Raw genomic sequence first — 57,671 nt, forward strand, 5'->3', positions numbered from 1 at the left:
AGTTCAGGGCGGCTGCCGGGACGAGTGCGGTCGCGGCGCACCGCCACAGCAGGCCTCGGCGGTCGAGGACCAGGGTCGGCAGATGCCAATCAGTGATCGCCCTGCCGTACAGATGCGCAGGGATGGTCGCGGTCAGTCGGACACTGCGCCACTGCGCCCGCCCCGCCGGGGCGGGGCAGGTCGGCAACTTCACCGTCAACACCAGCTCACGGTCTGCCACGGTGATCTGCGCGAGTTGCTGATCGGCGGCCGACAGTTGGGCCATCGCCGCCATCCGGGGTGGTTCCTGTATTTCGGTGATCCGCAACGGGCCGGCCGGTGCCCCGCCGTCCCTGCGTAAGCGTGCGGCGAGCTGGCGTCGCACTCCTCGAGCGAAACCCGAGGGTACATCGTCGCCCGGCCCGGTCGGCGGGGACACAACCCCGGTGGCCGGATCGAATCGGGCCGACAGTGCCGCGATCGCGGTGTCCCGATAGGCCAGGGTCCGCAAGGTCGCGACCACCTGCGCCGTCACCACCCGGCTCACCCGCGACGGCACATAGACCCCGTCCGGATAGATCGGAGCCCAGCCGAGACGGGCCGCGGCGACATGACCTTGCGCGGGCAGCCTGCGGTCCTGCCGGTCACGGCCGGCGGCGAGCACATCGAACGTCGCCGGCTGCCACAGCCGCGACACCAACCCGGCGCCGGCCGCGGTGACCAGGTCGAGCAGCCACCCCACCCGGGTGTCGACGTCGTCGAGGCCGATCGGCTCGCCGGTCGCGTCGTCGACCGCCACATGGGCGCGGGTGGTCACCGAAAACTGCCGCGCCGCAACCGCAGTCCGACGATCCCCGCTGGTACTCATCGGTTACCCCGACCCCAACCGGGCTGCGGCATCGCCCCGGCGCCTGCGCCGATTCCGCTGCGAGCGCAGCCGGCGGCACCGGCCGGGAAGCGACACCACCAACACCCATGCAGTCATCAACCAGCTCCTCTACCAGCGACTCATCGCCCCGATCGCGCCCAACCCGGACAGTAACCCCCACCTATGACAAGTAACGCTCGATCCGCGCCACCGACGAACCCAGCCAACCGATCTCGCCGCACCACCCGCACCGCCGTGCATCGGCCCTCGGCTGCGTCCTCGAGCATCCCGCCGCGTCCCATCCGCTGCCCCTAGCCGCGGTCCTCGGAGGCCGGGTGCACCACACCACCGGCACTATCCCGCAGCGTCTTCTCCCGGTTCTCCAGCGATGCCTCTTGCCCGGTGGAGACAGGAACCCGGTAACACTGCGCCTCCACCCGGGCCGGCGCCACCGCCACCGAACCCGACGCGCGCCTGCCCGGGTAGACGTCCAGATCCACGCGATCAAACACCTGATGTCCCGCACCGGTACGCCGAAACCCGCAACCGACCCTCCGACGCCGCCGAACGCACACTAGCCACCGACGTGCCCAGGTACTCCGCGGCCTCCCCAATCCGCCTGCCGCAGAAAGTAGTAGATACTACGAGATAGTCATGGAATTTCGATCAACAGCGGGAAGCCTGGTCGATCCCACGAGCATCGACTACTTCCGTCAACTTCTCACACGGCAGATCGCCCGTGTCGGCCACCGCGGCACGACACCACCACCGGCACCCGGCGCCCCACCACAGTCGATCACGGGCGAGATCGTCCCCGCGAAACCGTCACGGAGGGACGCGCGGCGAGCCGCCGGAATTAGCTCGTCGCGCAGCCCACGGTCAACGTCCACTTCGCGCACCCTCCAACCGAAACCCGTTCGGTAGGAACCTAGCTGAACGCCACCCGCATCGGCGGCACGAATGCCGCACACCGAACCAGGGGAACCTGCCAGAAGCCCCTCAGGCAGGTTCGCCCGTCCAGTCTTCAGAATCCGGGATGCTGTCGCACGGAACGGTCGGCTGATGGGAACGCTCAGCAGTGGCCGAGATTGCCCTGCCGCAAAGCCGAGATGGTGTACAAGACGATGACCAGCGGATAGTACAGATTGAGCACCGCACTTCTCCTCCAGGAAAGGGAGGGCGAGAGGTTGTTGCCCAGCCGAAGTTCGACGTACCCGATCTGCCGACGAGTACACGGCCACAGCTACCTCCGTGTCATCGGTCGCTGCATTCTGCGCGGACAGCATCGTGCTGCCCGTTGGTGCCCGAAGCCACAACCACCGCGTGCCCGGATCACGCGTGTCCAACCGGGACGCGCTGGCACGACCAGTGTCGTTATCGGTGGTGTGGGTGCTTACTCTCCCGTTCCGCACCCGGCAAACGATTGTAGTGGCCGGGACGCCCGGGCGATTCCCCCTCCTTGATCGGGTGCCGATTCTCGGCACGGTCCGTCGGCAAATCTGCGCACACGGGACTCGGTTCGACTGTGAGGAGGGCGGAGCACGTCAGCACGACCGCCGTGACCGGAGATGTCAGAACAACCTCGTCTCGACACCGCCTGGGACGCCAAGAACTCGAGACGGGGTCACGCCCCCGCTCACGGGCACGACGGGACGCACCCGCCGCAGCGCCGCGGTGGTCGAGTCAGCAAGATAGCCGACCACGACCTGAAGTGCGTCTGCATGGCCCCGAGGATGACTCTGTGTCGCAACGTCGTTGGCACGTCGGAAGTACGCGGCTGGGGGATCCATATCCATGCCCCTTCGCCTAATCTGCACGACGTCAGCGGTACCTTCAGAAGTCCTCATCGATGCAGGCCAGACATCACCGACCATGCAGGCCTGTCCCGGACCGGTGGTGTGCTGTGCGTGCAGAACCGCGGAGTTGGCTTCTCCGTCACGAAACTTCCAGTGGACGGTCGTCGACGCCTGGGCATTGCCGTTCGCTTCGGTGGTGACATCGAGCTAGATCTCGTTCTGGGGATTCGCGTAGGCCCGATCCGACGACGGAGCTTCCGGCGTGGCCGCAGGGTCGACGTCGTTCTGATTGCCGGCGGGGTTCTTCACGCGCGGCCGCGAGCGCGGCTGCGTTTCGCAGTCGACCGACTCTCTCGAATTCGTCGAGGACGCGCCTGAGTTGCGGCAAGGGTGTGGTCGCCTGGCCTCGAGTTCGACCCCTCCGTCGTTCCCAGTGAACAGGAGGCCCTGGACACCACGCCGCGACGGAGGATTGAGCTTTCACGCCTCGCCGGCATTCAATGTCCGCCCGCCACGAGCGTCACCCGTCGCTGTGCCTCACCCGCACCCGCTCGGTCGGCCGACGCTCGTGGCGGGCGGTAACGCCAAAGGTCGGCCTCGATACCATCCCCGCATGCTCACTGCCGTGTTGTATGGACTGGGAACTGCATTACCGTTGCTGATCGGGGCCGGCGTCGGCCTGCGATACCACCTGCCCAAACCACTACTCGCCGCGCTGATGGCCTTCGGAGCCGGCACCATGGTCGCCGCGGTCTCCACCGAACTGTTCCAGCCGGCGTTCGAAACCGAAGGAATCTGGGGCGCAGGCGCGGCCCTGTTCGCGGGCGCACTGGTCTACGTCGTCGCCGACCACCTGATCGAGAACAAACTCGGCGCCGGCGCCCTCGGATGGGCTTTGATGCTCGGTGCCCTGCTCGACGGCGTGCCGGAAAACACGGCACTCGGGGTCACCCTCGGCGGCAGCGGCGGAATCGTGCTGCTCGTCGCGGTCGCAGTCGGCAACGTCCCCGAAGCCGTCGCCGGAGCGGCGTCGATGCGCGCCCAACCCGGTTTCAACCGGCCGCGAGCCTTCGCCGTGTGGGCAGCAACCGCAGCGTTACTCGTCCTCGTGGTGATCGGAGCGAACCTGGTGTCCGACCAGATCTCCCACGGTGCGATCGCCACCATCCAGGCCTTCGCCGGCGGCGCGACCATTGCCGTACTGGCGGATTCGTTGATGCCCGAGGCGTACCGGGAAGGTGGTTGGTGGGTGGGCCTGTCCACCGCGCTGGGATTCCTCGTCGCATTCGGTCTCGGAGCATAGACCGAATACGACGGCGTCCTGGCCCTACCGCACCATGGGTGCGGCCGGTGACCGGGGTCGGGCGGGCCGGTGCCCTGCCGGAACGATCGTGGCTCGCAGCAGGTCCCGGGCTCCAGCGACGGGCGCCCTAGCCGAGGCGCCCCCCGCCGACCCGGTGTTTACGATCCTGCCATCCCGGCACCTACCAACGGTATGGAGCACCGCCGTGTTGCGGGTATCGCCGATGTCCCGACTGTGTGCGCTCGCCGGGTGTGCCGCCGATTCAGCCGACAGTGTCCAGCAGTCGGGCCCCCGGACCGTCCGGATGCCGCCCCCTGCACGAACATTGACCCCGCAAGGCTCACCGAGGTGGACAGAAGGAAAAGTGAGCGCGTGGGTTCTGTAGATCCTCGGAGTGCTTTTCACGATGGTGCTCGGCGGTCTCGGTGTGTACCAGCTGTGGCGGAGGCGCGGGGTGCGCAATGTGAGGTTGGCGCGTTGGATCGAGCAGGGTCCCTGCGTGATTTTCGGGACCTTCTCCGGGCCGATCGAGGTCCGTGTCCGCGACGGAGGTGTAATCAGTAGGTGGCCCTCGACACCGCCGACGACCGTGCCCGCCGCGTCTTCGAACTTCTCGACGAGTACGGGTGGATTCGCGTTGGTCGTCACGCTCGTCGACCAACGGAATTTCTTCGTGCCGGTGACCCATCGGCCCCACCAGCGACCGCGAGGCCCGAGATACCCTGAACGCGACGCCTATCCGGGTCGCTGGGAGAAGTACCCCGATGCCGCCAGCGCACTGATCGTCAGCCCCAGCCCGTATGGCACCTGCGCCGACCTCGAAGCCATCGCACAGGTGTGCCACGAGCGGGCAAGCCGCTCACCGTCGACGAGGCATGGGGAGCGCACCTTCCGTTCCACGACGACCTGCCGACCTGGGCGATGGACGCCGGCGCCGACGTCTGCGTGGTCAGCGTCCACAAGATGGGTGCGGGCTTCGAGCAGGGATCGGTCTACCACCTGCAAGGGTGACCTCGTCGACGGCACGCACCTGTCGCAGTGCGCGGACCTGCTGACGACCACCAGCCCGAACGTGATGCTCTATGCGGCCATCGAGGGTGGCGGCGACAGATGGCCGAGCACGGCAAGGACCTGCTCGGCCGCGCGCTCGCACTCGCGCTCGCCGGCCGCACCAGGGAACGGATCGCTGGCATCGACGGACTGATCGTGCTCGAAGATCGATTGCTCGGGGAGCAGACCTCGCACGATCTCGACCGCCGCGCCGGGATCGTTGCCGGCGACGGCCATCATCGCCGCCTTCACCGACAGCGAGCTGCCGCAGGTCGAGAAGAAGGCCAATGGATGGTGACGCACTGGTTGAGTGCGGCCGCTGAGTGGCGGGTGTAGGGCCCTGGTTGGAACATGGCAGCGGCCCTTCAGTTGCCCCCACGGCGGGGCCCTGGGCTGGCGACCCAGTCGGCCCCACCGGATTGTGTCTCAGCTACCGGCGGCGGTGGTGGCCGGCTGCGGGTGGGCGGCGAGTTCGGTGAAGGTGTCGGCGACCCAGTCGGCGACGAAATCGCTCACGTGCGGCAGGTGGTCGAGGCCGACGTGTTCGGCGCCGCCCTCCGCGGCGGTGAAGATGCGCAGCTGCCGTTTCGGGCTGGCGGTGGCCTGCTCGTAGGAACGGTGGGCGTATTCGACCGGGATCTGCCGGTCGTTTTCCCCGTGTGCGATCAGGAACGGGACGGTGATGTTCTCCACGACACCGTCGAGGTTGACGCCGTCGGCGAAGTCGAGGAATTCGTCCAGGTCGTCATGGCCCCAGACCCACTTCACGTGTTCCCAGTAGTGCGGTACCGGGCGTTCGCCCTCACGGTCGACGCGGCGACGCTGTACCTTGCCCCAGTCGTGGTTGGCACCCCACGCCACACACAGCGCGAGGCGCTTCTCGAACGCGGCCGCGCGGGGTGCGTAGTAGCCGCCGAGGGACCAGCCGACGAGACCGATCCGGTCGGCGTCGATGGTGTCGATTGCCTCGAGGTAGTCCACGCAGGCTGCGGCCCATTCCTCGGTGGCGATCTGCGCAGTGAGTCCTTGCAGGCGCAGTGCTTCGCCGCTGCCGGGGCAGTCGACCATCAGGGTGGCGATGCCTCGCCGGGCGAGTTCGTGGCAGAAGCCGGAGAAGTACATGTGCTCTTTGGTGCTGTCGAGACCGTTCCACATGATCATGCACGGCACCGGTCCGTCCGCGGTCTCAGGCTGGGTGAAGTAGGCGGGCAAAGTGGTGTCCCGGAAGGGGATCGTGACCTTGCGGGTGAGCGGGTCGGCCAGTTCGAACGACTGCTCCATCAGTTCCAGGACGCGGCGGTAGATGGCGTTGCGGTCGGGTGCGTCGGCGCTCTGCATGCGTTCGGCGTTGACGAGGTAGTTCGCGGCGCGGGCGTAGGTGCGGCCGGCGGTGCGTGCATGGCCTGCCGCGAGATTGCGGTCGGCGTTGTCGACGAGGTCGTCGACAACTGCGGTCCAGGACGCGAGGAACTCCTCGGTGCCGGCGTCCTCGCCGCGGGTGGCGGCATCTCGGATCGGTCGGCAGGCGCGGTCGATCTCGTCGATGTAGCCGCCGCTGTTGAGGGTGGCGACGACGCCGAGGTTCCAGACGTAGTTTCCGGGAAAGTATTCGAACATTGTTGTCTCCTTATTTGTTTCGTTGTCAGCCGGGCAGTACCGCGGACCAGCCGCCGTCGATCATCAGGTTGGTGCCGGTGACGTAGCCGGCCTCGTCGGAGGCGAGGAACACCGCGTAGTTGACGACGTCGGCGGCGGTGCCGAGGCGACCGAGCGGGATGGCGGACGCGATGTGCCGCATCGGGTGGTCGTCGGAGAGGAGGGTCGATTCGGATTGTGGGGTGCGGATCATGCCGGGGTTGATGCAGTTCGCTCGGATGTGGTGCGCTGCGCCCTCCGCCGCGAGCTGTTTCGTCATCGCGACCACCGCTCCCTTGGAGGCGGTGTGCGCGAGCCGGGTGTTGGTGACCGAACCGGTCACCCCGGCCGTGGATCCGACCAGGATCACCGACGCGTTCGCCGCCTGCGCCAGGTACTTCCACGCATGTTTGACCGGGAGGAAGACGAGGTCGACTTCGTGGGCCATGACGAAACGCCAATCCTCGAAGGTGATCTCGGGGATCGGGGCGAACGTGGCGAGTCCGGCGTTGGCGTAGAGGATGTCGATCCGGCCGTGGGCGGCACCGATGCCATCGATCCATGACCGCACTGCGTCCTCGTCGGTCAGGTCGAGAGGATGAACACTGTTCATGATTCCGCCCGTGGCGGTGACGAGGTCGACGGTCTCGGCGGCCGCGTCGCTGTTGACGTCGCAGCCGTAGACGGTGGCGCCCTCGGCGGCGAAGCGCACTGCCGCCTCACGGCCTTGCCCGCCGGCGGTGCCGGTGATTACCGCGATCTTCCCGGCCAACCTGCCCTGTTGCATGGTTGTGCTCATTTGACCGCGATCGGGTTGACCGGGGCGCCGACGGCGCCGGTGACTGGCAAGGGGGCGGCGGTGAGGAAGAACTCGTAAATCCCGTCGGCGGCGCAGTTCTCGGCGAGAGCGTCGAGGTCCCACATCTCGCCGAGGAACAGCCCGATGTTGGGGATGGCGACCTGGTGCAGGGGTTGGAATGCGTTGTCGAACTCGTTGGGCCGCACCTCGAACCCCCAGGTGTCGGTGGCGATGGCGGCGATTTCGCTGCCGTGCAGCCAGTCGGCGGTGGTGAACGACAATCCCGGTGCCGCGCCGCCGGCGTAGTCGCCCCAGCCCTCCCGCCGTGCGCGGGCGAGTTGTCCGGTGCGGACCAGCACGATGTCGCCTCTACCCACGGCGGCAGAGGCGCCATGGGCGGCGATGGTCCGCTCGACGTGCTCGGTGGTGATCGCGAACCCGTCGGGCAATTCACCGTCGGTGCCGACCACCCGCCCGACGTCGAGCAGCACTCCGCGGCCCACGATCAGGTCGGCGGCGGTTTCGATCCCGGTGACCTGATCACCCTGCGAGGTGACGACCTGCCCTGCCCGGCGCCCGTTCCAGGCCCGTCCGTGGTCGAAGATGTGCCCGAGACCGTCCCATTGGGTCGAGCACTGCAGCGGCATCGCAATGACGTCGTCGGCGCCGCCGAGACCGTGCGGGAAGCCCTGGGTGCCGGCCTCGGCGTCGGTACCGGTGTCGAGCATCGTGTGCACCGGGTTGGTGCGTCGGCGCCACCCCTTCTGCGGTCCATCCATGTTGAACTGCAACGACAGACTGAAACTCGTGCCGTGGCGGATGAGCGCGGCGGCACTCGCCCGCTTGGCGTCGTCGAGGAAGTTGAGGGTGCCGTGCACATCGTCCTCTCCCCACCGGCCCCAGTTCGAACACCGCTGGGCCGCGGCGGCGATCGCGGACTCGGGATCGGTGCGGTCGAGGGTGACCGCTGCGGTAGCGGTATGCGCGTCGGTCATACGGATTCCTTTGTGATCGATGGAGTATTCGTCGCGGCGCGCAGTGCATCCGAGATGGATTTCACCCCACCGTGGGAGGTCGCCCCGCCGTCCACGGTGATCTCGCTGCCGGTGATGTAGGCGGAGTCGTCGCAAAGCAGGAACTCGACGGTGCCGGCGACCTCGTCGGTGGATCCGGCCCGTCCCAGTGCGGTCTCACCGATCGAGGCGGAGCGGAACGCCTCGGGGGCGGACGCGGTCATCGGGGTGTCGATGAATCCGGGGTGGACGATGTTGACCCGTATCCCGCGCTCCCCCAATGCCAGGGCGGCGGTGTGCGTCAATCCGCGGACCGCCCATTTGCTGGTGGTGTAGGCCACCGGGTAGTGGGCGGTCAGGGCCGCGATGGATCCGATGTTCACGATCGACGCCCCAGCGGGCATCAGCGGAGACAGTGCCTGGATCGCCAACAGTGGCGCCAGGACGTTCACCGCATAGGCGTCGGTCATGTCCGCGGCGGTGACCTCGTGCAGGCGTGCCCGGCGGGTGATGCCGGCACAGTTCACCAGTCCGTGGATCGTTCGGGCGTGGCGGTCGGCCAGGGTCCGCCATTGCTGCGCGTCGGTGACGTCGAAGCCGCGGACGGGTGGGACCGCGGTGCTCGTGCGGTCGAGTGCGATCACCTCGGCGCCCGCGTGTTCGAGGCGACCGACGATGGCCGCGCCGATGCCACCGGCCGCGCCGGTGACGACGATGGTCTTCCCTGTCAGTCGTTCCGCGTTATGGGCAGTCATGCGCGATCCACCGCCGCGAGGTGGCGGGCCCGTTCGGCAGCGTGGTCGCGCCGCCTCGGTGCCGGCAGGATCGGCGCGGGAGCAGCCGGGGTGCCGATGGTGTTGGTGAGGGTGCCGATGCCCTCCACCAGGAGCGTCACGATGTCACCGGGATGCAAGGGGGGTGGGTCCTGTCGGCCGCGCCGTCCCCACTGTTCGGCGAGGCAGCCGCCGTTGCCGACGGTGCCGGAGCCGAGGATGTCGCCGGGTTCGATGCGGGTGTTGCGGGAGGCGTAGGCCAGCAGGGCCGGGAAAGACCAGGCCATGTTCGACAGCACGTCCGCGCCGACCTCGACGCCGTTGACCTGCGCGGTGCAGGCCAGAGTCAGGAACCCGTCCTCATCGTGGAAATCCGCGAATTCGTCGGCGGTGACCAGCACCGGGCCGAGGGTGTTGGCGAAGTCCTTGCCCTTCGCCGGTCCGAGGCCCACCTGCATCTCCCGTTTTTGCAGGTCGCGGGCGGACCAGTCGTTGAGGACGGTGTACCCGAAGATGTGGCCCGCGGCCTCCTCGACGGTCAGATCGGTGCCTGCTTTGCCGACGACGACGGCAACCTCGAGCTCGAAATCGAGGGCCGCGGATTCCGCCGGCGGGATGATCCGCGCGTCGGGACCGGTGACCGAGTACGGGTTGGTGAAGTAGAAATGCGGGGCCGCGTACCAGGCGTCCGGCACCCCGGCCGCATCCTGGACACTCGCGCGTACCCCCTCGACATGTTCCTCGAAGGTGACGAAGTCGCGGATCGTCGGGGGCCGGAGGGGAGCGTCGAACACAGCATCCGCGACCGGGACGGGCTGGGCCGTCGCTACCGCCTGCTCCCCGGCGGCGAGCGCAGCCGGCAGCCCGGCCCGTACCAGCTCGAGCACGGTGGTCCCGGCCGGGAACGGGTGCACTGTGTCACCGTCGAGTACCGCCGCGACGGTCGACCCGTTGTGACGGATGGTGGCGAAACGCATGAGATGTCCTCGATCAGTCGAAGGGATGGAAGAGGCGGGGCCGGTTTCAGACGGGCGGGGCGACGAACAGGCCCTTGTCGACGTCGTTGAACGATTTCGCGGCCACGAATTCGTCCATCGCGTTGGCGGTGCCCCACTGATCGGTGACCTCGGCATCGGAGAAGTCGTAGAGGTGCGGATGCCAGCTGTCCTCGTCGACGACGTCCAGTTCGGTGGTGTATTCCATCGTGTTGCCGTTGGGGTCGAGGAAGTACGAGAAGGTGTTGTTTCCCGCCTGGTGCCGGCCCGGGCCCCAGATCTTCTCCACCCCGGCGCGCAGCATTCGCCCGGTGCCGCGCATGTACTCGTCGATGCCGCGCATCTCGAACGAGGCGTGATGGAGGGCGGCGTGGGGGCCGCGGGCGATCGCCATCGAATGGTGAAAGTTGTTGGTCCGCATGAACCACATCATGTTGCCCATCCGCGGGTGCATCAGGATGTCGGAGACCTTGAATCCGAAGTGCTTCTCGTAGAACGCGACTGTGCCTTCCGGGTCGGTGGTGTTGACCACCACATGCGAGAGTTTGACCGGAATGGACTCGCCCTCTTCGATCGTGCGGTGCCGGCGGACCGCGACGTCTGCGGAGATTTCGATGGTGCGGCCGTCGTTGTCGAAGAACCGGAACCCGTAACCACCGCCCGGGGTGTGCAGCGTGTCGGGTTCACCGACCAGTTGCACCCCGCCGCGGCCGAGCTTCTCGGCCAGACCGTCGACGGTCGCGGCATCGGCGGCGCCGTAGGAGATCAGGTCCAGGCGCTTGTCGGTGGCCTTGCGGATGCGCACCACGTACTGCTCGGGGGAGCCCTCGGCGGCCAGGTAGGTGGTGTCACCGTCGATGCCGGCCACGGACAGGCCCCACTGGTGGGTGTAGAAGTCGAGTTGTTTCTCGTAGTCGGGCACGGCGAGCGCGACGTGCCGGAGGTGGGTGAAGGCGTAATCGGTCATCGGAGACTCCAGAAGGTGAGTGAGGGGGTGCCGAGGAGGCCCGGTATCAGGCCGGGGTGCTGACGAGTTCGGCGATCCGGTGCATCAGGGTGGGGACGTCGGCCTCGGGGTCGGCGTCGAGCATCCACTGCCCGAGCTGGACCGAGGCGTCGACGACGGCCTTGGCGCGGGGCAGGCGGCGGGCGGTGAACGCCTCCCACAGCCGGTCTCCCACGGGTTCGGTGGTGAGCAGTTCGCTCAGCACCGCAGCGTCCTCGAGTGCCTGTGCTCCGCCTTGGGCGAGGGTGGGTGGGCACACGTGCGCGGCGTCGCCGATGAAGACGATCCGCCCTCGGTTCCAAGGCTTTTCGAGCACGTGAGTTTCGAACCAGGTGTAGTTCACGGCGTCCGGATCGGTGAGCCGGGCGGTGATGTCGTCCCACGGTCCGTGATACTGCGCGGCGAGCGCCTGCATGGTCTCGAGCTGTTCCTGCCTGGTCAGCGACGAGCGATCCTGGGCGTCTTCGACGATGTAGGCATACATCGAATCCGGACCGGTCGGGCAGTATCCGGCGATGTAGCCGGCGCCTCCGTAGAACAGGTCGGTGCGGGTGATCGACGCGGGCCGTGAGCAGACCAACCGCCAGATGCCCATACCGGTGGGTCGCGTTTCGAGGTCGACGCCGAGGGCGCGGCGTGTGGCCGAGCGGACCCCGTCCGCGCCGATCACCACGTCGTAGCGACCGCGGGCCCCGTCGGAGAAGGTGACGTCGACACCGGTGTCGTCCTGGGCGATCGAGACCGCGGTGACGCCGAAGCGGATCTTCGCTCCCGCGGCCTCGGCGGCGCCGTGCAGGATCGCGGCCAAGCGGGGACGTTCCATACCGACGGTCGCCGGCAGGTCGGGTCCGCCGGTGCGGGCGTCGGGGATCTCCGCGATCAGCGCCCCGGTCTCGTCGGATGCGCGGATTCCCAGAGTGTCGAACCCCCACCCGCTCTGGTTGACCTGCTCCCACACCCCGAGGTCACGCAGAACGCGCAGGGCGTTGCCCTGCAGGGTGATCCCGGACCCGACGGCAGAGGCGCGTGCCTTGACCTCGATCAGATCGACGCCGACACCGGCTCGAGCGAGGGAAATCGCGGCCGCCGAACCCGAGATGCCGCCTCCGATGACGAGGACGGAACGTGCGGTAGAAGTGTGCATCGATGTTGCTCCCAGAGACGGTTCGTATCGGCGAACGAGCTTTCGTTGTGTTCCACTGTGAGACCTGCGCCACCATCAGGGAAGGTGCAATTAGTGATGCTCGATATAAACTGGATTTATGTTCAACTCGGCGGTGGAGGTTTCTCGGTGACGGCGAGACAGGGTCGCGACTCGAGTGACACACCGCCCTTGCGCACACTGGCGAATCTGGACCTGAACCTTCTCGTCACGCTCGACGCGATCGTGCAGAACCAGAGCGTCACCCGGGCCGCCGAACAGCTCGGCGTCACCCAACCGGCGGTCTCGGCCGCGCTGGCGCGGCTGCGCCGCCATTTCGGGGACGAGATCCTCCACCGGGTCGGCAACCGATATCAGCTGACGCCGTTCGGTGTGGATCTGCGCCAGCGCACCCGGTTGGCCCTGGCCGGCGTCGAGCGTGTCTTCGGCAGTCGAGGGATCTTCGAGGCCACCGACACCGTGCGCGAATTCTCAGTCGTCGTCAGCGATTACGCCACGGCCATACTCGGGCGACGGTTGACCGATCTGATCACCGCGCACGCACCACATGCACGACTGCGCTTCATGCCCACCACCCCTGATCACGTCGCCCGGGCCGAGCAGATGCTCACCGCCCTCGACGTCATGCTCGTCCCGCACGGCTTCGTCACCGACCTGCCCAACAGCGAGGTGTTTCGCGACGATTGGGTCGTCGTGTCGGACCACGGACACCGCGTCGCGCGCGACGGTCCCACGGTCGATGATCTGCGGACACTGCCGTGGGTGCTCGTCTACCACAGCCAGACCGCGTCGACGCCCGCCGCGCGACAGCTGCGCATGATCGGGATCGAACCCCGAGCACAGGTGATCACCGAAAGCTTCCTCACCGTACGAAGTCTCGTCGTCGGCAGCGATCGGATCGCCCTGGTCCCCCGCCGCCTGCTCGACGTCCCAGGCATGCGCGACGGCCTCACCGCTCACCGGCCTCCGGTGGACCTCGGCCCGCTCGTGCAAGCCATGTGGTGGCACCCCGTCTACGACCACGAACCCGAACACCGATTCCTCCGCGAGATGATCCTGCAGGCTGCCCGCGAGGTATGCGGACCGCTACCACCCGCCGAGTAGGACGCATCAGCCGAGCAATGCCGCGAAGGCGCGTTCGGCCTGGTCGATCAGGTCGATCTGCTCGAGGATCTCACGGGGGCTGGACTCTCCGACTACCTTCTGCAGCAACGGGTCGCGGAGCAGAACAGTTGATGTTCGATGCACTGCTGCGCAAGGTCCACCGCGACGATCCCAGTTTCGCCCAGTAAGCACTTGCTGTGGTGCGGACCGGCTGTCGCCGGGGCGAATTCATGCCAGGCCGTCGATACTCCATCGTGGCGGCAGTAGCCGGCCCTCCGCGGCCAGCCCGAAACCTCCCTGCCTGATGCCCGGCATGCACGGATGGGAATCAGTTCGGAGCCGCACTGCGATCGTTCGAGGCTGTTGAGCTCATCGAGAACCCGGTCGACGGCGCCGGTCGGGATACGGAAGTCTTCGCCCTCCGAAGCCCGGAGACGGTCGCGCAGGTACCGGCCGACGGGACCTGAGCAACCCACACCCACCTCAGGACCGACCCGACTCAACGACCGCGTAGCAGCTCAGCGGCGACGAAATCCGGAATTCCCCGCATGTGCGAGCCGGTCACCCCGCCCGACGGAAGCCTGCCGCCGTCAACCGCCTGAGTACCTGTGATACCGGCGGCCGGTTGTCGTCGGCGAGCCCGTCCCATCGGCCGCAGGCCCGGTGCCGGTAGCCCTTGACTTCTACAAGGTGCACGAAAGATGGCCGAAATCAATGGGACCGTGGACGCGAGCTACTCGGGCATCTAGGTGCGTAGGCCGGCCCACGCTGCTGGTGTTCCTGCCGCACCGAGTCGCTTCACCTTCGGGGACCTGCGCACCCAACCGCGGCTCGGACAGGACCGCACACGCGTCTCCAACGATCTGCGCCGACTGAAAATTCGCAACCTCATCGTCCCCGATCGAGGACACCTCACAGCAGTCCTGATGCAGTCAGCCCCACCCGCAGGGCTTCATACTCGCTGTCGTGTTCTTGACGGCGCTGTGGGTGGTGACGACGTCGTTGTGGCAGGTCAGGCACTTGCATCGCCATGGCGCCGGGGATCCTGGGTGTTCCCCACCGGCTCGAATCCCGCGCTCCGCATTACCGCGGCGGCGACAGCTGGGTCAGTCCGCGTCTTGGCGTTGGCTCTCAACCGCCCGCAGGGCTTGCACGGGCCCCGGCCGGGACTGAGCGCCGACAATCGTGGAGCCCCGATCGTGCCGCACGACACGCAGCGGCATCGCCACGGCGCGTCGACCCCCGGGTACGGGCCCAGTGGTTCCGCCCCGGCGGCACGCATCCGCTCAACAGCTGCGTCCGGTGCCAGCCGCTTCGGCATCCGCACGCCTCCTCCACTTCGCCGCGCACCGCCCCGAGCACAGGCGCTGTCGGTCATCGTCTTCCACGTCGGCAGTTCAATCACTCACGGGGTGAGTGGCTTTCGCCCGGAATGTGGTCGATGTCATTACCCGACGCTGACGACGGCGTCGAGGGTGGCGTTGTACTGTGGGATCAATGCATCGTCGATGGGGTGCTTGCCGTCCCGCTTGTAGCGGATGGCGAGCAGCCCGTGCTGGTACACCTTGTCCGCGCCGAAGGCCTCGACGTAGTGCGCTGCCTGTGCGACATCGGAGAACAGGTACACCGAGACCTCGTCGACGGCGATCATCTGAGCGCATTTCAGATCCTCGCAGCCCGCGGTGATGGTGCGATTCTGACGGTCGCTGGTGGGCAGGCCAGTGGCGACGAAGGCGTCGATCACATCGTGGGCGGTCACCGTCCCGGCGGGGATCGTCGGCGAATCCGGGGGGTGTCCCTATGGTTTTCGTCAAGCCGCTGAGGGGGTTGGATTCCGGTAGAGTTCCTTGTTCTTGAGCATGGCGTAGAGGACGTCGCAGCGGCGTCGGGCGAGGCAGATCAGGGCCGCGTTGTGTTTCTTCTTCTCGTCCCGTTTCTTGTCGTAGTAGGCGCGACTGGTGGGGTCGTGGAGGGCGGCGAAGGCGGACAGGAACAGGGCGCGTTTGAGTTTCTTGTTGCCGGAGCGGGCGGGGTGCTCGCCACGGATGGAGGATCCCGATTTTCGGGTGACCGGTGCGATGCCGGCATAGGCCGCCAGGTGGGCGGCGGAGGGGAAGGCGGAGCCGTCGCCGACCTCGATCAGGATCCGAGCTGCTGTCCTGACGCCGATGCCGGGCATCGAGGTCAGGACTGGGGAAAGAGGGTGGTCATCGAGGGCCCTCTCCACGTCCGCGGCGACCGCTTTGCGTTGTAACAGGGTCTCTTTCAGTGAATCCGCGAGTTTGGGGAGAACGGTTTCGGCGGCCGCGGTGCCGGGCACCACCACGGCCTGCTCGTCGAGGGCGGCAAGGATGTCGGTGGCCAACCTGGCGCCCATTCGGGGTGCGTGCTTGACCGCGATCGCGGTGAGCTTGCGCTTGCCGGCCTGCCGGATTCCGGCCGGCCCGCCGCAGCGGGAGAGGATCTCGAGCACCGCCGGATGGGTTATGCGGGGGCCGAGGACCCGCTCAAGGGCAGGGTGGATGGAGGTGAGCAGGCCTCGGATGCGGTTGCTGACCCGGGTGGCCTCACCGGCAAGGTCGTCGTCGAATCCGACGAGGACCTCAAGCTCGGCGAGGGCCTCGTCGCCGGTATCGACCCGGCGCAGGGTGTGCGGCATGGTGCGGGCGGTATCGGCGATGATGAACGCGTCTCGGGCGTCTGTTTTCGCCTGTCCGGGGTACAGGTCGGCGATGCGGCGCATCGCCAGTCCGGGCAGGTAGCCGACCTCGTGGCCGCCTACGCGGGCCACGGTGACCGGCAGGGCGCCGATCGTATTGGGTTGGTCGACGACCACCAGCACCGATCCGTGGCTGGCCAGGCGGTCGAAGACCGCCCGCAGCTTCGCTTCGTCGTTCGGCAACGCCTTGTCGTAGATCTTCTTTCCGGCGGCGGTCAGTCCGACGGCGTGGTGTTCGCCTTTGCCGACGTCGATGCCGCAGTACACCGCATAGTTCGAGTCCATTCAGGGGTCGTCCCTTGTGTCTCGGTCGGCCGGTCGCCGATCCGGCATCGACGCCCGGCACCCACGTTACAAAGAGACCTACCCAATTTCGGTTGGCCGTGTCCCTATTAGCGGTCCGTCGACGCCACCACACCCGGCGACACCACCCCCCGGATCATGCGAGAGACAGGGGCAAGGAGTCATACCGGGTCTGGCGACCGTAGCCCTTCTGTGAAGGACCGTGAATAAGGTAACGGGCATGCCGGTACTCACCGCGAACTCTTCCTAAGGGAATCGGCGTAACCGACGTCCGGGTCGCCGCCTTCGAGAGGGTGTGGGGACCCGATCACTGGCGCCACGACGTCGACGACTGGACGGTGCTCGGGCTGAACAGCGAACTCTTCGGTTCCGGTCTCGACCAGGTGACCAGGCAGGGGGCCTGAATCGAAGACACGGCCGAGAACGTCCCTGACTCGCAGCGGGTGATCGTATTCCTGCACAAGCCGATCCGGAAAGCGCTGGACGAGCCGGTCGGGCACGCCGTCGACATCGGGGACTCCCGTACCCGGCTACTCACAGCCCTCGGGAAGATGCCACTCGCCGCCGTCGGCAGCGGGCACCTGCACTGCTACCGGCAGACCGTCCGCGACGGGGTGCGCGAGGGCTGGGCGCCGTCCACCGGATTCGTCGCCGGCGAGGGTGAATCCCTTCCCGGGCCGCTCCACCAACCCGGCATCGTCGAGTACGACTGCACCGGCGGGGCGGTGCGCGCAAGCTACCGCTCCGTGCCCGGCCTCGAAGACGTCACCGCCGCAGTGCCCGAGGTGACCGCGGCCATCGACGCACTGGGACACAGCACAGTCGGCTGACGTCGAGTCGAGCTGTTACCGGCCGACGTCGGTAGACGCCTGCCCCGCATCCTCGGCGTTCACTGCCCCGTCCCGGGCCGGGGCGGGGCAGGGTCGTCATGAAGACTGGACAGTCCGGTGACGAATCCCCGGACATCCAACAGGCGCCCCAGGTGTACCGCCGGGCGGATGACGACGGCGCGGTCGGCGATGCGGGCTCCAGCGAGGACCTTCTCGAGCAAGGCTTCGAATCGGTTGACGTCGGCAAGGTCTCGAACCCACAGGGTCATGACGAGGTTGTAGCGGCTCGCGGTGGTGACCGCGAGCCGGACCTCCGCGAGCCGCGCCAGCGTCGACCGAAGCCGATCGATCGACGACGCCGGCACCTGCACGAAGTACCAGGCGTTGATCGGCCACCCTGTATAGCTGCGGGCAACGTCCGTCCGCAAAATTAGGTCACCCGAGTGACGAAGTGTCGCAATGGCATCAGCAACTCGCTGATTGCTGACGCCCGCCTTCGCGGCGATGTCACCGGCAGGGGTGCGCCCGTCGCGGTACAACTCGCGGACGATCACCGCCTCGAGGTCGGCGGGAACCTGGCGTGCTGCACGTGGCCGGGGCGCTTTGGCCCGGGGCACTCGTTGGGCCTCCGCCTCGGAGAGGGCGTTCAATCTCCAGTCGCTGCCCTCCACGAGAACCTCGGTGACCAGGTGCGTGCGAGCGTGGGTGATCAGACGCTGGTCACCCAGCCGGTCGATGACGAACGCCGACAGCGTCTCGAGGTCGGCTGCCGCGACCACGGCGACGAGATCGCGGCCACCGGACGTGTGATCGATGGTCCGCACGATCTCTTCGTCGGCGAGAAGACTCGCGGTCTCGGCGGCTTTGCCCTGCGCGCATTCGATCTCGACGATGGCCACTGCGGGGAAGTGCCGACGTTGCCCAGTGATCCACGCAAGCCCTTCATCGGCGATCCTGGCCCATCGCCGGGCGAGCCCGACCGGATCGGTGGCGAGAGCCCGGCCCAGTTCGGTCCACGACGCTCGCGGCTCGAGTTGCAGAGCGTGAATCAGCCGTAGATCGGAGTCTCTGCGCAGAGAATCCGGATTCGAGGTGGCCATTTTGCATCGTTTCCTGACATTTAACTTATCGGATTTCAATCGGACTGAGGATACGACCACCACACAGACTTCGCTGGAGGAACATATGAGCACTACGCCGCACACCGGCGCGAGGCGGGCCACCGGAACCTCCGCGGCCGTCGGATTCCTGATTGTCATGGAGTTCGGAAGCGGCCTGTTGCAGGGGTGGTACCCACCGCTTCTCACGAGCATCGGAGAGGAACACGGGACCTCGGCAGCAGCGCTGAACTGGGTGAATGCGATCTTCCTCCTCGCATCGGTGGCCTGCGTGCCGATTATCGCCAAGCTCGGTGACATGTACGGCCATCGCAGAATGCTCGTGGCATCCGCAGCGGCAGTGGCCGTGGGATCCTTCGTCGTCGCTTTCGCCCCGTCGTTCGCCGTCCTTCTCGTCGGCCGTGCCCTGCAGGCGCCGTTGATCGCGTTCCTGCCATTGGAATTCGCCATCGTCCGGCACCGGGATCCAGGCAGGGCGGGACGCAACATCGGTCGCCTGATCGGAGCACTCACCGGCGGCGTCATCGTCGGCGGATTCCTCGCGGGCTGGTTCATGACCCGCATCGACAACCTGACCCTCGTGCTGTTGGTGCCCGGGATCATGATGGCGATCTGCGTCCCGGTCGCCCACTTCCTCGTCCAGGAGACGACCGTCCGCAAGGAGGGGCGCATCGACTGGGCAGGAGCGGCGCTCCTGTCGTCCGGACTGCTCATGGTGATGGGCGGCGTATCCAACGGCAACGCGATCGGGTGGGCAAGCCCGCTGATCGTCGCTCTCGTCGCCGCAGGTGTGGTCACGCTGGCGGCGTTCGTGGTGCTCGAGAATCGAGTGACCAACCCCCTCATCGACTTCCGCGTCCTGAAGCAGGGCCGCCTCGTTCTCCCGATGCTCATCGCCGCCCTGCTCGGAGCTCAGTCGTTCGGTTCCCAGGCGCCCATCTCGTTGTTCTCGCGAGCCGATCCGAATGCGTACGGGTACGGCCTCGGTGTGACAGCCACGGTCGCGGGTCTCCTCTTGTCGATTACTGCCACCGGAGCGTTCATCGCCTCGACGATCAGCGATCGGATTGCGCGCACGCTGACACCACGCTTCGCCGTCGTGTTCGGCGCCCTCGTCAGCGCCGCCGGGTACGTGGCGATGCTTGTCGCGCACGCAAGCGTGGTCACCTTCTCCATCTGGCTGTTCCTGGTGGGCTTCGGCGCCGGACTACTCGCGGGTGTGGTGCCGGCGATCATCGTCAATCGCGCTCCCGAAGATTCGGTCGGAATTGCCTCCGGCCTCTACAACAGCTCCCGCACCGGAGCGGGATCGGTTGCCGGCGCAATGTTCGCGCTCCTCATGTCATCACTGGTCACCTCGGTGACCGTGGGCGAGAAGACGAGCTCGGTTTCGTCGTTCACCTCCTACGCCACGGTCTGGGCGATCTGCGCCGCCCTCTGCATCGCCATCGCCGCCCTGGCCCCCTTCCTCGATTCCCGGCGCCCGCGGACCACATCCGAGAACCCAGTGCTTCCCGCCGGTGACAACGAACCCGCACCCGTCTGATCCCGCCATTCACCATTTCACCGAGAGGAATCCCCTGTGCCTGACCCGACTCGAACCATCCACGCAATGAGCGCCACCGACCTCAACGAGGCCTTCAGTACTGGTTCGCTCACCCCGCTCGACGCTCTGGAGTCGACCCTCGCACGGATCGCGTCCAAGGACGACAGGCACCGCGCGATCTACGTGATCGACGCCGACGAAGCTCGTGAGTCCGCACGGCGGAGCACCGAGAGGTGGCGCAACAGCACCCCGCTCGGCCCGCTGGACGGCATCCCGGTAACAATCAAGGAGAACACCGCAAAAGTCGGTCTGTCGCAGTCGTATGGAACCGCCGCACGCGAACCCGTGATCGCAACCGAGAACTCACCCGTCGTCGACCGCCTGCAGGAGGCAGGCGCCCTCGTCGTCGCCAGCACCAGCATGCCCGACTTCAGCGGCCTCGGGTCCGGGGTGTCGTCCCGACACGGCACCGCACGCAACGCGTGGAATCCCGCGTGGAACACCGGCGGCTCCTCCTCCGGTGCGGCGGTCGCCGCCGCACTCGGGTACGCGCCGGTCAACATCGGAACCGACATCGGCGGGTCGATCCGCATACCCTCAGCCATGAACGCAGCCTTCGGTTTCAAGCCGTCCTACGGGCGGGTTCCGATCAACGACACCTACCTCGGCCGCTGCGCCGGCCCGATCACCCGCACCGTCCGCGACGCCGCCCACACGATGGCATACCTCGCCCGCCCCGACGCACGCGATCACAGCTCACTCCCCGACGAATCGATCCGGTGGACCGACCTCTACATCGACATCCGCGGGCTGCGCATCGGCGTCAATTTCGCTCCGGTGGAAGGCAAGTCCGCCGATTCCGAGATCGTCGCGGCGATCCGTCGGGCGGTCGCGGTGTTCGAAGCCGCCGGCGCCCAGGTGGAGATCGTCGACCCCTACCTGTCCCGGGACTACCTGACCACTGGATTCATGCCCTTCTTCACCGCGCATCTGTGGGCGCAGATGAACGACAAGAACATCGTCGACGATCTCACCAAGGCGAATCAGGAGATGGTGGAGGCGGTGTCGCGCATCGGCGCGCTCTCCTCCCTCGAGCTCATGCAGGCCTACGACTCGATCGGGCCGCTCGTTCAGGAGACCGTGGACATGCTGGGCCGCTACGACGCGGTCCTGTCCCCCACCTCCGGCATCCTCGCCGGGCCGGCCGAAAGCCCCATGATCCACGAGTTCGCGGGCCCGGCCAACTTCACGTCCGCATTCAACGCCGCAGGTACCCCCGCAGCCTCGATCAACTGCGGCTTCTCCAACGACGGACGGCCGATCGGACTGCAGATCGCCGCAGATCGCCGGCGCGACCTGACCGTCCTCCAGGTAGCCGCCTGGTACGAGGCCCACCGCGGCCCGGAGGCGACCCCCAACTGGAGCGCCCTCGACTGACCACAGCGCCTTCCTACGGCAGAAAGCCGCCGCGTTCCGATTCACCAATAGGAGAAAGAATGAGCACCACAACAAGTAGCACGCACGACCTCGCCCACCTGATCGACGACCTCGCACCCCAGTTCACCGCACTCAGTGACACGATCTGGGACAACCCCGAATTACGTTGGGAAGAAACAGCATCCGCCGAACACCATATCGAGCTGGCACGCTCGGAGGGGTTCCGCATCACCCCGGCGATCGGTGGCGTGCCGACCGCATTCAGCGCCGAGGCCGGTTCGGGCGTACCCATCATCGCCATTCTGGGAGAATACGACGCGCTCGCCGGACTCAGCCAGGAATCCGGCAACCCCGAACGCACCCCCGACCCCACCAACACCTCGGGTAACGGCCAGGGCTGCGGCCACCACCTCCTCGGCGCCGGGTCACTGCTCGCCGCCACCGCCGTCAAACGCCACCTCGAGGAGAACGGGCTACCGGGAACCGTCCGCTACTACGGGTGCCCCGCCGAGGAAGCGGCAGCAGGCAAGACCTTCATGGTGAAGGCCGGCGCGTTCGACGACGTCGACGCCTCGATCTGCTGGCATCCCGGCGACAGCACCCTGGTACAGCGCGACCACTCTCTCGCGTATATGCAGTCCTATGTGCGGTTCACGGGCGTCGCCTCACATGCAGGAGCCTCACCCGAACTCGGCCGCAGCGCACTGGACGCCCTCGAACTGATGAACGTGGGCGTCAATTTCCTCCGCGAGCACATGCACTCCGACTGCCGCATCCACTACGCCATCCTCGACGGGGGCGGGCGCTCGGCGAACGTCGTCCAACCCTACGCCGAGGCCTATTACGTCGTGCGGGCGCCGAACGTCCGGGAGATGCGTGCGTTGTTCGCGCGCGTTCGCAAGATCGCCGAAGGCGCCGCGCTGATGACCGAAACCGCGGTGGAGATCGAGATCGACGGCGGCTCCTCGAACCTCCTGGGAAACACCGTGCTGGAAGTGTCGATGCAGGACACGCTCCTCGAGCTCGGACCGGTGCCGTTCGACGAGGAAGATCTAGCAACCGCACGGAAGTTCCTCACGGACAAGCCTATCGACATGTTCGGCACCACAATCGAAGAGGGCGACAGCCCCCTCCACGACGGCGTGATCACCTTCGACGCCGGCGCACCCCGACGAGTGCTCACGGGGTCGACCGACGTAGGTGACGTCAGCTGGGTCACCCCCACCGTGCAATGCACCACTGCCTGCGTCACCCGCGGCACCCCCGCACACTCATGGCAACTCGTCGCGCAAGGAAAACTCCCCGCCGCACACAGGGGCATGATCCACGCGGGCAAGATCATGGCCGGAACCGCCATGAACCTCCTCACCGATCCCGCGCTGCTGAAACTCGCCAAGGAAGAGTTCGTCGAACGAACCACCAAGCAGCCCTACGACTCCCCCCTCCCCGAGGACCTCATCGCGCCACCGCTGCGGTAGATAGATCGGACGGGCACTCACACGGTGCCCGTCCGGTGATGTGAGATGTAACGTCGCCTCCGACGGGAGTGAGGGGCTTGGCAACCGCGGCCACCGGCGGTTCCCCAACTCATATGCAACCCACCCGCTCCACTCCGCGCGGGAATCGTCAAATCAGGTGCGCGGGATACCTCGCACCCATCCCCCGCGCACCGCTGCGCGGACAACCACCCACCGCCGAGGATCATGATCCCACAGGCTCATAGCCTTCGCGGCAGGATGGCCACGCTGTGCATCAGTGCAATGTCGCAGCTCACGCGACCGGCATCTCGGCCTGAGCATCATGGAAGGCTCGCTCGATTTCCACCGAGATCCGGCCGCGGGAGGACACTTCGTGACCCGCCCCGATCGCCCACTCACGAATCTCCCACGGAGCCTTACTCGCCACTTCCTTCTTCGCCGACTCCTTTGCCGCGACCGCCTTCTTCACGGCTGCCTTCTCCGAAGTTGCCTTTCTCGCGACTGTTTTCTTCCCGGCCGTCTTTGTCGCGGCCGTCTTCTTACTGGCGCCGTTTATGTCTGAACCTTGGACAGCCATTCGCTCACCATTAACCCGTTCTACGTCGACGGTCGCACCACTCGCGACAAGCCGAGCGGTTGATAGATCCCCCGTCTCGGATCTCCACGTCGATCACATCGATGAACGTCTCCGAGTACCTGGCACACGGTGCACGGGCTGATATACCAGGTCCTTTGTCCGCAATTCGGCCGATGAACCGCACGACACAGGTACCACTTCCGTACCCTGATCATTCCTGGATGGCGATGAGCCGCCCCCGGACCTCCCCGCGCTCCAACTTGACCAGCCCATCGCCGATCTGATCGAAGGAGATCTCCGTGAGGTCAAAGCTCAGCTTCTTGTCGGCGAGCAGCCCCAATACTCGGGCGAGTGCGCGGGGGTTGTCCACGCTGCTGCCGACCAGCTGCAAGTGCTTCGCAATGAGCGAGGGCACCGAGATCTCAGCCGTGGCCTTTCCTGTACCCACCTGCACTATCCGGCCGTACGGCGCTATGACCTCGACCGCGCCCGCAGTCGTCGTCCCGAAACCAGCGAAGTCCATGATCACGTTGAGATTGAACGGCTCGAATCCCAGCACATCCTCGACAACTTTGTAATCGCCGGTCGACTGGGCCAGTTCGCGGGCCTCGGAGTTGACCTCGGCGACATACACCTCGGCGCCGGCAGCCAGCGCAATCCGAGCAGCGATCGACCCGAGTCCGCCGTACCCGATGATACCCACGCGCTCGCCGGACTCAATACACCCATGCTCGTGCACCGCGCCGTAGGAGGTGGCCCCGGCGTCGGTGGCGGCCGCTGCTTCGGTGAAACTCACACCGTCCGGGATGTGCACGACCCGGTCGGCCCGGACCGCTACTTTCTCGGCGAACCCGCCGTCCCGACCAACACCTGCAGTCTCAGGGCCGATCGCGGCATTGGCGACACGGTCACCAACGTTGAAGCTCTCGACTCCGGGACCTACGGCACACACAACACCGGCGAGTTCATCGCCCAGGGTCTGAGGCAGGGACGGGGCAAGGAACGAAAGGGTCCCATCGACCATGCCAACCATGGTGTGACAAAGTCCGGACGCCTTGATATCGATCAGGATCTCGCCGTCTTTCGGCTCAGGAATGTCGACCTCGGCGAGGACCAAAGGTTGTCGTGCACCAACAAACTGCCAAGCCTTCATGGTCTCACATTCCTTCGATTCATACATCACAGCCACCCACCGTCCTCTATAACCAACGTTCCATGAGATTCGCTCCGTCTGGTTGGATTCAAATTCTGCAGTCGCGCATAGCGGCCCCACCGGCATTCACCGCGTAATCGCTTCGGTACCAGCGATGCCCGGTTTCGCTACTTCGCGCTCGCGCCGAGATCAACGGGCAGCGCCGCCCCCGTGACGTACCGGGCTTCGTCGGATGCCAACCACAGGAGAGCATTGGCGACATCGATCGTCTCGACCCACGGCATGTCCCAGATATTGACAACCGAGTAGCTGTTGACGGCGTCCTCGAAGGTCGGGTTCTCGAGGTCTGGACGGAAGGCCTTCCGCACCATCGCATTGTCCAGCATCTCGGTGGCGACGTTCGTCGGGTGTAACGAGTTGACGCGAATGCGGTGTGGTCCCAGCTCGTGTGCCAGGTTCTTGACGATCCCCGTGACACCGAACTTGGCCGCGACGTACCCGATGGCACCGGCAGCGGCCTTCAAGCCCATCGTCGAACTAGTCGCGATGATCGAGCCACCTTCCCCCTGCTCGATCAGTGTGGGGATAGTGGCCTTTGCGGTATGCCACACCCCGGTCAGATTGACATCGATCATCGTCTGCCACTGAATTTCCGTCCACTCATGGGCGGGTGCCATCGTCAGGATCCCCGCGTTGGCGACCACGACGTCGAGCCTGCCGAGAGCCGCCACACCCTCCTCGACCCCCTGCCGGACCTGTTCGAAATTCCGGACATCGCCTTGCACTGGAACAATTTTGCGTCCCAGCGCCTCGACGCTGCGCACGGTCTCAGCGAGGTCCGACGGCGTCGACGCTGCGTAGTCGACGGTCTCGATTGGCGCGCACGCATCGAATGCGATGATGTCCGCGCCTTCCTCGGCCAGTCGAACGGCATGGGCTCGGCCCTGGCCGCGTGCGGCTCCGGTGATAAATGCAACCTTGTCTTCTACCCGTCCTGCCACTGTCTTGATCACTTTCCTTTTCGGTTGGCTCGACATTCGAACAGATCTTCCGGTTAGTTCGTGAGGCGTTCCGCGCCGAAGATGACCGACAGCAGCGTCGCGGTCTCGTCGCCGCGGTTGCGCCACGTATGAACGACACCGTTGACGACGATCGTGTCACCGACCTCGAGCACCCGCTCCGAGCCATCTTCGAGCTCGAACACAACCGATCCCGAGACGATCACATTGACATCGACCGAATCGGTGGCATGTGCACCGCCGGAGGGCATCTCACCGGCCTTGGTCACCCCGGCCCGATCCTCCCCCGCGGTGCTGTGGGGTGGGATCGTCCATGCGAGAACCCATGTGCCTCCCGGAGAGGGGAATCCGAATCCGTCTTCGACGGGTACCTTCGGCGGGATCTGCAGTTCGCTGGCCGTCCGCCACACCGAGGACAGGGTGGTATTCGTGGACGGTAGTCCCTCGAGCTGGTTGTCGGAAACGAAGACCGACTTACCGTTCTCGTCGAAACCGGTCACCACTCTGCGAGTACTCATCGTTGACTCCGTTCTTCTGTAGGTCGACCTGTTGCGCTGCTGGTCGAAGGGTGTGTGTCAGAGCGCGCCGCCGGCATCCACCAAGTGGATGGTCCCCGAGACTTCCCGCCCGCTGGCAGCGACCAGGTAGAGCACGGCAGCGGAGATGTCCGCGGACTCCGTCAATGGAATGGGCAACGCGTTCAGGGTGCTCGCCGCCTTGACAAAATCGACTCCCGTCGGTCCTTCCAGCTCAGGCCGGAACAGCCATGCGTTGCATCGTTGAGAACCATTTTCGGTCGCAACAGTGGTCGGATGGGGTGTTGACACCGGATTCCACTCGGCGCGCGAGTTCCTATGCAACAACACGCATGAAACACACCAAACCGGCCTTGGCCGCCGAGTAGTGAGCGATGTTCCCGTTCGGGCGCAGGGCGGCCAACGAGCTCGTGATGACGACGGAGCCGTCCCGCCAGCCCGCGACGATGTGGGAACCGAGTCGTCGATAAGTTCCTGCACATCGACAGTTCGAGAGGAGAGCATCAGTTTGCCCTTCGAGATGTTCGTGGACCTGAATCCACTGCGAAAATGGGTTTTTCGGCATATCGCATTGCTCGACGATCACGCCGGAACTGCACAAGACGAGAGACGGGCATTGTGATTTTCAGCTTGTTCGTCTCACAATGTAAGTGATCCACGACACGCCTGTCCAGACCCTTACGTGGAGCGCTTTGAGGGATAGGACCTCACCCCGTAGACGACGCCCGGACGGCTCGATAGGTTTCTGGGACGAATCAACTTAACCGGTAATTCGCCGGATCGCCGACGTCACGGTATTGCCACCGTACGTGGACCCGGCGGTGGTGGACTGACTACCAGCGGACTCGCCCATAGGATCCATCGGGTGCCGCCGAATCGTCACGACCATTCGCCGCTACCTGCAGAATCGCGAGCCACTAAGGTTGCGCCGTTCCGAACAGCCCCACCGATGATCACGAAGTGGCCCAGTTCGATCCGATCCCGGAACACAATGCCGACCTGCCCATCACTCGGCAGTTGCTGCACGACTCCGCCAAGGTCATGACCGGCGGCCGAGGACAGACGTCGCGACCCGGACGACTTCCGTCGACGCCGACCGAAACTCGGCCCTGCGACCCTTCGGCGCAGGCCTGCGCCGCGACCCGGCCGCCACTACCGCCGCGACCTTGCGCGACGTGTGCCAAACCGCCGGCGAGTGTGTCAGGATCGAGCTGCCGAAGGCCCGGCATCGAGGGGCTGGCCCGCACTGAAGCTGACGGGCAAAGTGAGCAGCGAGTTCAGAAAATTTGACTGCATACGCCGAGTGGGGCCGGCGACCTCGAGGTCGGGAACGCGCCGGATGAGCTCGTCTAGTGCAATTCGCAACTCGAGTCGAGCCAGTCCCGCCCCGAGACAGAACTTGGGCCCGCCGGCACCGAATGCGTAGTGACGGACGCGACCGCGGGTGACGTCGAACATTTCGGGCCGCTCATTCATTTCCGGATCGTAGTTTGCAGCAGCGAGCCACTGAACCACCTTGTCTCCCAAACGGATCGCTTTCCCCCCTATCTCGGTGTCGGACGTCGCGGTCCTTCGCATGTAGTAGACGGGTGACACCCAGCGCAGCATCTCTTCAACCGCCACACCGACCAATGCTGGGTCGGCGGTCAAGAGCTCCCATTGTTCGCGACGTTCAAGCATACTCATTACCCCGATACTCAACGTGTTTCGCGCCGTCTCGTTCCCGGCACCGATGAGCTGGATGACCATTCCGCCGATCGCCGCGGCGTCCATTGGCCCCGTCAATCTCGGCATGTGCGAGTACAGTGAGCAAATCGTCGCGCGGGTCGTCGCGGCGCAGATCGGCGATCTCGTTGACATAGGCGGAAATCTCCTCCAGAGCCCTCGCCGTTTCTTCCGCGCCTCCACCTCGCACCTCGGGATCTTGCGTTGCCACGAAGCGCAGACTCCAGTCGTGAAAAAGTGAGACTGATTCGTCCGGGAACCCCAGCAATTTGGCAATGACTACTATCGGAAGTGGAACCGCAATGTCGGCGACAAGATCGCATTCCCCGCGCTCGATGACGCCATCGATCAGCTTGGTCGTAAGGCTACGAATCTGCCCCTCGAGCGCCGACACTGTGCGAGGTACGAACGCCTTGCCGAGAAGGGAGCGAACTTGCGTATGCCTCGGCGGTTGCATGCCCAACAACGTCGTGCTCAGGGCCTCGAGGGGCGTCATGCCATCGGTCTCGTAATTGAGGTACCAGCTGCGGTCAGCAGAGAACAGCTCGAGCTGAGAGGCCACGGCAGCGATATCGCCAGCACGTGTCAACGACCAGAATCCTGCACCATCCTCCGCGCACTCGGCCCACTCCGGAGGTGGTGGATTCCAATGCACCGGATCATACTCGCGAAGCACTCTGAAGGCCTCTACCGGTGGGCCAGAAGCGAACTCGGATGTATCGGTCAGATCTACCAACTCCGGATCTGTAGTAGGTGAGGTCTCGTAGCGTTGAAGGATCGATGCAATCGCGGCGGCACTGGCTCGGCCCAACCTGGCGAACAGGTGATTTCAGGATCGTCGGCCGACCACCGACTACCGCGAGAGTTGAGCGTCGCCCCGAAGGCCCATGCCCGAGCAATTCGACCGGACCGTGGAAGTAAGCTGACGTCGCCTTACCCAAGTTCTTCGATTCCGTAGGCAACCGGCATCCTGGGCATCAAACTCGGACCACAGCCGTGAAGAACTCCCCACTCGATCGCACTCATCGCAGTAGGCCGAGTCCAGCCGAATCATTGACTGCTAGCTGCACTTCGATGATTTCGGGTGTGGTAATTTCGGGTTGCGATCATGAACTTGTCCTTACGTAGGATGCGTGTCGATCCGGTACGGCTCGAACCCGTCGGCGGCTAGCTAGCGCCATTCCGCGACAGCGTGCCTGCCTGCCGACTCCGGCAAGTCGTCCGCGACCATCGCCGCGAGTTCAACGAACGCCTTCCGCGTCGCTGGGCGAAGCAGATTCAGATCCACCACCGAACCCTCGGCGAGGTGCTCGTCGAACGGCACCATCTTCACGGCCCGGCACCGGCGCAGGAAGTGATTGGCCGCGGTACCGGGAGGTCCGATAAACGGTGGATCCGGCCTGGTATCGGTTACTTGATGCGTCCCTCGAAAGTGATCGCCAAGGCATTCAAGGCAGGCTTCCACCTCATCGCCGATCGTGCCCTACCCCGCCCTCTGGGGTCCAGAGCCCGGGTCGCGAGAAGAGACACTTCAAAGTGAACCGCCCCCGCTTCCCGGAGACATCCGAGCCAGGTTTGATCCTGGATAGATGGAGGAGGATGTCGCTGTGGGGACGAGGAAGTATCCGCCGGAGCTGCGGATCGTGCGGTGCGGTTGTATCGGGAGTCGGAGCCGTCGGACGCGAAAAACGCACTCGCCCCCGGTAACACATCTTTGACACGGCGCAGCTCCGCGTTCTCCTTCGCCAGCCGCCGATACTCCTCCAACATCGACGTCGACGTCCGATCGTCACGCTCGCCGTGATCAGCCTCGGCCCGACGGATCCAGTACCGCAACGCCTGCACGTTCAACTGCTCGGCCAGCCGCCGGATCACCGGCCTGAGATCGACCCGACCCGGTGGGGGTCACGAGGTTCATCGACGCCCATGACTTCTTCCCGATCTTCTCTCGTATTCCGGGTCCTGTATATCGCGTCATCGACCTATTACGACTGGCGCGCCCGTGGCGCCGATCGGGTGGCCGCGCTAGATCTGAGCTAGATCCCGGCCCCGTTAACGTTCAGGCGGTCCCGGTCCTCGAATCCTCGTTCCTTCAGAACGCCGAGCACCTGGCGCGCGAAAGCCTCGTTCAGCTCGATCAGCGTGAAGTCGTCGAAGCTCGCGCCGGTCCTGCGGAACAGCTTCGACGCGGCCGCGACCGGCCCGAGCCTCATCAGTCCCGGTTCGCACCCGGCAGCGGCCCACCCGGTGAGGAAACCCATCGGCTCCGAGCCCGAGTTCGCCGAGTTGATCCTCGGCGATGACGAGCATCGACGACGCCGCGTCATTCTGCTGACTCGCATTGCCCGCGGTGACGACACCGTCCGGTAGCGCACTGCGCAGCCGCGCCAGCAACTCCGCCGTGGTGTCGGGACGGATACTCTCGTCCCGCGAGACGACGGAGAGCTTGCCCATGCGATCGGTTATCTTGACCTCGATCACCTCGTCGTCGAACTTGCTGGCCTCCCAAGCCGCGTGGGTCTTGGCGTGGCTCTCGGCCGCGAAGGCGTCGGATTCTTCCCGTCTGATTCCGCACCGCGACGCGACGTTTTCCGCGGTCTCGATCATTCCGCTGATCCTCCTGAACCGCCATTCCTGCCGGGAGCGCTCCCGCCCGCGGTCGAGACGGTCGTAGAGGTTGAGGGATCCCGCGCGGGTGCCCAGCGGGCACCGGTGGTGTAGTGCTCGATGTTGCTCATCGACTCGACACCGCCGGCGAGCACGACGTCAGCCGCGCCGGTCTGCACCATCATCGACGCCGTCACGAGGGCCTGCAGGCCCGTGCCGCACCGGCGGTCGGTCTGCAGGCCGGCAACGGAGACCGGCAACCCTGCCTGAAGGGCGGCGCACTGTCCGATACATGGGGCCTCGGAGTTGGCGTACGACTACCCCATCACGACGTCTTCGATGAGGATCGGGCTGATCCCGGACCGCGCCACGGTCTCCTTGAACATTTGGCGGCCAACGTCTCTGCCGGGACGTCGCGCAGGGCGCCGCCGAAACGGCCGACCGCGGTACGGACGGGGCGACCAGTGCTGCTCTTCGCATGTGTTCTTTCCTTGTGTCTCAGGCAACCACGACGCGGACGGTTTCGGCGACGCACGCCGGCTTGTCCGCACCCTCGATCTCGATGGTGTATTTGACGACCACTTGCGCGCCCTGCTTCGTGTGCTCGAACGACACGATCTCGCCACCGGCCCGCACCTTCGCCCCGACCTTCACCGGCTGGGGGAAGCGAACCTTGTTGAGACCGTGGTTGATCACCAGCTTCACGCCGTCGACCCGCATGAGGTCGGCGAGCATGGCCTGCACCAACTGGAAGTCACCGAGCGGGGTGCCGCCCCTGCTTCGTGATCGCCGCGAACGACACGGACTCGTCCGGCGCCCGCTGCGCGCTACCGACGACGAGGGCCGCGATGTGCACCCGGCCCCGGGCGAGCGACGTCATGGCGGCGCGGTAGCCGGCCTCATCCCTGCCGCCGACTAGAGCCGATTCGGGGATGGTGACGTCGTCGAACCCAACTTCCGCATCCAGGCGGCGCCTCCAACGGACACACGAAGATCGCCGGCAACAGAAGCTGCGCAAGAGCCTGACCCCGCTGACGAAGACGATCGTGGTCCCGCGTTCGATCGCGCGCGGGACCACGATCGCGTCACCGCAGCAGCGGTATTCACCCCTTCCGGCCTGGATGTACTTCTCAGCTGCCGCCGTTCTGTACGCCGTCAGCCAGCAACACCGGATCGGCGACGTTTCTCATACCGTCACCGTGCCACACCGGCTTGAAGCCACCTGTTGTTCACCCCAGGGCCGTTGAGCCAAAAGGACTGAGGAGACAGATGCAGTATCAATGCGCCGCGCCGCGCGGCCGGATGGTGATTTCGTTGATTTCATAGGGCTGTTCGATAACATCTGTCAGCACCCGCGCCAGCTGGTCCGGGGCCAATGAAGGCTGGCTGCGCAGGTCCTCCCTCAGTAAGTCTGTGTCGATAACCCCAGGATTGAGAAGGCAAACGCGTACATCCGTGTTCGTAGTCTCCGCCCGGATCGATTCCGCAAGCTGCGCAACAGCCCACTTGGTCACCGAGTACATGCTTCCGGGACGAGTGATGGTGCCTGCGACGGATCCAATCAGGATCAATTGTCCCGAACTCCTGAGCAGGTGCGGCATCGCCCCTCGAGCGGTCAGCGCTGTCCCTAGAACGTTCGTGCGGACCATGTCTGCCCACTCACTGGGATGCAGACCACGATCGGATACGAAGGAAGTTGTGCCGGCCACCCCTGCATTGGCGATCACAAGATCGATCCGTCCCCAGCGCTCTGCGACCAATGCCATCGCATTGTCGATTTCGGACCATACTGAGATGTCAGCGCTGACGGCCAGTGCAGACTCAGCGCCCAAATCTGCAACCAGAGCATCGAGGCGACCTGCGTCGCGGGCAACCAACGCGACCTTGAACCCCATGTCCACGAGGGCTCGCGCGGTCGCGCGACCGAGCCCCCCCGACGCACCGGTCAGAACCGCGACGCGCGACTCCGACCGGTTGCCGGGAACGCCTGGGTCCGGGTTCGATTCAGTGGACACGGCGAATGTAGCCGTATTCCGATTGCCCGAAGCCGACCTTGCCGTCGCTGGTGCGGAGTCGAAGGATCTCGTCGAAGGCGGCGAAGGTCGGCCCTTCACGCCGGGGCAGTCCGATCGGGCACCATCCGCTCCATAACCGCTCTTGGCCATCGATGATCAATTCGCGCCCGTCGGCAAGCTCGTAGCGTGTCTCGATCGCGAATCCTGCTGCGTCCTTGGGAATATGGACCTCGCGTACCGCTACCACACCGTTGTCGTCGACGAGACCACCGCCGGCCCGGGCGATACCGTCCGGATGCATATGTTTGATGACCGCGATTTCGAAATCGTCGAAGGTCGCCCACAGGTAGTAGTACTCCGGGAATTGCACCGAGTCGTCACGGTATCCCCACGTACGTGTGCGGTACCCGGTGGCATTCAGATCGATTGTCTTCCCTCGGAACGTGAGGGTGCCCGTCATCGAAAGCGGGTGCTGGAAGTGCTGCAACGGCTCTTGGTCGCCATACTTCGGAATCGATCCACCCGGACCGAAGTTGATCGGCTGACGCCGCGCCGTGAGTGTGAGGTCGCCTTGGACCTCGGGATGGGTGACCTTGACCGACCCCTTGAGATCGAACTCGATCGACTCACTCATGAACCGGTCCGACCGAGCAGGCAGCTCTTCCCTGAGATCGAACTGCTGACCACCGACGGAGAGGTTGAGCTGCGCTTTCGTGGTCGGGTGGTTCGGTGACGAGTTCCAGTGGAAGAACCCGTAGATCTCCTGGTCCTGATCCCAGAACGCGAGATAGGCGTGGTCCTTCCACGGCGGAGCGCCATCCTCGATGGTTGCCAGCGCCGGGTAGCTGTTGGGACCCCACACCGGGTCGCGCTCGTAATGCTCGGCCAATGCCTCATCGTGCTGGATGGAGGCCGTATCTGACGGTGCCAATATTCTCACTCCTTCTGTCGACTTCTGGAGTCGTGGTTGGGAATCTTGTTCGCGGTTTTCCGGTCAAAGGAAGCAGTGGGTCAGGAGTCCAGTATTTCGACGAGGCCGGTCGCGCCGTTGACGCGGATGAGATCCCCGGTCTTGATGCGGAGGCTGGCAACCTTCGTGTTCACCACACAGGGAATTCCGAGTTCTCGGGCCACCACGGCGGTGTGACTCATCACTCCACCGATATCGGCAACGAGGGCCGAGGAAAGGAAGATGAGCGGTGCCCAGGCTGGATCGGTGTCTCTCGCAACGAGAATCTCGCCGTCCTCCACGCGGGCATCGGCAGGATTGAGTACGACGCGTGCCCGCCCCTCCACTACTCCGGGGCTGGCCGGTGTTCCCTCGAGGCTACTCAAGGCCTCAGCAGCGGTTGCATCGAGCGGTTCCGGTATGCCCTGCCACGCGTCGGGCAGCTCTATCTGCTCGTACCGGCGACGCAATATCTTACGTTCGGCTACGACAGCTTTCGAATTCTCAGGACCGGTTTTGAGCTCATCGAGTGTCAAGTAGAATACGTCCTCGGCGTCGTTCAGCTTCCCCTCCTGTGCGAGTAGGGCACCCAACCGCCGAGCCGCCGCACGGACAACGTCGAGGCCCTGCAGGAACGAGACCTTCGAAACCCCTCGCATGGGCAGGTAATGGGCCGCCAACGCCAAGCCAAACCTGCCCGGTATCCGATGTGTGGATGCCAGCTCGCTGAGCAGACGCCGCTCGAGTTCCCTGCGCTTGTCGGCACGCTCGGAGTGCATTACACGCGGGTCTTCGTCGTCCGGTCGTTGCCGGTACGCACCGAGTTGCTGTTCGATCATCGAGGGGTCTTCTCTCCACGAGTGATTCGACAGCTCGCCTTCCCTCCAGCCGTGATAGCCGTGCCGGCGAATGAACTGCTCGAGTGTCAGCTCTCGGCGCGAACACGCCCAGAGGTCGTCCACGAGCGCGGATTCCTCGTGTCCGCCGTAGCCTGCTACCAGCTCGTGCGGGTTCACCGAGGTCCCCTTACACAGCCACCGGATGACTCGGCTCAGCGACTGGAAGGCACCTTGCGTGAGATTCACTTGCAATGCCAGCGACCGCTGGAATCGGTCGACACCTTCGGCAAGTATGTCGACGGCGCGCGCCCGATCGGCCGTTGCCAGTTCACTCACCGCTGCCGACCAGAACTTCCCGACCTCGGTGCGGTTCTGACGCATGCGTCGCGGAACCACCAGGAACGGAAGTGGTAGGCGCGGTATGGCACGGAGGCGATTACGCTGTCGCGCCCGGGATGTCAGGGTGTCTGGCAGCGATGAGAAGAACTGCCCGATAATGGCCTCCCCACTCAGCCCGGGCACCCGGTCGGCCCACGAGGCATAGTAGTCCAGCCGGAGTGCTGCCCGGCCGTAGAACAGTCCGACGACCCAGTCTTTGGAGTCGGCCGGAATCTTGGCTTCCTCCTTCGTCAGCGCGCCGATGAATCGGTAGTGATTGCGGTTGGCGAACTCTGACACCGGGAGCCAGACCGAAGAGGTAAGCGGTGTGGAGACCCCGGGAATTGCCTCTTGCATATTGGTGATCGTCCAGAGGCCGTCACGGCCGGCGGAGCCGTGAAAAAGATTCGTCTCCCCTGGATCGAGCGGGTCGTTGTCGAGATGGACCGCTCCGTTCGGGTCGTTGTCGAGGCGGCTCCAGACCGTCTCGGGCCGGGCCTGCAACAAGTAGAGGCGCCGCCTCCCGTCCCCATCCGCGGCGATAGCCCACTCGATGTCCTGTGCGATCCCCTGCGCTACCTCGACTCGCATGCCGATCGCTGCAAGTTTCCGTGCCTCATCGTCGCTGATCGCGGGTCGCCGTCCCGCTTCTTCGGTCACCGGACGCACAACCGGTCGGCCCACCTCAGTGTCGAACACGTGCGCCGCGTCCTTCACACGGATGTCACTGCGGACATCACTCGTGCTGCGGTCGACCCAAAAACTGTCGGAGATGACATCGCCCCTGACCACACCCTCGGCCAGACCCAGCGCGGCCTCCACATATACCGCAGACGAGTTCCCGGTTGCGGGGTCAATCGTCATCATTACGCCACCCGCCTGAGCGGGGACCATCTGCTGAACCACCACGGCCATCGCCAGCCCGCCGAGTTCGTCATCGAGTCGGCGGCGGTAGCTGATCGCCTGCGCGGTGTACAGACTGGCCCAGCAGCGAGCAACGTGGTCGAGAACATCGTCGGCGCCCCGCACCCATAGGTAGGTCTCCTGTTGTCCGGCGAACGAGGCGTCCGCACGGTCCTCTGCGGTTGCGCTCGACCGCACCGCGACGGAACTGTTGCCGTCGGCGATCGCGGCGTAACGCTCGAGAATTTCGGCCCGCAGTTCCGGGGCGATCAGGTCCGCGCTGAAGTGTTCGGCGATCTGTTTGGACGCCAGCTGCAGTTCCTCGACGGTTTTCGCGCTGGCTGCGATGCGGTTGAACTCGTCGATCAGGTCCGGGCTCACGCTCGCACGGTATGCCGCGGTCGTGATGACGAATCCGGGTGGAACATCGAGTTCCAGCCCCCAGAGCATGCCAAGCCCAAGCGCCTTCCCACCAATCTCAGGGGCCTTGTCCTGAGAGCACTCACTGAGTTCATATGTGAACTGCATCGGCCACCTCGTCGACTTCCGTTCAGGTTCACCGGCGCGTCCGAGCCGGTTACGATCTATTTTTAAATAACTCGTCTCAATATAGAAGGGGTATGCGATGCCGTCAACGAATTCGTCACATTCCGCCCGCACACCAGGAGCTTCCATCGGCACACCCGCATCCGGCTACCCCGGCGGACCCGCCCGTTTCACGGCTTATACATCACACTTGTGCAATGCTCGCGACCTTGGAGGCCTGCCGACCACCTCCGGCACAGAGACGGTCCACACCATGCTGATACGTAGCGCGAATCCGTGCCTGCTCACCGCCGCCGAAGTGGATCTGCTCGTGGACGGACTGGGGATCCGCACCAGGATCGACCTTCGTGCCCCCAGGGAAACGATCATCAACCCGGGCAGCTGGACCCGTCGGCCGGACGTGAATTCCCACGACTTGCCGTTTGCCGAAATCGAGCCGCCGGGTGAGGGAGGAGACCCGGCCGAGCAGATTGCCTCGTCCTACCTCATCTACCTACTGCGCTCCATCGATGCAGTGATCCGGGGCATCGAACTCATCGCTCGACACGACGCCGCGGCAGTTCTGATCCACTGCGCTGGAGGTAAGGACCGCACCGGGATCATGGTCGCCTGTCTCCTGGACGTGCTCGGAGTCGAGCACCGTTCTATCGTCGAAGACTACGCCCGATCTGCCAACGAACTCGCTCGAACCCGCCGCGAGCTGGCTCGCCTGACTCTGTATCAGCAGCGGATCGGAGCAATCGCCGACCGTTGGGGTGGTGCCGCACCGGAGGTCATGTCGGCCTTTCTACGCCGCCTCGGCGCAGAGCACGGTGGCTCGGCAGCACTGCTGAGGGCGCACGGTCTCAGCAGCGAAATGGTCGACGCTCTTCGTTCCCGCTACCTCACCACCACGATGAGGTAGCGGGGACGATAGGTCGAGTGCCGTTACCGCAGGAATGAATCCCAGCACGGACGATGCGCACCCTGATCGCAGCCCGCCGCTCGAGCCGGCCCCAGCGGGAATCGCAGCGTCTGGCGAGCTGACGATCAGTGAAATTCGAAATGACTGTTTTTCGAGTAATCGACCAACACATCGATATTCACGAATTCTGCACTCCACCCTAGCGGTAAAGTGATTCGATCTGGGTCGCGTACTTGTCGTGGACAACGCGACGCTTGAGTTTTCCCGTCGGCGTCAGTTCGTCCCCGTCAGGCGACCACACTTCGGGAACGATGACGAACTTCTTTAGTTGTTCGTTGCTGTTCATCCGGCGATTGGCCCGATCGACTGCTAGACCGACCTCGTCCAACACCTGAGGATGCCTCGCCATGTCCTCGAGGCTCGTACCCTGTAAGCCGTACCGATCGACCAACCGCGGTAGTGCCTCAGGCTCGAGCGTGATTAATCCTGTGACGTAACGCCTGCCATCGCCGATGGCGACGACCTGGCCGATCAGTGAGCTCTCCGCCTTCACTGTGGACTCGATGAATGCCGGCGACATGTTCTTGCCGGACGAATTGATGATGAGCTCTTTCTTCCGGTCGACGATCGTGACGAACCCGTCACCGTCGATCCTGGCGATGTCACCCGTGTACACCCACCCCTCGCCGTCGAGGGCAGCCGCTGTGTCTTCGGGTCGGTCCAGGTAACCCCGCATGTTCATCTCAGACCGTGCCAGAAGCTCACCATCCGGCGCCAACTTCAATTCAACACCCGGCAACGCCCGTCCCGCGGTGCCGGTCTTGAAATCGTCGACCCGATTGAAGATGTTCTGCCCGGTCTCGGTCGAACCGTAGGCCTCGAGTAGCGGCACGCTGATCGCCCGGAAGAAGTAAACCAGTTCAGGTGCTGAGGGAGCCCCACCAACGAACGCAGACCGAAGGCGGTCCAGCCCTAGATTCTTCAGGATGGGCGAGAACTCTGCCACAGACGCCTCGTGGAATGAGAGCTGCTCGGGAGTCAGCTCCTCGACCTCGGGGCCGCTTGCGCGATCGTCACGTCGGCCCCTGCGCATGCCGATCTCGATCACGTTGCGCAGCATGTCCCGCCGCGGCTCGGGTTCCGCCTCGACTAGCGTCTCGATTGCGGCACGCAGTTTCTCGAACACGCGGGGAGTTGAGAACAGTGTGTCGGGACGCGCGTCGAGCATGCACTCATTCAACCGTGAGATGTCAGGGCACTCGGTCACGGTCGCGCCGTGGACCAAGGATCCGTACAGGGCGTTGGTGCGCCCACCAGAGTGCGCCAGCGGCAAGAACGATACGATCCCGACGCGCGACAGCGGGATGGACTCCTCCAAGGCACGCAGCTGCGACATCACCCCGTGGTGCGTCCATTCAACCGCCTTCGGTTTCCCAGTGGTCCCGGACGTGAAGATGAGTGTGGCCAAGTCGTCCTCGCCAACCTCGGCGCGACGAGCCGCGAGATCGAACTCAGTATCCGTGGCGCCGTCCCTCTCGAGTTGCGCCAGCCCATCCGCAGAGTCGACACCTGCGACGACGAGCTCGACTCGTTTTCCTACGAGGTCGAGCGCCTGGGTGGCAGGTTCGAGGAACGCGACGTCAGTCACCACAATAGTCGCCTTGGCGGTGGAGACTTGATAAGCGATCTGCTCGGGAGAGGAACTGTTGAAAATCGCGAAGGGCACCGCACCGAGATGCGTGGCGGCGTGGTCGAGCAGGTGACACTCGATGGTATTAGGCAACAGTATGGCGATGCGGTCACCCGAGGAGAGTCCGCGTGCAGCAAGTCCTGCAGCGAGATCCCTCACCCGACGTTCGGCCTCGTACCAGGTCAACGCTACGGCGTCACCCAGGGACCGAAACGCGACTTGGTCACCCCATAGTGCAACCGCTCGTCCGAATGCCGCGGGAACGGTGCGCTCCCGCGCAGGCTTTGGCACCGTATCAGTAGAATCTGAGGTCACCTGCACTCCTAGAATTATCGACGTAGACGGCTGTCGTGGTCACTGTTCGATCGATCGTGTCGTGGCGCTCACGCGACAGTGGCGAGCTTGATCACAGGCTTCCGCCGGCGTCCACCACTAGGGTCTGTCCGGTGATATAGCGCCCGGACTCCCCCACCAGATGCAACACCGTTGCGGTGATGTCGTCGACGTCGAGCGCGGTGATTCGCATCTTGTTGAGTGTGCGCGCGGCTACAGCGAAGTCCTCGCGGGTCGGTGCCTCGAGATCCGGCCGGAACAGTCGGTAGGTCGCGTCGTTCAGCACCATGTCGGTGGCGACTGTCGTCGGATGGATCGTGTTGACACGAACCTTCTTCGAGGCAAATTCGGAAGCCATAACCCGCATCAGCGCCACGACACCCGCCTTCGCTGCCGCGTAATGTGCCGTGTTCGCGTTCGCCACTATCGATGCCAGCGAACTGATCATGACAACCGAACCTCCACGCCCGCTCTCCAGCATCGTGGGGACGGCGGCGCGGGCGGTATTCCACACACCGGTGAGGTTGACGTCGAGCATGGTGCTCCACGCCTGTGGACTCATGTCCAACGTGGGTGCGGGACTAGAGATTCCGGCGTTGGCTATAACCATGTCCAGCCGACCGAACCTCGCGACACCTTCGCGTACCGCGACCTCCATCGACGCCAGGTCCCGAACGTCGCCCTGGGTCGAATATGCCTGCCGTCCGGTCGCTTCCACCAGACGCACAGTCTCCTTCAGGTCAGCGGGGGTCGCCAACGTATACGGCACCGACTCGATGTCCGAACAGATGTCGACGGCGATGATATCGACCCCACGCTCGGCTAGCCGTACAGCGTGATTACGCCCCTGCCCGCGCGCCGCTCCAGTAATGAAGGCCACCTGGCCGGTAAGGTTCCGGTCAAGACTCATTGATGAACCACCCTTCACGCCACCGAATGCCATCTGACGACGGCCTCCGCCGTCGCGCGGATCGCTCACGCAGCGATAATCTATAATTGAGTTTACTCGTCTCAAAATATTATGGGGCCACTCTCTCGACGTCAAACGCCCCACACCCGGCCTATGCCGTCGCGAGCGGCTCCACGTCCAGTGCAAGGTGAACTAGTATGACAACAGATCCAACGCTCTCCGTCCCCGATCATCGCCCGGATGTCGCCGCCGCGATACGAGCACTGTCCCATGTACTGGCACGCAAGCAAGTCTCCGATCCCGATCTCACGAGACGGGTCGTCGAACAACTCCGGGAAACGACCGTCGAACTTCTCGCACTCGCCGACGACCAGCGCGAACTTGAAGCCGACCTGGAGCGAATGCTGTCTTACAAGGACGGAGACGAAGGGATGTTCGCATCATCCTCGTGTCCCGCTACCGGCTCGGCCAATCCGTTTGGTCTTGGCGCCACGGTTGGCAGGGACGGAGGGAACGTGGTCGCGACGGTCACCTTCGGACCGGCATCGTCAGGCCTGCCGGGAATCACCCACGGTGGACATCTGTGCACCGTGATCGATGGCGTCATGGGGTTGGCTGCGGTGAATCTCACCGGCGGCCCTGCGGTGACGGTAAATCTGTCCATCGACTTCCTGGCGCCCGTCCCGATTGGTGAAGAGTTGCACCTGACCGTCTCCCTCTCGGAGTCCGTCGGCCGCAAACACACCTTCGAGTTCCTCGGCTCCCTCTCCACCGGGGGGCGGCCGGCGGTACGAGGGAGCGGCTTGTTTCTTCGCCCGCGAGGAGCCTGACCGAGCATGTTCCACTCGGCGGCACTGGCGGACAAGCGCGGATGCTCCCCAGATATGCGCGACCCGGGTCCAGTCGATTGCCTCGATCAGCCAGCGAGTGCCTGGCCTGGACCACCCTCCTTGCCCAACCCGTCTGAGATCGAGCTCGTACTGGCGTGCCGCCCGTCACGGACCGCTGGCAGTATCGCTACCAACTCGCCAGCGGGCTCGCGCGCAACTACAGCAGTTCGTCTCGTACCGCCCTGCTCAGGGGCAATCGCCTGGTCGGTAACTGCCTCCATTCCGCGGCGTTCGTCGGACACCCAACGCCCAAGGTTCCCCTTCACCCCGCGCTCACACCCAACGTTGGCGATGGTGCAACCTGAGTCGATCGTCCGGTCCGCGGTCCCGCCCCTGCACTCGGTCGTAAAGGACCGGCGGGTACGCAACACGGGGACGTCTCCACTCAGCTGGATCGCTGCTCCACTATCTCGGCGTCCGCTCACCTGGACCCGAATTATTCAGACTGCACTCTGGACCGACTTCGACCGTGGAACACAACTCCAACCTAGACAGAGTGGCGCCCGTCACTTATATTCTGAGACAGACTCGCTTAAAACTCACACCTCCCGGATGGGACTTCACGGCAGTGACGGAGAAAAATGACTGTTCGACGAGTAGTGACCGGTTTCAACGACACCGGTGAGGCTGTGTTCTTGTCAGATGAACACCTGAATGAAGTACAGAACCTGAACACCATGCTGTCGTCGGTGTGGCGCACCGACTCCGTCAGCACCTTACAAATTCCTCCGAAGGTTCCCGCCGAGAACGGCTTCGGGTTCCCGATGCCCGGAGGCACGTGGGCGCTGTCGTGGTCGATTCCACCACGCAGCGTGGGGGGTGAGGATCAGGATCAGGATGGAGTCACAAAGGCCGGCGACCTGCCTTCCGGTGCCGCACACGCCACCGATTCCATTGACATCAACGTAGTCACCTCGGGCGCAGTCGCTTTCGCGCTCGAAGATGGTACTGAGCAAGTTCTCGAAGGCGGTGACGTCATTGTCGTCAACGGTGTCCGCCACACCTGGAGCAATCGTGGAGACGAGACTGCCACCATCCTGTCGTTCATTCTCGGCGCCGAACGCACCGCGCACTAGCAATACCCATCCACACACCTGCCCCTGCCTCGACGACGCGCCACACCGGCTGCGAATTGATGTGAATACCTCGCGGAACCACGGGCGGCCCTGTCTCGCACCGGCGGCCGACATGCTTGAGGAAGGCTTCTCGCCGCACATAGCATTTTGGCGCTCAACCGTGCTGAAGACCAATCACTCGCCGCCGCACCTCCCGACTGCGCACCATTCACCGAATGCAACAAAGCTTCGAGGCCGAAGCGCGTCGACCGGCGCCGCTTGCAATCGATGGTTCCCTCGAAAGCACCTCCCGTTGCCTCATTGGCAGCTCTCCTCAGACCGAAGGATGCATGACTATGCGTGACCCCTCGCCCACCGTGGATGCACAAAAGCTCATCGACGACTCGCCGCTGTCCTCGGTGCAGCGAAAGTCGCTCGCAATCTGCCTGGCTTTCGCCGTCATCGACGGTTTCGACGCCCTGGTCATCGGATTCGTCATCCCTGCGATCTCTCAAGAATGGGGGCGCAGCGCAGCGAGTTTGACTCCTGCAACAGTGGCCGGGCTCATCGGCACCATCGTCGGATCGATGCTCATCACGCCCTTCGCAGACCGATTTGGCCGACGTCCGATCATCCTTGCCGGTTCGGCAATATTCGCGGTGTTCACCCTGTTAGCAGCCGCATCGACCAGCGTGGAAATGCTGGCCGCCCTTCGGTTCCTTGCCGGACTGGGGCTCGGCGCGGTCCCTGCCACGCTGATCGCCTACGGGTCGGAAATGGCGCCACGCCGCATGCGGGCAACGATCGTGACCGTGGTCGGCAGCGGCCTTGCCGCCGGTGGCTTCGTCGGAGGCTTCGCGGCTGGATTTCTCATTCCCACGTTCGGTTGGCGTTCAGTGTTTGTCGCCGGCGGACTCCTACCGATCTTGGCCATGTTGGTGGCTCTCAAGTGGCTGCCAGAGAGCGTCCAGTACCTGGTCACCCGCGGCCGTCACAGCGAGGCGACTGCATTCGTCAACAGGATCTCCGGGAGCACGATTTCGGATCCCGAGACGAGGTTCATCGTCGGGGCAGGCACCGATGCCCATCGGAACACCAGCGTTCGGACACTGTTTGCTGACCATCGAGGCGGAATAACAATCGTCCTGTGGATCCTCTATGCCGCACAGTTCATGACAACCTTCTTCCTCTTCAGTTGGCTGCCTTCGGTCCTGACCGAGGCTGGTGTCGGCCGTACTACGGCCCTGATCGCGACGTCGGTGTGCACCCTGGGAGGCATGCTCGGAGGTGTGGCACTCGGGCGAACTATCGACCGTGTCGCCTCCCGGTTCGCGGTGATCGGTGTCAGTTTCGCCGTGGGAGCCGCCGCAGTCGCAACGACCGCGATGGTCACGGGATTCTCCAACGTCCTGATGTTCACCGCCCTCTTTATCGTGGGTGCATGCACGATCGGCACAGGGATCTGCATCAACTCGATAACCGCAACGCTGTATCCTGCGCACGTCCGATCTACAGGTGTGGGATGGGCATACGGCTTCGGCCGGCTCGGATCGGTTATCGGACCCTCGATTGGTGGCGTGTTACTGGCGATGCAGTTCCAGGCCAGGTCGATCTTCCTGCTCATCCTCGTGCCTATTGCGATCTGTGCCCTGGCGGTCGCGGCGCTCAGCGTGCTGAGTCGCCGAAGCGAGAACGCAGCACTGCCGAGCATCGGCATAACTACGCAACCCGCATCCGTGACCAACAAGAGTGCTTGAGGGTTTCTTCGCTCGCTACTCTGGCCTTTTAATGCATATCGAGATAGCGGTAGCAGCGCCCCCGCCGGAAGGATGTCCCCATGTGCACGAACCCCTCCAGCCCTCCCTAACCGAGCAGGTCGAGGCCGCGCACCGGGTGATCCATCAAGATGATACTTATTGTGACCGTTGACAAATGGTTAGATTCCTTTAACAGCAGACGCGGCATTCATCGATCGGAATTGTTCAGTTCCCGACGACTATCAATGCTCCCTCACCATGACAGACCTGGCTTTGATCGAAGCCGTTTCACCCCCCGCCACAGTGTGCGGGCAAACCTCACTCGCAAGGAGTTTCGCGTATGCACACCGTTGTCGCGGACAGCACGCCACAGGTCCGAACCGATACGGTCCTACACGCGCTGGCACGCGCGCTCGATCGGGCGCCCGATACACCGTTTCTGAGCTTCGAGTCGATTCAGTACTCCTTTCGGGAGGTCGACGAACTCTCGACACGGTTCGCCCACTCACTGGCAGACCTGGGGGTCAACCGCGGCCAGACTGTCGCCACTCTCCTGGACAACGGCATCGACCAGGTAGTCAGTTGGTTCGCCATCAACAAACTCGGTGCGATCTGGGTCCCGCTGAACACCGCCTATCGCGGCGACTTCCTGGAGCACCAACTCAGTGACTCCAACTCCACCATCCTCGTTTGCGATGACCAGTATCTTCCGAACGTCGCACGGGTAGCGGGCAACCTTCCGTACCTGCAAAGGATTCTGTGCCGGGGAGAATACTCCGATAGCAGTGTCGGCGACATACCTATAGATTTACTCGACCGCTATCGCGGCGCCGACACGTCGCCAATACCTATCACGGCCGCTCCCGGCGACCTTTCGCTACTCATCTACACATCGGGTACGACCGGTCCGTCGAAAGGATGTATGGTCAGTCACAATTACATCTGCCACCAGGGCCAACAGACGAATCAATCGGTTCCCCCTTTGCCAGGCGAAGTCATGTACACATGCCTTCCCCTCTTCCACATCTCCGCGGTAGACACCTTGGTGAGCGCGCTACTTGCTCAGACCTGCATTGCTATTGCGAAGAAGTTCTCGCTGTCCGGATTCTGGAGCGAAATCTCTCAGTCCGGAGCGGCAAATGTCCGCCTGCTCTCCTCCATTCTGCCGCTGGTAGCCCAGGCCGCCGACACCCCCGAGATGCAACGATGTGTAGGCCAGATCAGAGCAGTAACTGGCTATGCGACTCCAGAGGTGGTCCAGGTGTGGAAGAAATGGTTCGGGGTACAGATCTTCATCGCGCAGTCGTACGGCCAGTCCGAAGGGGCCCGACTGAGCACGACCTATGCAGGAACGCGGGAGCCGCCGGCTGGTTCTTGCGGCCAAATCGATACCGACGCCTTTGATGTTGTCATTCTCGACGAGGACGACAACATTGTGTCCGACGGCGAGATCGGCGAGATCGCCTACCGGCCCCGCAAACCGCACGTGATGTTCGACGGATACTGGCGCAGACCGGAGGAGACACTAAAACTGTGGCGAAACCTTTGGATGCACTCGGGAGACCTCGGCAAAAAGGAAGGTGACTTCCTGTATTTCGTTGACCGCAAGAAGGACTATCTTCGAAGCCGTGGCGAGAACATCTCGAGCTTCGAGATCGAACGGTCCTTCATGAAGCATTCGGAAATCAGTGAGGTTGTGGTGCATGCGATCTCGGATGGAATCTCCGAGGACTGCCTGAAGGTCACCGCCGTTCTGGAGTCCAATTCCGCCATGACGGAGCGGGACCTCTGCCTATGGTCGCTGAACGAGGTACCGTATTTCGCGGTTCCTCGCTTCATCGAGTTCCGGAACACGCTACCCAAGACTCCGACCGGGAAGATCACCAAGAACACGCTGCGACAGGAGGGATTGACCCCTGCGACATGGGACCGCGAGACATCCGACATCATAGTTCGACGGAGTCGAAACTAGTCCACGTTGAAATTTCCCGGGGTCGGCCGACCGAACACTGACTTTGTGAGGTCACTCGATGGCTAGTGAATACTCTGCGAGCCCAATCGAGTCCGTGCGCGATCATGTAGCTCGCTACGAGTCCAGCGATGGGGCAGATGGATATGAGCGACGAGGATTCCAATGCATCATTCTCACGCACATCGGCAGAAGATCTGGATTGCTCCGGAAGCTTCCGCTGATGAAGGTCGTCCTCGAAGGACAGTACATTCTCGTTGCTTCATTTGCGGGCCAAGAGCGCAACCCCCTCTGGGTTGACAACGTCCTGACCAACTCAATCGTCCAGATCCAAGACCAGGACGAGATCATCTCGGCCAGTGCAAGCCTGACCAGCGGATACAAGCGAGAATCAGTATGGCGCGCGGCGGTTGCCGCGTATCCTCCATACGCCGAATACCAGCGGAGGACCTCGAGAGAATTCCCGTTGTTCACATGCCAGCCCGGTCGGGTGAGCACCGCGGTCGGTGGCCGAGAATCAAGACGCCGAGGTGGTGACCCGGACGCTCGAGACTCTAAAGACGCGACCCACTGACTTGACACGGTCGATGACACAGGAGATGGGCCAGTCGCAGTCAACGGTCTCGCGGATATGGCGGGCCTTCGGGTTGCAACCGCATCGCGTCGAGGGGTCCAGCTGTCGACAGATCCGCCTTTCGTCGACAAGGTCGACGACGTCGTGGGCCTCGACCTGATCCGCGGAGCGGGCGCCGGTGTTCTGCATGGACGAGAAGCCGGAGGCTCCAGGCGCTGGATCGGCCGAACCCGGTGTCGGCGAGGGCGACAAGCTCGGTTTCGATGGCAATCGAAATGTCCTCGGCGCTGTCGCAGTGTTCCGCTGTCAGTGCCAGGAGATCAGTGATTCCGTCTGCGTCGGTGTTGATTCGGGTGCGTGCAATTCTCTCACCATTCGTGTCGACCAAAGACACATCGTGATGCGCCTCGGCCCAGTCGATCCCGCAGATGATGCCCATACATCCTCCTTGTGCCGGTGGCCTTCCGTTGAGCTTGAGGCACGTGCGGCAACCTAGTGGACAGCGCTCTGTGGCGCGGTATCTCACCAACCCTTCACACATACACCTCGCGGCAGACCGGCAGGGTCACCGTCTACATTCGAGATCTCCGGTGCGTTCAGTGTCATCACATGCAGTGATCACCTGCCGGCAGCTCACCGGCTATTCTGCACCCGGATCCGTGGACGGGCAGTGATCTCCTGCCGGTTGCCTCTTCCGTGTCGGGACAAGCCGACTCACCCATTAGGTGGACGGGGCGATGCTGATGCCTTGTTCGGTGAGCACGGCTCCGCCGGCACCCTCGCCGCCGGCCTCCACGCCCTCGCCCGCGGAGTTACCCTGCGCCGGCACCTGGTCAACGTCCCCGCCCAGTTCCCCCGGCCTGCACGCAAACCTGTGCTTCACCTTCCGGCTCACTGGCCGCGGCAAACAGACTGGAAGACCCTCTGGGACAACATCATCGCTGCGAAAGGCCACACACTGCCTGACCCCGACAACCCGGCACCAGCCCCGACCCCAAACACCTAACGTGGATGAGCTGATAAGGAGGTCAGCAGATCAACCACGCCCCATCAGCGTCGCCCGTCGACATCACCAGAGATAATTGCCGAGATCAAGGATCCGTCGGGTGGCCCGGGGGAATCGCACCCCCGGGCTCCCACAGATCCCGGCGTGACAGTCTCCCGTCACCGGGCTCTTGTCATTCTGGTCACCAGACAGACGAGACGGATGGAACCCATTTCCAGTGCGCGAACATGCGGGGATACCGTGCGGTGATCCCCTGCCAGCACTCGATGGCTTTCTTCTCAGCCCGCAGCCGACGATATTTCTTGCGGATCCACCGCACCAAGTAGGCGTTGATGCGTGAGAGGACTTGATACAGGGCAGAGCGGTGAAACGCCCCGTAGTACTGCATCCATCCCCGCACTATCGGATTGATGCGTTGCGCGAGGTCGGCGAAGGCGTGACCGGTGCGGGTGTGCAGCCGCCAGGACCGCACCGCCGCACCGATCTTCTTCACAGCGTCCTTGCTGATCGCGGGCAAGAACGCGCTGAAGTGCTGCCCGTGCTTGTTCCGCGCCCTGCGCTGGCGGAACGTGAACCCCAGGAACGTGAACGACGTGTGCTCATACGAGCCGCGCCGCGTGCCGTCCTGGCAGTAGACGATCCGTGTCTTGTCGGGATGCAGACGCAACCCGACCTGTCCCATCCTGTCGCCGATCGCGGCCAGCACCCGCTTCGCTTGATGCTCGCTGGCGCAATGCACCACCGCATCGTCGACATAGCGTTCGAACGCGATACCCGGGAACTCCCGGGCCATCCACGCATCGAACGCATAGTGCAGGAACAGATTAGCCAGTACAGGCGAAACCGCAGAACCCTGCGGGGTCCCCCGGTCTCGTTGTTGCAAGACCCCGTCGGCCCGCTGCAGCGGCGCTTGGAGCCACCGCTTCACATACAGCAGAACCCACGGTTGGTCGGTGTTCGCTTCCACCGCTTTGACGATGAACTCCCAAGGCACGGTGTCGAAGAACTTCTCGATATCGAGGTCGATGACCCAGTTGCTCTTCCAGCACCGTTTCCGACACGCTCCCACCGCATCGAGCGCCGACCGGCCCGGGCGGTAGCCGTAGGAGTCGGGATGGAAGATCGGTTCGACCCTCGCCTCCAACCGCCTGGCCACCACCGTTTGAGCGACGCGATCGGCCACAGTGGGCACCCCTAGAATTCGGATTCCCGCGTCGTGCGGCTTCGGTATCTCCACCGCCAACACCGGAGGCGGAAAGTAACTCCCCGAGGACATCCGATTCCAGACCTGATAGAGATTGTTCTTCAGGTCCTTCTCGAACTCCTCGATCGAGCACCCGTCCACTCCCGGCGCACCCTTGTTCGTTCTCACCTTCTCCCACGCCTCGCGCACTTCCCACTTCGAAATCTCGAATGACTTGCCTGGCGATGTCAGCTCGCCCATGCGACTCCTCCCGGAACATGCCGGTTGATCGAGTGAACAAACCACTAATGACCTGGCCCCTTGGCTCCACCGCCACCGCGTCAAGCAGCGGTTTCACAGCTACTACGGGCCAGTCCGCCGGCGCGGACCCGCATCGGTACTCGATCCCTCACGGTTTCAGCCGCTCGGAACACTCCCTCTCACCCATCCCTGAACCTTGGGGATGGGCAGTATCGGGCCACGCCTTCTCACGTTCCACGCAAGAGCGGCAGATCGGGCTCACGTCGCCTGTATGCCGGACACCGCCTGGCCAGTAAGCGGGACTCCCGCCAGACTCCTCCCGGGGCTATCCGTATACCCCGGTTTTGATGTCATCCGAACCTGTTACGACATTTCATCGGCTGTAACGCTCGTCTTCCCGATCCCTGCCTGACGCATCTCGTGCGCCTTTTCCCACATCGCTCACCACGACGGTCTTCAGCCAACGCAGCAGTGGGCGGCTTGAAGCCCTCCCCCGCAGGACGGCTCCGAGGGGCCATACACCCTCATCTCTTACGCAGCACCGTTTCTGGAAGCTCTTCCTACATCAAGCTCCTTTCAACGTTCGTGACACACACGGATTGAGGCTTAGGCCCCCGCGCTCGCGGATTCGGTCCCGATACAGCCGTACGGCTCGCTCCTGGGTCTCGGCGTCGTACTTCTTCGGTGCAGGCATGACCAACATTCTCCTTGCTAGATCAGGAGCCTTGACCTCTTCCAGGACGGTTCACCCGCCGGGCAGCCGGCCCACGTCGACACCGAGGGCCGCGGCACTGACCCCGCCCACACACCGCCTTGAGCCCAAATCGTCACTTCAAACCCACGCTCCGAGGTCTTCGGACATGCGGAGGAGGTTCAGACATCGGCTACTGTTCTGAGACGGTCCGAGCACCCAAAGCACGCATGTCTGGGACGAAGGGCTGATGAGCTAGTAGACCGCCATCGACACGGATCGTCTCGCCGTTGATTCCACGCGAATCGTCCGAACACAGGAAGAGAAAGACGTTACCCAGCTCGGTGGGTCCGTTGAGCTCAGGACTCATGGTATGACGGCGGTAGATGTCCTTGATCTCTTGCGGCAAGGCCAGCGCCGGTGGTGTCGTGGTCGTTCCCGGACAGATGGCGTTACAGCGCACGCCTTCACCGCCATACTGGGTTGCGGTGTACTTGGTGAGTGCGATGAGCGCGGCCTTAGTCGCCCCGTAGCCGGTCAGGCTGTTATCACCAGCGAATGCATGGGTTGAGGCGGTGTTCACTATCGCACCACCTTTGCGACGGAGGAAGGGCAGGGTGTGTTTTGTCAGTAGCATCGGTGCACGCACGTTCACAGCCATCACGTTGTCCCATGCCTCGATTGTCATCGTCGCAACGTCACCGTCATCCCCTGGGAAGATTCCCGCATTGTTGATGACGATATTGGGCTCGCCGAAGTACTCCACTGTGCGGGCGACGAGGCGCTCGATCTGGCCCTCATGACGGAGGTCCACCTCAACTGCTAGTGCCGTTCGATCACCGTGCCGCTCATTGAGATTTGTGGCGAGCCGTTCTGCGCCATCGATGTTTATGTCGGCCAGAACGACCCGAGCACCCTCTGCTGCAAGCTGCGTGGCGGCGGCGCCACCTATGTTCAAGCCGCCCGGAACGACCGACGTCGCACCGGTAACGATGGCGACTCGTCCTTCTACTCTTCCCATTACTTCAACTCCTGACCTTGACTGGCTCGCTGGGAACGACTACTGGCCTTAATGAATCCGTCAAGGCCCGCCCACCTCGCGACTCTGTGCGTACAACCCTCTCCGTGCAGGTAAGCTCATGGAGCGGGGACCCTGATCGCAACAGCCCCGCCCTGGCCACCGCCGGCGCACATTGTCGCGACACCGATACCCCCACCCCGGCGGCGCAACTCGTGGACGAGGGTAGTGGTCATCCGTGTTCCGGACGCTGCGACAGGGTGTCCGAGACTGCACCCGCTGCCGTGAACGTTGACCCGGCTCTCGTCGAGACCGAGCTCACGACACACAGCGACCGGAACTGAGGCGAAGGCCTCGTTCACTTCCCAGAGATCAACGTCGTCGACGGCGAGACCAGTACGTTCGAGCACGCGCACCGCGGCGTCGATCGCAGCCGTGCCGGTCCACCGCGGATCGACACCGACAGCCGACCAACCGAGGATCTCTGCCATCACCGTCACACCCTGCGCCGCAGCCACTTCCGGACGGGTCACGACGAGGGCAGCGGCACCGTCGTTGATACCCGAAGCGTTTCCTGCAGTGATCGAGAACCCTCCGATCTCAGGGTGCAGTGGCGGAAGCGAGGCGAGCTTCGCCTCCGACGTCGTACGCCGCGGATGCTCGTCCACCTGGAAGGAACCACCGTCGGGCAACGACACCGCAACCAACTCGTCGACAAAGACGCCTGCCTCGATGGCGGCCACCGCTCGCTGATGGGAACGCACCGCCCAGATGTCCATCGCCTCACGGGAGATCGCGAACTTCTCGGCGACGTTGAAGCCGACCGTCAGAGTGACGTCGTCGTCGGCCTCGGCGGTGTGGGGGAATGTGGGCGGCATCCCTCGAAACTCGTCGCCGACGGCATCTCGCCACACCAACTCGGGCGCCGTCGAGGTGGACTGGACACCCCCGGCAACCACCACGTCGGCACCTCCGGCCAACACCGACGCAGCCGCGACACCGACCGCACTCAGGCCACTTGCACAGTGGCGATTGAGCGCCATGCCCGGGACACGGACCATCCCCGCTGCGACGGCGGCATGACGTGCGAGATCGCCACCCCCGTAGAGAGACTCCGCGAGGACGACGTCGTCGATCTCGTCCGGCCGGAAGCCCGACCGTTCGATCGCCGCCACGAGCACGGTCCGCGCGAGTTCTTCGGCGCGCACACTCTGCAAAGAACCCTTGAACGAGGTACCGATCGGAGTCCGGACGGCACTGACAATGACGGCATTGTTCATTAGATATCTCCAAAATAGAATGGTTTCAGACGGTAGCGGGTATGCGGGAGAGCGCCTCGAGCGCTGTGAGCACCTGGGACCGGACCGTGTCGCGGACCACGTCCGGGCGCTCCGGCTTCGGGACAAGCGCGACGGACATCAACCCGGACTGCGCGGCGTTCATTGCTGCCACGAGTGCCACCCGTGGTGCCTCGGGGTGGAGCCGCCCGAGGACGTCGACCCACCGTTTCAGGTAGCGCTCACGCCGCCGGAGGAAGGCGCCGCGGTGCGCCGACGACAACGAGCGCTGCTCGTGCAGCCAGATGAGTGCAAGCGAGCGGCGGTCGAGGGTGTTCCAGGTTGTACTTGGGGGTGCGGATCCAGCGATTTCGGAAGTCGGATCGCCCGTTCTCGAACGTGATGCCCTGGACCATCCCGTCCATCGCGAGCAGCGCATTCGCCCGATTGTCTGCAAATGGGCGCTTCTACGTAGGGCTGGTTCGGTAGAACCCGCCAGCAAGGTCACGCGGAACCTGCCCTTCGGTGACGATGCACTCCTCGACCGTCGCCTCGAACCGCATCGGCTTGCACGGACCCATGAACTGGGTTCCGGAAGGAATCGGGTATCCCATGTGAACTCCTGTTTCATCTGAAGCGATGCGCGCAGCCGCTCCCACACCCGGACGTGATTAATAAGACAATATATCTCATATCAGTACCTTGTTAGAGTGCGTTTGAAAACCTTCAGGTTCGGGCGAGCCGCCTCGTCATGGTCGCGATCGTCGCGATGTGAACCATGGCCTCGCGGTGGTCGGGTCTGGTTTCGTAGTCTCGCACGCAGCGGCCGTGCTTGTTGATCCACGCGAAGCTTCTCTCGACCACCCAAACGCGGGGTCGGACGTGGAAACCCGTGCTGCCGGGAATGCGTTTGATGATCTGCATAGCTAGGGCGAGAACGTCTTTCGCCCAGGCGGGCAATCGTGCGTGGTGACCGCCGTCGGCCCAGGCCAGCCGGACGGTGGAGAACCTGCCGCGCAGCGCGGCCAGCAGTCGGTGCGCGGCGTCGCGATCCTGGATCGAGGCAACGGTGACGACGACGGCGAGCAGCAGGCCGTTCACATCCACCGCAATGTGCCGTTTGACGCCGTTCGTTCTCTTGCCGCCATCCCAGCCGCGGCTCGATCGGGGCACGGTGTCGGCGTCCGGCACCGTCTGCGAGCCGATGATCGCCGCGGTCGGGCACCGGTCCCGCCCGTCCCGTACCCGCAGGCGGTCGCGCAGCGCGTCGACGATGTGCTGCCACGCGCCGCTGTGGGACCAGCGGGCGAAGACCGCGTACACCGTCCCGGATGGCGGGAACTCCACCGGCAGTTGCCGCCACGCCATACCACCGCGGACGATGTACAAGATGGCGTCCACTATCAGACGGCGGCAATGCTTCTCGGGTCTGCCGCCGCGGCCTGCCGTGCTGCCGGGCGCGGGCAACAGCGGTTCGAGGGTCCTCGACTCTGCGTCGGTGACCGACGACGAGTACACCGCGCAACCGTGCCCGCCCGCCGCGTGGGGTGGGCACGACGGGCATGGGGGAATCGGCGATGATGTCATGTGGGCTCCCGGTGCGGTCGGGGCCTTTGGTACTCACCGACCCAACCAGGAGCCCGCTTTCTTCGATTCTCAGCGGGACACACGCCCGCGATCACGAGTTCTCAAACACCCTCTAATAGCTCGCGACGAATCTCACGCGGTCGCTGCGGCATGACCGACTGATGTACACCGTAGGCGTGTCGTCCTCGTCGAGATTCAGGCCGTCGCGTAGGAGAACCGGGGCGCCCGGCGGGACTCCGAGCATGTCTGCCACCCGCGGCGACGCGGCTCCTGCTGCGAACGAACGCCACGCGGCCTTCAATCGCACCCCGTAGACGTCGCGCCAGACCGTGTACAGCGGGACGCCGTCGCCGAGGTGCCGATCGATTCCGGCGAACCGGCGGTCGTCCATCCACACGGAATTCGCGAACCACGGCTCGCCGTCGACCTCGAGCACCGTGTCGAGGCGCCGTAACCGGCATCCGGGCAGATACTCCTCGGCCTGAGGTGCGCTGCCGCCGAGCACGATCTCGCTTGCGACGAGCGACTCACTGAGCGTGCGGCCCACGGACCGGAAGGCCTCGCTGAGACCGTCGGCGTCGTTGATGTAGCTGGCAGCGAGCTCGATCGGAAAATGCCGGGGCGGTCGGGCGACGAACGTGCCCGACCCCTGCCGTGCGACAAGCCGGCCGGCCCGGGTCAGTTCGCCGATCGCCTGCCGCACCGTGAGCCGGTTAACCCGGAGTTCAGCGGCCAGGTCGGTCTCGGGCGGCAGCCGGTCGCCCGGTTGCAGCGCTCCACTGTCGAGTCGCTGTAACAGGACGTCCTGCACCTGGCGGTAGAGCGGCACCCGGGCTGCGGACGTTTTGCTCGGCATGCGTTAAGTCTAGAGGACTATCGCAACAGCGCGCCGTCGTGTGCTGGCGGCATTGTTCCTGTTCAAGACGCATTCACTTGCCGGACATCGCGAGGGATGGTTTACGCTACTTGTCTAGATGAATATTCGGACATCAACTTCGGATACATCTCGGAAAGGCCCGCCCGTGAGCATCAACCCGACACTGCGCCGCACCCTAGCCGCCGCCTGCGCGGTGACCCTGTGCGGCGCCGCCGCGTGCGGTAACTCCTCCGCCGAGGACGGCGCGCCCGACGTGCTGAAGGTGGGGCTGCCGCCCGCGGAGGCCAACGCGAACCTGCAGGCAAAGTTTGAACCGGTCACCTCGCTGATCGCCGCCGGAACAGGTAAGGCGGTGGAGGTGAAGCCGACGAGCGACTACCTGTCGATCGTCGAGGCCATGCGATCCAGTCTCATCGATGTCGCCGCATTCAGCCCGTTTCCGACGCCCCTCGCCGAGGCCGTCGCCGGTGTCCAGCCGCTCGTGGTGGCCAAGGGCGCCGCTTACAGTTCGGTGTTCGTGTGCCGCACCGGCAACGGCATCGACTCGATCGACGATCTCCGGGGACGCAAGATCGCGTTCGTCGACGCCGGATCGACCAGCGGCAACTACATTCCCAAGCTGTTGCTCAAGCGCGCCGGGATCAACCCGGAGACCGACATCGAGGGCAGCTACGCCGGCGGTCACGACACCGCCGAACTCGCCGTCAAACAGGGCTCGGTCGATTGCGCCGCCGACGCGCGGTCGTCGTATCAGACGATGGTGGACAAGGGCGTGATCGACAGCGCCGCACAGTCGATCGTCGCCGAATCCGATCCGATCCCCGTCTCCCTGGTGATCATCGCCCGTAAGGACCTCGACCCCGCAGTGGGGCGGGGCATCGTGGATGCGTTCGTCAGCGGTGACAGCGCGGCGGCACTCGGCGTGGTCGGGGCAACCAGCTTCGCGAAGGCGCAGGACAGCGATTTCGCGATCTTCCGCGACGCCGCAACCGAACTCGGTGTGGATCTCGAGGAGTTGTCGCGCAAATGATGTCGTCGAAGGGTGTGCCGCGGGTGGAAGCCGACGCGGTGAGCTACCGCTATCCCGACGGCACCGCAGCGTTGCACGAGGTGTCGGTGCGGGTGGCGCCGGGGGAGATCGTCGCGGTGCTGGGTCGTAGTGGCGCCGGGAAGTCGACGCTCATGCGTTGCCTCGCGGGCCTGGAGAGTCCGACGTCGGGTCGGGTGTTGCACGACGGGGTCGACCGCAGCAGGCTGCGTGGGCGCGCCAAGCGTCGCGCGCACGCGCGGGTGGGGTTGGTGTTCCAGGAGTTCCAGCTCGTCGAGCGGGCGACGGTGCTGTCGAACGCGCTGATCGGGCGACTCGCGTACCAGTCGCTGCTGCCGAGCCTGGTGCATTTCGTCCGGCGCAGTGACCGAGAGATCGCCGTCGAGTCCGTCCGCCAGCTTGGCCTCGCGGAGCAACTCCGCAAGCGGGCGGACGCGCTGTCGGGCGGGCAGCGTCAGCGGGTGGCGATCGCTCGGGCGCTGGCGCAGCAGCCGGATATGTTGCTGGCCGACGAGCCGGTCGCCAACCTCGATCCCGTCCTCGCGCGCGGGGTCGTCGACGACATCGTGCGGCTCGCCCGCGACGAGGGCCTCACCGCGGTACTGAATCTGCATGACGTCGAGTTGGCACGCCGCGTCGCGGACCGGCTCGTGGGCTTGCGGGCGGGACGACTCGTATTCGATCGGTCGACCGAGACCATCTCCGACGCCGATCTCGATCTCCTGTACGCCGATCCGGCTCACACTCTCGCAGGAGTGCAGTGATGACACTGGACGCAAAACCCTCCGAGAAGACGCCCTCGACCATCGATCTCGCGGCGCTGCGCCGGCCCTCTTGGCAGACCGGCACCGGAGTGATTGTCGTGGTGGCTGTCATCCTGTGGTCGGCACAGACCGCCGAGTTTGCCCTGGATGCGCTTCTCGACGGACTACCCAATATCGCGGACTTCGTCGGCCGTATGTTCCCTCCCGACCTCGCCATTCTCCCCACCGCTGTTTCTCTGATGGGTGAAACTCTCGCTATCGCGGTCATCGGTACCGCGGTCGGTGTCCTCCTCGCGCTCCCGTGGGCGCTGCTCGCGGCGCGGTCGGTGTTCGGTCAGGCGTGGCTTCATCACGCGGCGCGGGCCTCGATCAACGTCACGCGGGCCGTCCCGGAACTGATGTGGGCGCTGCTGTTCGTTTCCGCGGTCGGGTTGGGCCCACTCGCGGGCACCCTGGCGATCATCATCGGATCCGCCGCGGGGATGGCCCGGCTGTTCGCCGACATCTTTGAAACCATGGACATGCGCGCGTGGGAAGCGGCCGCCGCGGCAGGTGCCACCCGCACTCAGCGCATCAGCTGGGTCCTGCTGCCGCAGTCCGTGCCGACGATCGCCAGCTACACCCTGCTCGTACTCGACGGGAACGTGCGCGCTGCGTCGCTCCTCGGCATCGTCGGCGCAGGCGGCATCGGCATGGAACTCACCCAGCAACTCCGGCTCTTCGAATACGGCAACGTCCTCACCATCGTCATAGTCGTCCTGGTGGTCGTGGTTGCGCTCGACCGCGCCGCCTCTTACCTCAGAAAGAAACTCATATGACCGTCACCGACATCGAGATTCTCCCCAACCTCCGCGACCTCGGCGGACTCCCCGCCGCTGACGGGCGTGTGACCCGGCCCGGAGTGCTCTACCGCAGCGCTTTGCCCGCGCCTGGTGACACCCGCCCCACCACGGTCGACCACTGGCCGGCCCGCACCGTCATCGACCTCCGCAGTCCCCGAGAGTTCGCCGCCCGCGCCCACCCGCTGCAGTCGGACGACACTGCCGTGCACCAGATCTCCCTGCTGTCCGACGCCGAGGTCATCGCACCGAACCAGGGTGCCCGGCTCACGGACATTTATCAGGGAATTCTGAGCAACGCTGGGGAGCGACTGGTAGAGGTCCTGCAGGTCGCAGCCACTTCGCCGGGCCCGGTGCTGCTGCACTGTGCTGCGGGCAAGGACCGCACCGGTGTCGCGGTGGCCCTGTTGCTGCGCACGGCCGGCGTTGCCCCTGACCATATCGTCACCGATTACCTGACGACCAACGAGCACATGCCGGCCGTCCTGGCCCGCATCACTCGCTTCGCTCCCGAACTCGGTCGGCCCCATCCCAACGATCGCGATCTCCGAGGCGCCGTCCCGGACGCCATCAAGGGTGTTCTGGCTCAGTGGGACACCCAGCCGGGCGGCGTGCACGCGTGGCTGCGAGCTCACGGTGCCACCGACGAATCGGTCCATACCTGGACGGACCGGTTCACCACGAACGCGTGAGAAGGCGCCCCGCCGCTCCCCCAAGAGCACCGGCAAATCCCCGCTCAACCGCGATCGGCATGTCGGTGTTCGCCGTTTGGGCCAGGGCCAGCAACACAACCCGCCTACGTGCGGTCGAGTCTCGCGTTCAACTTGTTCTGTTCGTCGCGAAGGGCCGGAATGAACACAATCGGGGCTTCCGACCG

The 57,671-nt window shown here is 64.6% G+C and carries 46 protein-coding genes and 9 pseudogenes; 18 read left to right on the forward strand and 37 right to left on the reverse strand.

The features are described from left to right. The 3 genes and pseudogenes from QM693_RS31175 to QM693_RS31185 form a co-directional block, all read right to left on the reverse strand. Window positions 1-847: pseudogene (locus tag QM693_RS31175) on the reverse strand (transposase); the annotation flags it as partial. Window positions 848-1,158: 311 nt separating this feature from the next. Then, entirely contained in the window at window positions 1,159-1,347 is a 189-nt protein-coding gene (locus QM693_RS31180; protein ID WP_241962292.1) for a hypothetical protein, read from the reverse strand. 1,333 nt (window positions 1,348-2,680) lie between these two features. Further along, window positions 2,681-2,931 (reverse strand): annotated as a pseudogene (locus tag QM693_RS31185) (superoxide dismutase family protein); the annotation flags it as partial. Window positions 2,932-3,256: 325 nt separating this feature from the next. Here QM693_RS31185 and QM693_RS31190 point away from each other — a divergent pair. Together QM693_RS31190 and QM693_RS31195 are read left to right on the forward strand one after the other, a co-directional pair. Beyond that, window positions 3,257-3,946 carry a ZIP family metal transporter gene (locus QM693_RS31190; protein WP_283331814.1) on the forward strand — a complete coding sequence of 230 codons (690 nt, stop codon included), beginning with the start codon at window positions 3,257-3,259 and terminating at the stop codon, window positions 3,944-3,946. A 721-nt stretch (window positions 3,947-4,667) separates the two neighbouring features. Next, window positions 4,668-5,203: pseudogene (locus QM693_RS31195) on the forward strand (ornithine decarboxylase); the annotation flags it as partial. Window positions 5,204-5,422: 219 nt separating this feature from the next. Here QM693_RS31195 and QM693_RS31200 read toward each other — a convergent pair. Genes QM693_RS31200 through QM693_RS31230 form a run of 7 tightly spaced genes read right to left on the reverse strand, consistent with a single transcriptional unit; the run spans window position 5,423 to window position 12,361 of the window. Continuing rightward, complete coding sequence (locus QM693_RS31200) at window positions 5,423-6,613, reverse strand: alpha/beta hydrolase family protein (protein ID WP_283354245.1); 1,191 nt, start codon at window positions 6,611-6,613, stop codon at window positions 5,423-5,425. Window positions 6,614-6,638: 25 nt separating this feature from the next. Continuing rightward, the gene (locus QM693_RS31205; protein WP_283354246.1) at window positions 6,639-7,418 is read right to left on the reverse strand and encodes an SDR family NAD(P)-dependent oxidoreductase; all 780 of its coding nucleotides are present in this window, start codon (window positions 7,416-7,418) and stop codon (window positions 6,639-6,641) included. Window positions 7,419-7,426: 8 nt separating this feature from the next. Then, window positions 7,427-8,425, reverse strand: a complete 999-nt coding sequence (locus QM693_RS31210; protein WP_283354247.1) for a cyclase family protein — start codon at window positions 8,423-8,425, stop codon at window positions 7,427-7,429. Then, complete coding sequence (locus QM693_RS31215; RefSeq protein ID WP_283354248.1) at window positions 8,422-9,198, reverse strand: SDR family NAD(P)-dependent oxidoreductase; 777 nt, start codon at window positions 9,196-9,198, stop codon at window positions 8,422-8,424. The genes QM693_RS31210 and QM693_RS31215 overlap by 4 nt, the downstream gene beginning before the upstream one ends. Then, on the reverse strand, window positions 9,195-10,193 hold the full coding sequence (locus tag QM693_RS31220) for a fumarylacetoacetate hydrolase family protein (RefSeq protein WP_283354249.1): 999 nt from the start codon (window positions 10,191-10,193) through the stop codon (window positions 9,195-9,197). The genes QM693_RS31215 and QM693_RS31220 overlap by 4 nt, the downstream gene beginning before the upstream one ends. 46 nt (window positions 10,194-10,239) lie before the next feature. Then, window positions 10,240-11,178 carry a VOC family protein gene (locus QM693_RS31225; RefSeq protein WP_283354250.1) on the reverse strand — a complete coding sequence of 313 codons (939 nt, stop codon included), beginning with the start codon at window positions 11,176-11,178 and terminating at the stop codon, window positions 10,240-10,242. A 46-nt stretch (window positions 11,179-11,224) separates the two neighbouring features. Then, the gene (locus QM693_RS31230) at window positions 11,225-12,361 is read right to left on the reverse strand and encodes an FAD-dependent monooxygenase (protein ID WP_283354251.1); all 1,137 of its coding nucleotides are present in this window, start codon (window positions 12,359-12,361) and stop codon (window positions 11,225-11,227) included. A 189-nt stretch (window positions 12,362-12,550) separates the two neighbouring features. Here QM693_RS31230 and QM693_RS31235 point away from each other — a divergent pair, with 189 nt between their 5' ends. Continuing rightward, window positions 12,551-13,483 (forward strand): LysR family transcriptional regulator, encoded by a 933-nt coding sequence (locus QM693_RS31235; protein WP_283354252.1) that lies wholly within the window; start codon window positions 12,551-12,553, stop codon window positions 13,481-13,483. 6 nt (window positions 13,484-13,489) lie between these two features. Here QM693_RS31235 and QM693_RS31240 read toward each other — a convergent pair whose 3' ends face one another. The 3 genes from QM693_RS31240 to QM693_RS31250 form a co-directional block, all read right to left on the reverse strand. After that, window positions 13,490-13,627: a hypothetical protein gene (locus tag QM693_RS31240; RefSeq protein ID WP_283354286.1), complete on the reverse strand. Its 138-nt coding sequence runs from the start codon at window positions 13,625-13,627 to the stop codon at window positions 13,490-13,492. Between the two features lie 1,303 nt (window positions 13,628-14,930). Next, on the reverse strand, window positions 14,931-15,242 hold the full coding sequence (locus QM693_RS31245) for a hypothetical protein (RefSeq protein ID WP_283354253.1): 312 nt from the start codon (window positions 15,240-15,242) through the stop codon (window positions 14,931-14,933). A 51-nt stretch (window positions 15,243-15,293) separates the two neighbouring features. Then, window positions 15,294-16,487, reverse strand: a complete 1,194-nt coding sequence (locus QM693_RS31250) for an IS110 family RNA-guided transposase (protein WP_061043698.1) — start codon at window positions 16,485-16,487, stop codon at window positions 15,294-15,296. 461 nt (window positions 16,488-16,948) lie between these two features. On the opposite strand from QM693_RS31250, the gene QM693_RS31255 reads away from it, so the two are divergent. Beyond that, entirely contained in the window at window positions 16,949-17,335 is a 387-nt protein-coding gene (locus tag QM693_RS31255; protein ID WP_283354255.1) for a hypothetical protein, read from the forward strand. A gap of 59 nt (window positions 17,336-17,394) precedes the next feature. Here QM693_RS31255 and QM693_RS31260 read toward each other — a convergent pair whose 3' ends face one another. Then, window positions 17,395-18,435 carry an Lrp/AsnC family transcriptional regulator gene (locus tag QM693_RS31260; RefSeq protein WP_283354256.1) on the reverse strand — a complete coding sequence of 347 codons (1,041 nt, stop codon included), beginning with the start codon at window positions 18,433-18,435 and terminating at the stop codon, window positions 17,395-17,397. Between the two features lie 85 nt (window positions 18,436-18,520). On the opposite strand from QM693_RS31260, the gene QM693_RS31265 reads away from it, so the two are divergent. From QM693_RS31265 to QM693_RS31275, 3 genes are all read left to right on the forward strand, one after another. Further along, the gene (locus QM693_RS31265; protein WP_283354257.1) at window positions 18,521-19,999 is read left to right on the forward strand and encodes an MFS transporter; all 1,479 of its coding nucleotides are present in this window, start codon (window positions 18,521-18,523) and stop codon (window positions 19,997-19,999) included. A 66-nt stretch (window positions 20,000-20,065) separates the two neighbouring features. Next, the gene (locus QM693_RS31270; RefSeq protein ID WP_283354258.1) at window positions 20,066-21,436 is read left to right on the forward strand and encodes an amidase; all 1,371 of its coding nucleotides are present in this window, start codon (window positions 20,066-20,068) and stop codon (window positions 21,434-21,436) included. 59 nt (window positions 21,437-21,495) lie between these two features. Continuing rightward, on the forward strand, window positions 21,496-22,914 hold the full coding sequence (locus tag QM693_RS31275) for a M20 family metallopeptidase (protein WP_283354259.1): 1,419 nt from the start codon (window positions 21,496-21,498) through the stop codon (window positions 22,912-22,914). Window positions 22,915-23,206: 292 nt separating this feature from the next. Here the strand turns inward: QM693_RS31275 and QM693_RS31280 are convergent. From QM693_RS31280 to QM693_RS31345, 14 genes and pseudogenes are all read right to left on the reverse strand, one after another. Continuing rightward, window positions 23,207-23,455 (reverse strand): annotated as a pseudogene (locus QM693_RS31280) (Lsr2 family DNA-binding protein); the annotation flags it as partial. Between the two features lie 247 nt (window positions 23,456-23,702). Beyond that, the gene (locus QM693_RS31285) at window positions 23,703-24,644 is read right to left on the reverse strand and encodes an alcohol dehydrogenase catalytic domain-containing protein (RefSeq protein WP_283354260.1); all 942 of its coding nucleotides are present in this window, start codon (window positions 24,642-24,644) and stop codon (window positions 23,703-23,705) included. A 167-nt stretch (window positions 24,645-24,811) separates the two neighbouring features. Beyond that, the gene (locus QM693_RS31290; RefSeq protein WP_283354261.1) at window positions 24,812-25,681 is read right to left on the reverse strand and encodes a mycofactocin-coupled SDR family oxidoreductase; all 870 of its coding nucleotides are present in this window, start codon (window positions 25,679-25,681) and stop codon (window positions 24,812-24,814) included. A 17-nt stretch (window positions 25,682-25,698) separates the two neighbouring features. Continuing rightward, a complete protein-coding gene (locus tag QM693_RS31295; RefSeq protein WP_283354262.1) occupies window positions 25,699-26,181 on the reverse strand; it encodes a cupin domain-containing protein in 483 nt (160 codons plus the stop codon). A gap of 334 nt (window positions 26,182-26,515) precedes the next feature. Continuing rightward, window positions 26,516-26,785, reverse strand: coding sequence for an SDR family NAD(P)-dependent oxidoreductase (locus QM693_RS31300; RefSeq protein WP_283354263.1), 270 nt, complete (start codon window positions 26,783-26,785; stop codon window positions 26,516-26,518). A gap of 614 nt (window positions 26,786-27,399) precedes the next feature. Further along, window positions 27,400-27,885: a cytochrome P450 gene (locus QM693_RS31305; RefSeq protein WP_283354264.1), complete on the reverse strand. Its 486-nt coding sequence runs from the start codon at window positions 27,883-27,885 to the stop codon at window positions 27,400-27,402. After that, complete coding sequence (locus QM693_RS31310; RefSeq protein ID WP_283354265.1) at window positions 27,872-28,513, reverse strand: cytochrome P450 family protein; 642 nt, start codon at window positions 28,511-28,513, stop codon at window positions 27,872-27,874. Before QM693_RS31310 ends, QM693_RS31305 begins: the two co-directional genes overlap by 14 nt. 582 nt (window positions 28,514-29,095) lie before the next feature. Next, a pseudogene (locus QM693_RS31315) lies at window positions 29,096-29,284 on the reverse strand (MinD/ParA family protein); the annotation flags it as partial. Between the two features lie 679 nt (window positions 29,285-29,963). Beyond that, window positions 29,964-31,011, reverse strand: a pseudogene (locus tag QM693_RS31320) (acetyl-CoA C-acyltransferase); the annotation flags it as partial. Window positions 31,012-31,029: 18 nt separating this feature from the next. Further along, window positions 31,030-31,263 (reverse strand): annotated as a pseudogene (locus QM693_RS31325) (hotdog family protein); the annotation flags it as partial. Continuing rightward, window positions 31,255-31,492: pseudogene (locus QM693_RS31330) on the reverse strand (acyl-CoA dehydrogenase family protein); the annotation flags it as partial. The pseudogenes QM693_RS31325 and QM693_RS31330, both read right to left, overlap by 9 nt. A gap of 316 nt (window positions 31,493-31,808) precedes the next feature. Then, entirely contained in the window at window positions 31,809-32,645 is an 837-nt protein-coding gene (locus QM693_RS31335; RefSeq protein WP_283354266.1) for an SDR family oxidoreductase, read from the reverse strand. Further along, window positions 32,536-33,486: a DUF7064 domain-containing protein gene (locus QM693_RS31340; protein ID WP_502942685.1), complete on the reverse strand. Its 951-nt coding sequence runs from the start codon at window positions 33,484-33,486 to the stop codon at window positions 32,536-32,538. The genes QM693_RS31335 and QM693_RS31340 overlap by 110 nt, the downstream gene beginning before the upstream one ends. A 71-nt stretch (window positions 33,487-33,557) precedes the next feature. Beyond that, window positions 33,558-36,143, reverse strand: a complete 2,586-nt coding sequence (locus QM693_RS31345; protein ID WP_283354268.1) for a PEP/pyruvate-binding domain-containing protein — start codon at window positions 36,141-36,143, stop codon at window positions 33,558-33,560. 97 nt (window positions 36,144-36,240) lie between these two features. On the opposite strand from QM693_RS31345, the gene QM693_RS31350 reads away from it, so the two are divergent. Further along, window positions 36,241-37,065, forward strand: a complete 825-nt coding sequence (locus tag QM693_RS31350; protein ID WP_283354269.1) for a tyrosine-protein phosphatase — start codon at window positions 36,241-36,243, stop codon at window positions 37,063-37,065. A 199-nt stretch (window positions 37,066-37,264) separates the two neighbouring features. On the opposite strand, the gene QM693_RS31355 is transcribed toward QM693_RS31350, so the two are convergent. Together QM693_RS31355 and QM693_RS31360 are read right to left on the reverse strand one after the other, a co-directional pair. Further along, a complete protein-coding gene (locus tag QM693_RS31355; protein ID WP_349307528.1) occupies window positions 37,265-39,076 on the reverse strand; it encodes an AMP-dependent synthetase/ligase in 1,812 nt (603 codons plus the stop codon). An 85-nt stretch (window positions 39,077-39,161) separates the two neighbouring features. Next, window positions 39,162-39,998: a mycofactocin-coupled SDR family oxidoreductase gene (locus QM693_RS31360; protein ID WP_283354285.1), complete on the reverse strand. Its 837-nt coding sequence runs from the start codon at window positions 39,996-39,998 to the stop codon at window positions 39,162-39,164. Window positions 39,999-40,195: 197 nt separating this feature from the next. On the opposite strand from QM693_RS31360, the gene QM693_RS31365 reads away from it, so the two are divergent. The 5 genes from QM693_RS31365 (at window position 40,196) to QM693_RS37950 (ending at window position 46,243) form a co-directional block, all read left to right on the forward strand. Continuing rightward, window positions 40,196-40,828 (forward strand): PaaI family thioesterase, encoded by a 633-nt coding sequence (locus QM693_RS31365; RefSeq protein ID WP_283354270.1) that lies wholly within the window; start codon window positions 40,196-40,198, stop codon window positions 40,826-40,828. Window positions 40,829-41,469: 641 nt separating this feature from the next. After that, window positions 41,470-41,964 (forward strand): cupin domain-containing protein, encoded by a 495-nt coding sequence (locus QM693_RS31370; protein WP_283354271.1) that lies wholly within the window; start codon window positions 41,470-41,472, stop codon window positions 41,962-41,964. A 329-nt stretch (window positions 41,965-42,293) separates the two neighbouring features. Continuing rightward, window positions 42,294-43,700: an MFS transporter gene (locus QM693_RS31375; RefSeq protein ID WP_283354272.1), complete on the forward strand. Its 1,407-nt coding sequence runs from the start codon at window positions 42,294-42,296 to the stop codon at window positions 43,698-43,700. Window positions 43,701-44,040: 340 nt separating this feature from the next. After that, complete coding sequence (locus QM693_RS31380; protein WP_283354273.1) at window positions 44,041-45,672, forward strand: AMP-binding protein; 1,632 nt, start codon at window positions 44,041-44,043, stop codon at window positions 45,670-45,672. A 58-nt stretch (window positions 45,673-45,730) separates the two neighbouring features. Next, entirely contained in the window at window positions 45,731-46,243 is a 513-nt protein-coding gene (locus tag QM693_RS37950; RefSeq protein ID WP_502942686.1) for a nitroreductase/quinone reductase family protein, read from the forward strand. Window positions 46,244-46,283: 40 nt separating this feature from the next. Here QM693_RS37950 and QM693_RS37955 read toward each other — a convergent pair whose 3' ends face one another. Then, a complete protein-coding gene (locus QM693_RS37955) occupies window positions 46,284-46,784 on the reverse strand; it encodes an IS110 family transposase (RefSeq protein WP_502942687.1) in 501 nt (166 codons plus the stop codon). Window positions 46,785-47,009: 225 nt separating this feature from the next. Here QM693_RS37955 and QM693_RS31395 point away from each other — a divergent pair. Beyond that, window positions 47,010-47,249, forward strand: a pseudogene (locus QM693_RS31395) (hypothetical protein); the annotation flags it as partial. A gap of 181 nt (window positions 47,250-47,430) precedes the next feature. On the opposite strand, the gene ltrA reads toward QM693_RS31395, so the two are convergent. From ltrA to QM693_RS31425, 6 genes are all read right to left on the reverse strand, one after another. After that, a complete protein-coding gene (ltrA, locus tag QM693_RS31400) occupies window positions 47,431-48,693 on the reverse strand; it encodes a group II intron reverse transcriptase/maturase (RefSeq protein WP_095869457.1) in 1,263 nt (420 codons plus the stop codon). 884 nt (window positions 48,694-49,577) lie between these two features. Next, complete coding sequence (locus QM693_RS31405) at window positions 49,578-50,405, reverse strand: SDR family NAD(P)-dependent oxidoreductase (RefSeq protein ID WP_283354274.1); 828 nt, start codon at window positions 50,403-50,405, stop codon at window positions 49,578-49,580. A gap of 116 nt (window positions 50,406-50,521) precedes the next feature. Continuing rightward, window positions 50,522-51,682, reverse strand: coding sequence for a thiolase family protein (locus tag QM693_RS31410; RefSeq protein ID WP_283354275.1), 1,161 nt, complete (start codon window positions 51,680-51,682; stop codon window positions 50,522-50,524). A gap of 25 nt (window positions 51,683-51,707) precedes the next feature. Beyond that, window positions 51,708-51,962 (reverse strand): hypothetical protein, encoded by a 255-nt coding sequence (locus QM693_RS31415; RefSeq protein WP_283354276.1) that lies wholly within the window; start codon window positions 51,960-51,962, stop codon window positions 51,708-51,710. Between the two features lie 443 nt (window positions 51,963-52,405). Then, window positions 52,406-53,266: an IS5 family transposase gene (locus tag QM693_RS31420; RefSeq protein ID WP_283354277.1), complete on the reverse strand. Its 861-nt coding sequence runs from the start codon at window positions 53,264-53,266 to the stop codon at window positions 52,406-52,408. 112 nt (window positions 53,267-53,378) lie between these two features. After that, complete coding sequence (locus QM693_RS31425; protein WP_283354278.1) at window positions 53,379-54,122, reverse strand: GntR family transcriptional regulator; 744 nt, start codon at window positions 54,120-54,122, stop codon at window positions 53,379-53,381. 166 nt (window positions 54,123-54,288) lie between these two features. On the opposite strand from QM693_RS31425, the gene QM693_RS31430 reads away from it, so the two are divergent. From QM693_RS31430 to QM693_RS31445, 4 genes are read left to right on the forward strand one after another with little or no spacing between them, the layout of a single operon-like run. Then, the gene (locus tag QM693_RS31430) at window positions 54,289-55,173 is read left to right on the forward strand and encodes a phosphate/phosphite/phosphonate ABC transporter substrate-binding protein (RefSeq protein ID WP_283354279.1); all 885 of its coding nucleotides are present in this window, start codon (window positions 54,289-54,291) and stop codon (window positions 55,171-55,173) included. Then, window positions 55,170-55,955, forward strand: a complete 786-nt coding sequence (gene phnC, locus QM693_RS31435) for a phosphonate ABC transporter ATP-binding protein (protein WP_283354280.1) — start codon at window positions 55,170-55,172, stop codon at window positions 55,953-55,955. The genes QM693_RS31430 and phnC overlap by 4 nt, the downstream gene beginning before the upstream one ends. Further along, a complete protein-coding gene (gene phnE, locus QM693_RS31440; RefSeq protein WP_283354281.1) occupies window positions 55,955-56,773 on the forward strand; it encodes a phosphonate ABC transporter, permease protein PhnE in 819 nt (272 codons plus the stop codon). The genes phnC and phnE overlap by 1 nt, the downstream gene beginning before the upstream one ends. Continuing rightward, entirely contained in the window at window positions 56,770-57,486 is a 717-nt protein-coding gene (locus QM693_RS31445) for a tyrosine-protein phosphatase (RefSeq protein ID WP_283354282.1), read from the forward strand. Before phnE ends, QM693_RS31445 begins: the two co-directional genes overlap by 4 nt. The last annotated feature ends 185 nt before the right edge of the window (window positions 57,487-57,671 follow it).

This window comes from Rhodococcus sp. IEGM 1305 (assembly GCF_030058635.1).
Classification (GTDB): Bacteria; Actinomycetota; Actinomycetes; order Mycobacteriales; family Mycobacteriaceae; genus Rhodococcus_F; species Rhodococcus_F opacus_D.

What these genes read in the sequence shown, in the direction of transcription:
- QM693_RS31190 (WP_283331814.1), top strand. Translation starts at nt 3,257, where the DNA reads ATGCTCACTGCCGTGTTGTATGGACTGGGAACTGCATTACCGTTGCTG.
- QM693_RS31200 (WP_283354245.1), bottom strand. Translation starts at nt 6,613, where the DNA reads ATGTTCGAATACTTTCCCGGAAACTACGTCTGGAACCTCGGCGTCGTC.
- QM693_RS31205 (WP_283354246.1), bottom strand. Translation starts at nt 7,418, where the DNA reads ATGCAACAGGGCAGGTTGGCCGGGAAGATCGCGGTAATCACCGGCACC.
- QM693_RS31210 (WP_283354247.1), bottom strand. Translation starts at nt 8,425, where the DNA reads ATGACCGACGCGCATACCGCTACCGCAGCGGTCACCCTCGACCGCACC.
- QM693_RS31215 (WP_283354248.1), bottom strand. Translation starts at nt 9,198, where the DNA reads ATGACTGCCCATAACGCGGAACGACTGACAGGGAAGACCATCGTCGTC.
- QM693_RS31220 (WP_283354249.1), bottom strand. Translation starts at nt 10,193, where the DNA reads ATGCGTTTCGCCACCATCCGTCACAACGGGTCGACCGTCGCGGCGGTA.
- QM693_RS31225 (WP_283354250.1), bottom strand. Translation starts at nt 11,178, where the DNA reads ATGACCGATTACGCCTTCACCCACCTCCGGCACGTCGCGCTCGCCGTG.
- QM693_RS31230 (WP_283354251.1), bottom strand. Translation starts at nt 12,361, where the DNA reads ATGCACACTTCTACCGCACGTTCCGTCCTCGTCATCGGAGGCGGCATC.
- QM693_RS31250 (WP_061043698.1), bottom strand. Translation starts at nt 16,487, where the DNA reads ATGGACTCGAACTATGCGGTGTACTGCGGCATCGACGTCGGCAAAGGC.
- QM693_RS31260 (WP_283354256.1), bottom strand. Translation starts at nt 18,435, where the DNA reads ATGGCCACCTCGAATCCGGATTCTCTGCGCAGAGACTCCGATCTACGG.
- QM693_RS31265 (WP_283354257.1), top strand. Translation starts at nt 18,521, where the DNA reads ATGAGCACTACGCCGCACACCGGCGCGAGGCGGGCCACCGGAACCTCC.
- QM693_RS31270 (WP_283354258.1), top strand. Translation starts at nt 20,066, where the DNA reads ATGAGCGCCACCGACCTCAACGAGGCCTTCAGTACTGGTTCGCTCACC.
- QM693_RS31275 (WP_283354259.1), top strand. Translation starts at nt 21,496, where the DNA reads ATGAGCACCACAACAAGTAGCACGCACGACCTCGCCCACCTGATCGAC.
- QM693_RS31285 (WP_283354260.1), bottom strand. Translation starts at nt 24,644, where the DNA reads ATGAAGGCTTGGCAGTTTGTTGGTGCACGACAACCTTTGGTCCTCGCC.
- QM693_RS31290 (WP_283354261.1), bottom strand. Translation starts at nt 25,681, where the DNA reads ATGTCGAGCCAACCGAAAAGGAAAGTGATCAAGACAGTGGCAGGACGG.
- QM693_RS31295 (WP_283354262.1), bottom strand. Translation starts at nt 26,181, where the DNA reads ATGAGTACTCGCAGAGTGGTGACCGGTTTCGACGAGAACGGTAAGTCG.
- QM693_RS31305 (WP_283354264.1), bottom strand. Translation starts at nt 27,885, where the DNA reads ATGAGTATGCTTGAACGTCGCGAACAATGGGAGCTCTTGACCGCCGAC.
- QM693_RS31345 (WP_283354268.1), bottom strand. Translation starts at nt 36,143, where the DNA reads ATGCAGTTCACATATGAACTCAGTGAGTGCTCTCAGGACAAGGCCCCT.
- QM693_RS31350 (WP_283354269.1), top strand. Translation starts at nt 36,241, where the DNA reads ATGCCGTCAACGAATTCGTCACATTCCGCCCGCACACCAGGAGCTTCC.
- QM693_RS31360 (WP_283354285.1), bottom strand. Translation starts at nt 39,998, where the DNA reads ATGAGTCTTGACCGGAACCTTACCGGCCAGGTGGCCTTCATTACTGGA.
- QM693_RS31365 (WP_283354270.1), top strand. Translation starts at nt 40,196, where the DNA reads ATGACAACAGATCCAACGCTCTCCGTCCCCGATCATCGCCCGGATGTC.
- QM693_RS31370 (WP_283354271.1), top strand. Translation starts at nt 41,470, where the DNA reads ATGACTGTTCGACGAGTAGTGACCGGTTTCAACGACACCGGTGAGGCT.
- QM693_RS31375 (WP_283354272.1), top strand. Translation starts at nt 42,294, where the DNA reads ATGACTATGCGTGACCCCTCGCCCACCGTGGATGCACAAAAGCTCATC.
- QM693_RS31380 (WP_283354273.1), top strand. Translation starts at nt 44,041, where the DNA reads ATGCACACCGTTGTCGCGGACAGCACGCCACAGGTCCGAACCGATACG.
- QM693_RS37950 (WP_502942686.1), top strand. Translation starts at nt 45,731, where the DNA reads ATGGCTAGTGAATACTCTGCGAGCCCAATCGAGTCCGTGCGCGATCAT.
- QM693_RS37955 (WP_502942687.1), bottom strand. Translation starts at nt 46,784, where the DNA reads ATGTGTGAAGGGTTGGTGAGATACCGCGCCACAGAGCGCTGTCCACTA.
- ltrA (WP_095869457.1), bottom strand. Translation starts at nt 48,693, where the DNA reads ATGGGCGAGCTGACATCGCCAGGCAAGTCATTCGAGATTTCGAAGTGG.
- QM693_RS31405 (WP_283354274.1), bottom strand. Translation starts at nt 50,405, where the DNA reads ATGGGAAGAGTAGAAGGACGAGTCGCCATCGTTACCGGTGCGACGTCG.
- QM693_RS31410 (WP_283354275.1), bottom strand. Translation starts at nt 51,682, where the DNA reads ATGAACAATGCCGTCATTGTCAGTGCCGTCCGGACTCCGATCGGTACC.
- QM693_RS31420 (WP_283354277.1), bottom strand. Translation starts at nt 53,266, where the DNA reads ATGACATCATCGCCGATTCCCCCATGCCCGTCGTGCCCACCCCACGCG.
- QM693_RS31425 (WP_283354278.1), bottom strand. Translation starts at nt 54,122, where the DNA reads ATGCCGAGCAAAACGTCCGCAGCCCGGGTGCCGCTCTACCGCCAGGTG.
- phnC (WP_283354280.1), top strand. Translation starts at nt 55,170, where the DNA reads ATGATGTCGTCGAAGGGTGTGCCGCGGGTGGAAGCCGACGCGGTGAGC.
- phnE (WP_283354281.1), top strand. Translation starts at nt 55,955, where the DNA reads ATGACACTGGACGCAAAACCCTCCGAGAAGACGCCCTCGACCATCGAT.
- QM693_RS31445 (WP_283354282.1), top strand. Translation starts at nt 56,770, where the DNA reads ATGACCGTCACCGACATCGAGATTCTCCCCAACCTCCGCGACCTCGGC.